We start from the raw sequence: 57671 nt of genomic DNA, 5'->3' as shown, positions 1-57671 counted from the left end.
TTTAGCTGGAGTATTGATGGCAGGATTAGTTACTTTCCTTTCAAATGTAATTTTAGGAATGGGGGTATGGACGCTGTGGCAGATCGTGTCGTGGTCTGTTATCGGTATGATTGCCGGATTGTTAGGTAAATATTGGTCATCCATGCCTGTTTGGGTTCTCGCCATTTATGGTTTTGTTAGTGGCATATTTTTTGGTTTTATGATTTCAATAACGATGTATACCGCCGGGCAGCCTTTTTGGGGTTATTATTTAGCGGGTCTGCCAATGGATATCAACCATGCCGTGGCTAATACCGTATTTATCGGACTATTGTCACCAGTGTTAGGTGCCCTGTTTCATCGTTATCAAAAGCGTCATGCCATCACTTGAGAAAGCCGCCTTTACAGGTGGCTTTTTTTGTTGATAGATCGCCCTGCGTTTTGAATTATTTGTCTGTGTTAGAGGTGGTTGTAGATGTTGATAAGAGAATCATTCAACAATATGACAGGATAGTGGAAAACTTGAATTTGAGATAGCCGGGGTTCGTTGCCAGGTTGCCAGTCAGGGGTTGCTGGGAAGCTACTCGCTTTCCTGTGGGGGGCTATCCAGCTCCAGCGCTTAGCGGCTACTGAGACTTCCTTCACTTCTGTACGATACGTACAACATCGAATCACTCCGTTCTTCGTGTTTCCTTTATCTCCTCCAGTCCATACGCCGTTGAACGAAGCGCTTCCGTTATCAAAGCTAAAAGTCTTCACCATTCCCCGTCGCCCCTTCACTATAGATGTATTTCTCGAAATCGCTTGAAAAAAACTTCTTAGTAATAGTAAGAGCATTAACTCCAGTGCAATGCTTATAGCATTTTAGTATTAAAACTTTCTGCACTTTAGGTAGTTCCAAGCATTTCAGAAGTCCAGCTGGTTATCACTCAATAGCGGATATTTTTTTATAGGAAGTACTGCATAAGATGTTTCCGTTATCCTCACAAAAGCAAGAAGGTCCGGGAAATTGCGAGACTCCTATGGGAGAACAGTACAGGGCGTTAGTCCAACCGTACGACCATGGAAAGCGAGTGATTTCCCGGACCTTTAAGCACTATTTTTGTGGTGGAAACAGCACGGACGTCTCGAAGCTAAGTCTTCAACTAAAGGGAGCATATATGAATATCAACAAAGAAATTAAAAAGGAGCCAATTCTTTTCTTATTTCCCTAAAGGGTGTAACTTTTTATATATAGAAACGACATTAACAATGAACGGGAGAGTGTGATGACGTGGAACCGTTCTTTGAGAAATTTTATGATAAATATCATAACGATTTATATCAGTATGTATTTTATATGGTGAAAAACCGGCACGTGACTGAAGACTTGGTTCAGGACATCTATATTAAAGTTCTACGTTCCTATGAAAATTTTGATGGAAAGAGCACAGAAAAGACATGGTTGTTTTCAATTGCGAGACATGTGACGATTGACTATTTCCGTAAACAAGGACGCACGAGGAAAAGGTTCATGGAGTTTTTTAATTGGAATGACAACGAAGAAATCTTGCGAGATAAAGAGTCTCTCCCTGAGGAATTAATGGAGAAGAACGAACAATCTCGAAGGATATATCACGGACTCGATCAATGTACTACCGATCAAAAAAATGTCATTATTCTCCGTTTCATACAGGGGATGTCTATTCATGAGACCGCGGAAACCCTCGGGTTTTCAGAAAGCAAAGTCAAAACGACACAACACAGGGGATTAAAAGTACTTAAAAGGGTTTTAGAAAAGGAGGGTGAAGTTGTTGAGTAAAAGTGATAAGAAAATCGAACAAATCCTTTCCGACCTCCCTCCGATCAAAGATTCTGTAAGTAAAAATGAACATTTTCGAAAAATTCAAATTAAAATGGAAGGAAGCAGCACGAAACGGGTCGCTTGGCTGCTTCCTGGGGCCTTTAGTTTCGCAGGGCTAATGATTTTATCTCTTCTTCTCCCTACCTCCCTGGACGAAGTGAATGAAGCACCTCTTTACGAAAAGCCTTCATCAGAAAGTGCCCCTTTCGAAAAAAAAGAAACATTCGGCAGCTCTTCAGTCGAACGCTTGCCTGCTTTGGAACATGAGGATTCTGATCCCGCGTTGATCAGTTCTTCCAGGGAAACATATGTCTATCGAGCGGTACCTGATACATCTGCTAGATATATTATTCCTTTATCCCTACCTTTGAGTGAGAGCACAGAAGAAGAAATCATTGGAAAATTTTCAAGCTTTGAAGCGGGTCTGGGCAAAGATATGCTTGAAAAAGCAGAAATTTCAATTGATGAAGAGAACAGGGAAGCAATCATTATTTTTCCAGATGAATTTGAAGGTGGAGGAACTGAATCTAGCTATTCAACGATCGAGAGCATCAGATGGACCTTAGCTCCCTACAAAGTAAACTCCATTCGTATAAAAAATGAAAGCGGTGAAGGGATTCCCTTCCATCCTGGAGGAGAAATTGATTCAATAGACCCGATTAAAGAAGGCGAATATGCCTTTCAATTGTATAACGGATCAAGCCGAAATTTCCTTATCCCTTTTGCTAGTGAAGCGAACGGAGGATTTGAAAATGTACTAAGTGAAATGAAGAAAATTCAGCCTACTGAACAAACCCATCCAGCTATATTTAAAGGTCTGCGCTTTCTTTCAGTTGAAGAAATGGGGAAAACTATTGCTCTGGAATTTGATATTGAAGGTTCTGCAGACAGAGAAGAATTGAACACCTCAGTAGAAGCTATTCTTGTGACAGCTCGTCAATTCGGCTTTGATTCGGTGAAATTCGAACATGAGAAGCTGCTAATGCTTGGCAGCTATGATATTTCCAGTGAACTTGACGTCCCTGAATATATGAATCCAGTTAAGGGTTTAGAGTGATACGCTTTAGTCAAGGGACACTTAACGTGAATTGAGACAAAGTCTTTGATAAAATAGGGCTGAGGAATAAAGGGGAAGGTATTCATGGACCACTATGAATTGAGAAAATTAGTTTCCAAGAAGCTGAAACTTATAAGAGTAGAGTCCGGGTTTAACCAATCGCAAATGGCGAGTATATTAGGAATGTCCAAAAAAACCCTCGTGCAAATAGAGAAAGAACGGATGATTGCGAATTGGACAACTACTGTAGCGGTATGTGCGTTGTTTCCTCAAACTGATACACTTAATTCAGCTCTTGAAGGCCGGCCTGGAGAAATCGTCAGTGAAATGGCACGTTCGAGGGTGCAGGATCAGCGTCTGCCGTTTCAATCCATTAAAAAAATCCCTCTTGAGTAAGAGGGATGAGTCTTTCATTCATATTTCAAAGGGTCGCCTTCGAAAGGCTTTTCAGCAATTTTTATGGAATCCGTTGGGCAGCCTTCAAAAGCATCCTCCAAATCGTCTTCCAGAAAGTCCAGGACTTGCTCGTTTCCTTCATTATCGTCCAGGACGACATAGGCTAACCCTTCATCATCATAATCGAATATATCTGGTGCCGCTGCACCACATGCTCCGCATGCAATACATGTATCTTGATCAACGATTGTAAATTTAGGCAAACGATGAACCTCCTTAATGTTTCGCCTCATGAAGTCAGTCGCAGAGGGTCAAGTTTTATAAAAATAACTATAAGATTTATTGTAAATCGAGTTAATCGACTTTTCAATACATAAGGTCACTGAAATGAGGGCTTATCATGTTCGCAGCAATCCTGCTAGATTGTATCCAGTCCATTCATGGAGAACGTTCCATATCGGGAATTCACAATCTTATCCAAGGAAAAAAATCATCTCAAACTTTACAGGATGCTCGACTGTATAAATTAGAGAGGTATTTTGGAATATATCCCTCTCTCAGCAAATTAAATGCACATAAGGCCGCAGAGTCTTTGGAAAGGCGCAATTTCATCAGATTTAATCAAGAAAACCATCCTGTCTTAGCAGATGAGGGAGAAAAGTATTTAGAAGATTCTTTTATGAAAGACGTAAATTTCTTTTCAGGGATGGAGCACCATCGTAATATCATTCTTTTTGAAAAAAGATTAAGATTATTAATCCAAACGGTAACACATAGTGAATTAAAAGATTTTTCTTTTCTTCCTATTGTTGAAGACCCATCTGTCCAGGCGTGGATGAAGAGATTATATAGAAATAACGTCATTTCAGATTTGCTTACTTCCCTATATGAAGAGCTTAACTCGTTACTTTCAGCATTATCACACCTCGAGGCTGAATTATTCACCAGAAGGCTGACAGGAGGCGGGCTGATCGGCGAAACGAGAGAGCAGCTGGCACATGATTATCACCTTTCTGTGGAAGATGTTGATTTATTGATTAAACATGCTCTTTTTTATATGTACCGCACTACATTAAGCAGGCAGGAGAACTATCCAGCCCTTGCCCTATGTCTAGAAGGTATGGCAAATGAGAAATTAATCACATCTTCTGCAAGACAAACGTTACAATGGTTGAATAGAGGTCTCAGCCTCGAGGATATTGTAAAAAAACGCCGGTTAAAGCTGAGTACGATCCAGGATCACGTCGTTGAAGCGGCATTAATCGATCCAAGTTTCGATATTGGTAGCTTTATATCAAAAGAAGGCCAAAAAGACATCCTTACCACCCTGGAAACCCTCAACACAAATAAACTTAAGAAATTATTTGAGGCGCTTGATCATAATTATAATTATTTTGAAATCAGACTGGTGGTAGCCAGCAGCAAACATACATTCAAGGAGGATCGTCATGCTCCGTCCTCGACTTCATGAACAGTTAAACAATCACTTTGGGTTTTCGGAATTCCGAGAGGGTCAAAAAGAAATTATAGAAGATGTACTGCAAGGGCAGGACGTGCTTGGTATATTACCGACAGGTGTAGGGAAATCTTTATGTTACCAATTACCTTCACTTTTAACGCACGGAACAACACTTGTAGTGTCTCCGCTTATTTCCTTAATGGTCGACCAAGTCAAGCAGCTCAAAGCGAAGGGTTACAAGTCAGTTATCGCTTTAAACAGCTTCATGGATTATAGAGAACGAACAGCGGCATTGAATCAGCTGAACAATTACAGGTTGATTTATGTATCTCCTGAAATGCTGCAAAATCCAAAAATCGAAAAGGTACTTCATACGCTGGACGTCAGTTTGTTCGTCATTGATGAAGCTCACTGTATTTCTCAGTGGGGTCATGAATTTCGGACAGATTATCTTAAAATGGATCAGGTGATCGAAAAGGTCGGCAACCCGCCGGTACTAGCTTTAAGTGCTACGGCTGCTCCCGACGTCCAAAAAGATATAAAAAAACAGCTTGGGCGTACGAATATGATCGACCATATTTATCCTATGGACAAGCCGAATATTAGTTTCGCTGTAGAATTCCATGAACACCAGGATGATAAAAAAGCTCGTATCCGCCATATGTTAGCTGCACAACGCCTCCCCACCATGATATATTTTTCCAGTCGGCAATCTGCTGAGCTGGTTGCTGAAGAGTTGAATATTGCTCTGGATCAGAGGGTCGCTTTCTACCATGGTGGAATGGAACAAATGGATCGACTTCTCGTTCAGCAGCAGTTCATGAAGGACCAGCTGGATGTGATATGCTGCACGAGTGCATTCGGAATGGGGGTCGATAAGCCGAATATTAGACGGGTTATCCACTATCATTTCCCTACACAAGTAGAGTCCTATATACAAGAGATTGGGAGAGCAGGCAGGGATGGAAAACCATGCGCGAGTATCGTTTTGTATACTCCTCACGACCAGTTACTGCCTAAGATGCTTATGGAGAGGGAACTTCCCGAGGAGGCTGCGATAGAACGATTATTCGCCTGGCTGACTAATCATTCGGCTCTGCTTCCGGATGAAGAGATGCACGAGCAATTACAATTATCGGAATCTCAATGGAATTTTCTAAAATACCAGTTGGAAGAGACACAAGTAATTTTCCAGAACACGATTATGTTTGACGTTGAGTTATGGAGCAAAGCGAAAATGCAAATTCGGACCAATTTGCGGAAGCGTTGGAATTATAAAAATGAAAAGTTTCATCAGATGAGAGATTGGTTGTACTTTACAGGTTGCAGGAGGTTGAAACTTTACGAGCCTTTTCAAGAAGGCGTGAGAGACGCTGAAGTCGATTGCTGCGATCATTGTGGTTTTATTATAGATGATGCACAACTTATGGAAGAGGAAGCTGCAGGCGTGATAACACACAACTCCTGGGATGTCAGGCTGAAACGTATTTTCCTTCAGGAGTCTATAAATGAGTAGGGTGAAGCAAGCTGAGCTTATCAAACAAATGTCATCTAAAGAAATTACGTTTCACCTTTTAATCACACAGGTCGTCTTATTGCTGATCGCCATCGTTTTAAGCTTGATCTTTTTTCCGTCGCCGTTAGAGCAATGGATGCAGTTATTCGAAGTGCAGTTTCCAGAGTGGGTATTGTTCGGGATCATTCCAGGTTTGATTGTTATCAGCGTAGACTTCCTTCTCATAGCTTTGCTGCCTGAACGATATTATGATGACGGGGGAGTCAATAAAAAGGTATTTGAAAACCAGTCCGTTGTAAAAATTTTTCTTATCACGTTGCTTATTGCTATATGTGAAGAGGCTTTATTCAGGGGTGTACTACAGACGCAATTCGGTTTTGTGATAGCCAGTACTTTGTTTGCACTTATACATTTTCGTTATTTGAAAAAGGTTGTCTTATTCGTTTCTGTATTATTGGTAAGCTATTTCATTGGATATATCTTTCATATAACGGGCAGTCTTCCTGTTACGATTACCTCGCATTTTCTTATTGATTTCGTGTTGGGGTTATGGATTTATTCAAGGAGTGGTGAAGGTAATTAAGTATGACGCTCTATGTTAAATTTTTTTAAAAAATTTAACATAATAAAAATAATCAGCCTATGACCAAAAGGCTGATTATTTAGATCAGAAATATTGTTTTTTATCCCTTTCTTGTTTGAGGATTTCTACTGCTTCTCTAAACCGCTGAGAATGAACAATTTCCCTTTCTCTTAGAAATTTAAGGCTGTCATTCAAACAAGGGTCATCTGACATATTTATAATCCACTGATAGGTGGCCCGAGCTTTTTCTTCGGCAGCAATATCTTCATATAAATCTGCGATGGGATCTCCCTTAGCTTGAATATAAGTTGCCGTCCATGGATTTCCTGCTGCATCGTGGTAAAACAACGCTTTATCATGATTGGCATAATGGGGACCGAGACCCGCTTCTTTTAACTGATCTGGTGTAGCATCTTTCGTAAGTTTATAGACCATAGCAGCGATCATCTCTAAATGGGCGAACTCCTCTGTTCCTATATCTGTAAGCAGGCCGATTACTTTGTCCGGAATGGAGTATCTTTGATTCAAGTAGCGCAGCGCTGCAGAAAGTTCCCCATCCGCTCCACCATACTGTTCAATTAAAAATCTAGCTAACCGGGGATTACACTCACTAACTTTTACAGGATATTGCAATTTTTTTTCATATGTCCACATAAGCATCCTCCCTTTCAGCTATTACATTTGCCATGGCCACGGAGAGTCATTCCAATTCCATGGGTAGGCAGAATAACTGCCTCCAAATTGGCGCAGTGGTCCAAATTGCTGTTCATACTGTGATTTTAATTGTCTGCTCTCAGTTGCTAATTGATTAAACTGCTGAATCGCTCTATAATCTTGAGGGTGGGTGTCTAAGTATAAGGTAAGTTCTACTAGAGCGAAATCCACTTGTTGGATCTTCTCCATCAACTCAGTTTGTTCACGGGGAGGGGTCAACTTTGATCACCTCGCAGCGGAGTTGGATACGGATCAAATAGTATGGGCCACAGGGTTCCTTTGCATAGAGCTTCTTTTAACGAATATTGAGGAAGTCCAGTCGGTTGAAACCCGAGATACAGGTTAGGCGGGGTTTGATAATATTTCCATCTCATGGGAGGGCAAGGGTCGGAAGTACTGACATAAGGTTGATACCATTTGATCGGTGTGTACATAATCATCACCTTTCTAACGTTCTATCCTCACGATATGTAAGGAGAACTTGTACTATTCAAAGTTGAAGGCAGGATTGAAATGAATTATGGAGAATGAAGATATAGATCAATAAATAAGGAGTGAGTGTATGTTTGTCAAAAGTATTATGAAACCAGTCCACAAGTCACAAGTAGCTCAAAAAGATGAACGCTTGAATGAGGTTTTGGACAGATTGAATCAAAAAGACTTGCACGCTATGCCGGTGCTCGACAATGAGAAATTCATCGGGGTGATTTCAAGGGAGGGAATATATCGTCATTATTTCGAAGGTGGAGAAAGCAAAGAAGTATTTTTGAATGAAAGAACAGCAGGAGAGACCTGTGAAGAAGAGGATCTATTCATCCATGATGAAGAAGTTTTCGAACAAACTCTCCCCACTTTCAAGGGGTATCCAATATTGGCGGTTGTGGATGAAGACAAGACTTTTCAAGGTTTGGTTACACGTTATGATGTAATCGAACAATTTGAAAGTGCTTTCGGTGTGAAGAAGAAGGGGGTACGTATTGCCTTTACTTCGGAGGAATCAGAAGGACGTATCGAGCGTCTTGGAGATATCATCAAAAATTACCATGAAAATGTTATATCACTGGCCACATTCGATGAAACCGATAAGCTGGCGAGAAGAATGGTCCTAAAAATAGATAAAAATAACAACATAGAGGCTTTTACAAAAAAACTAGAAAAAACAGGATTTAGAATTATTAGTGTGAAAGAGGTATAGGCAGAACCTCTGCGTTTATGAAAGATGTGTTCCTTCGCGGGGGAAGGTGTAAATTACTTATATAAAGAATATACAAACTTTACACAACAAAAACTTTCCTATTATAATTAATAAAAAACCCCTTATGCGGAGGCTAAATTATGCAAAGTCAAAAGCCGAAATACAATATAAAAGCAGTATCGCAAATGCTGGACATTCAGGCAGGGACGCTGAGAGCCTGGGAAAGACGCTACCAGATGATTCGTCCTATCAGAAATGAAGCGGGTCATCGGTTATATACAGATGACCATATCCGCACTTTGAAATGGTTGATTGATAAAGTAAATAAGGGGTTTACAATTTCGCAAGCCGTAGCACTTCTTGAAAACAGAGGAACTGAAGAAGCTCCTAAACAAGAGAAAGCCGAAGAAGTGAATCACTTGGAAGGTACGGGGAACCAGCTGCTTCATTCTCTTTTATCATTTGATGAAAGAGCAGCCCAGCTTAAATTAGATGAAGCGTTCAGTTTATTCACGCCAGAAACCGTGGCTATTGATATGATCGGTCCAATATTGGTCAAAATCGGTGATATGTGGGAGAACAAAGAAATTACTAGCGCGCATGAACATTTCGCCAGTAATTTCCTCCGTTCACGGATCGGCATGATGCTTTTGACGATTCCTACTGAAACGATTCAGCCGCGGGCACTGCTGGTATGTGGACCAAATGAAAGCCATGAATTAGGTCTGCTGATCTTCGCCTTATTTTTAAAACGAAAAGGGTATGAGGTCATTTATTTAGGTCAGAGTATAGCGGGGGGAGACATCGAGATTGTTCTCGATGAAACCGAACCGGATTATTTGTTCATGTCTTGTACGATGAAGAAAAATATTCCATTAACCATCCGATTAGTAGAATCTCTGGATAAACAATATCCCAAATTGAAAATCGGGCTGGGCGGTTATGCTTATGATGTTTTGTCCGAGCTGGACAAAAAACGGCTTGGACCATATATGGTAGGCGGATCTAGAAGTGAGTGGGATGAGTGGTTAAATCAATAATTGTTAATGATAAGCCCCCTATCATTGGCGAAGAATTGCTCATCTGCGGAATTATGGATATAATGCTAAAAAAAGTGCCATAATTAGAGCAGTCATCATAAGATATAGATAACAGATATCCTTAACAAAAGGGGGCGTATACATGCGAGTAGAAAGAATGTCTAGCGAAAAATTTAAAATATTTCTTACGTTTGATGATTTGTTAGACAGAGGCTTGACTAAAGAAGAATTATGGAACGATCTGCCAAGAGTTCACCGCGTTTTCAGTGATATGATGTATGACGCCGGAGTTGAACTTGGTGTTGAACTTAACGGTATGTTACTCGTTCAGGTTTATCTGCTGCAAGCTCAGGGCATGCTCGTCGTTGTTACCAAATCTAAAGAAGATATAGATGAAGAAGATGGTTATATTGAAATGAAAGTAACATTAGATGAAAGTAAAGAGATGATTTTTGCTTTTGAAGATTTCGAAGATGTGATACAGGCAGGGTTCCACTTACATGCGTTAGCTGTCACTAAGGGCGACGTTTATTTGTATAACGATCATTATTATATGATCCTGGACGATGATTCCATATTTCATTTGGAAGCAGAGCAAGTCATTGCCTTGTTATCAGAGTTTTCTTCGGCTTCGGCTATGACTTCTCATCGCTTAATAGAATACGGACATTCAATTATGAAAAACAACGCAATTGAAACGATTTATAAACATTTTTCTAAATAAGTAATTTCTCAACAGAACGGCAGCTCACAGCTTCGTTCTTTTTGTTTTTATGTTAAATATTTTATGTTTTTTCATAATAGAGTTCTTAAACTAACCGGCAGGATAGTGGAAGACATGATTTCGAGACAATCGGAGTTCGTTGCCCTATTAAGAGTCAGGGGTTGTTGGGAAGCTGCTCGCTTTCCTGTGGGGGAAGTGGCGAGCTTCCTCGGGCTTAAAGCCCTGTGGGATCTCGCCTACCTCCTTCTCCCACGGGAGTCTCGCAGCTTCCCAACAACCCCGTACGAAATGGAATGAACGAACCCCCTGGCATTGGAAAAGACTTCTGATCTCTCATTTAAGCTGCGTATTCCGGCTATAGAGGTTAGCGCCTAACGAGACTGGCAAGTCAACACCGAATCATTTTATTCTGGTTTCCTTTATCTCCCCCAGCTCAGTCCAGTCCATACACATTCTTTTTGAAATGGATGACAATTAATCTTATACAAGAAGACAAAAAGTGATTAACCGCATGTGACGTAACCTATTAGACAATAAACATTTAGCCATGAAAAGATCAATTTGTTGTAATGGGGTATTGGAAATGGGGCGACTTGTCTTTGCCACTCGAAAAGAGCTGTACTAAACTCAAAGCAGTATCTCAGATGTTTCCGTGAACCTGACAAACTTAAAGGAGGTCCGGGAAATCGCGAGACTCCCGTGGGAAAAGAGTGCTTGGTGAGACCCCGCAGGACGGGACGTCCGAGGAGGCTCACCGCGCTCCCACGGAAAGCGAGTGATTTCCCGGACCTCCAAACGCTGTCAAACGTAACGGAAACAGCCCTAACATCTTGAAACTGAGTGTTCCACTAAAGGGAGTTTATATGATAAAGATAAGACTTGAATTTAAAAGGTGCTTGTTTATTATTAGATAGATGCACCAGTGAGAACGTGTTAAAATATACAGGTTGATATTTATTTAAATGGACTGAAGAATGGAGTGTACGGGCATGAAGATTGCTGTTTTATATGGAGGAGTATCTGGTGAGAGAGAAGTCTCGCTATCGACGGGTAAAGGCATTATTAAAGCGTTAAAAAATAAAGGTCACGAAGTAATAGGCATCGATTTTGATCCTAGTAAATTAAAAGAACTGCTGCAGCTGGACGTCGACCTTGTCTTCATAGGGCTGCATGGCCGATTCGGAGAAGACGGTAAAATCCAAGGATTGCTGGATATGCTGAACATTCCTTATGTAGGTTCCGGAGTCCTTTCCTCCGCGCTAGCGATGGATAAAGCGAAATCAAAACAAATCTTCGCTGCTGAAGGGATCAAGACCGCACGAAGCCAATCTTATGTAATCAACCAATTTGAAAACACAGAAGAGATTGCACGCAGCGTTAGGGAACAGTTTAATGTACCTTTTGTTGTTAAACCGAATCAAGAAGGTTCTACTTTAGGCTTAACAATTGTTAAGGAAGAGGAACACATTGATAAAGCTATAGAGGTTGCTGCTGCATCTGATACAGTAATCCTAGTGGAGGATTATGTAGGTGGAAGAGAGGTTACTGTCCCTGTCATCGGTAAACAAGGCAGTGAACAAGCACTCCCTGTCATAGAAATCATTCCTAAAAATGACTACTATGACTTTGATTCGAAATATAAACCAGGCGGAAGTGAGCATATAGTTCCTGCGCAGGTATCTGATGACTTAACTAAACAGCTGCAAGAAGATGCTGTCAAAGCTCACCAGCTTTTAGGGTGTGATGTCTATTCACGAGTAGATTTTATTATAGATGCTCACAATAATGCCATAATACTGGAAGTGAATACTTTGCCTGGAATGACCCCGACCAGCCTTTTTCCAGATTCTGCACAAGTCGTTGGCTTGAATTATGATGATCTTGTAGAGCGTTTTGTAGAGTTGTCCATACAGGAGTAAAATTTATTGCTGTAATCGCTTACATTTCTTTAGAAAAATAAGAAAGAAAGCTGTATATTCGCTTTGCATAACGATGTCTAGAGTGTATACTATTGACTGAAAGACCACCCAAGCGAATGGTTTCACATAGGAGGTAAATCGATGGTAGCCGATAAAGCTGACGTCAATGCTAATGAAAAAAATGATAAGTTGGATGTATTAAAGTCGACACAGACTGTCGTAAAAAAAGCGTTAGACAAACTTGGATATCCAAACGAAGTATATGAATTATTAAAAGAACCTATACGGATGATGACGGTTAGAATTCCCGTCCGCATGGATGATGATTCGATTAAAATATTTACAGGTTTCAGGGCGCAGCATAATGATGCTGTAGGTCCTACAAAAGGCGGCGTTCGGTTTCATCCGAACGTTTCAGAAAAAGAAGTGAAGGCTTTATCAATTTGGATGAGTTTAAAAGCGGGTATTGTCGATTTACCTTACGGTGGAGGTAAAGGGGGCATTGTGTGTGATCCAAGAGAGATGTCCTTCCGAGAACTAGAAGGGATCAGTCGGGGTTATGTCCGTGCCATCAGTCAAATCGTAGGGCCGACCAAAGATATTCCAGCGCCAGATGTGTTTACGAATTCACAGATTATGGCTTGGATGATGGATGAATACAGCCGGATCGATGAATTCAACAATCCAGGTTTCATCACAGGGAAGCCGTTAGTGCTGGGTGGTTCACACGGACGTGAGTCGGCAACTGCAAAAGGAGTGACCATCTGCATTGAGGAAGCTGCTAAGAAAAAAGGGATCCAGATTGAAGGCGCCCGCGTAGTCGTTCAAGGATTCGGAAATGCAGGAAGCTTTTTAGCTAAATTCATGCATGATAAGGGCGCTAATGTAGTGGGAATATCTGACGCTCAAGGGGCTTTATACGATCCGAATGGGTTAGATATTGAATACTTATTGGATCGCAGGGACAGCTTCGGAACAGTGACGAACTTATTTAAGAATACAATTTCCAATAAGGAGCTTTTGGAGCTGGATTGTGACATATTAGTTCCAGCAGCCATTGAAAATCAGATCACTGAGGATAATGCGGATAAAATAAAAGCAAGCATTGTGGTAGAAGCAGCAAACGGGCCGACCACCATAGATGCTACGCGTATGCTTTCTGAACGTGGAATCCTGTTAGTTCCGGATGTTCTGGCATCAGCCGGGGGAGTGACGGTTTCTTATTTTGAATGGGTGCAGAACAACCAGGGTTACTACTGGACGGAAGAAGAAGTCGAAGAGAAATTGTATCAAGTCATTGTCAAAGGGTTTGATAACGTGTATAGGACTGCGGAGACGCGTCGTGTAGACATGAGGCTGGCCGCTTACATGGTCGGTGTAAGAAAGATGGCTGAGGCCTCCAGGTTCCGCGGATGGGTTTAACTTGATTCGCATGCATAAATCTCCTATCATTTACATGGTAGGAGATTTTCTATTGAGATGGTTTAATGTGGAATAGGAGTGACAAAGGTGCAGGAAGAAAAAGTAATAATTATAGGTTCAGGCCCATGTGGCATGAGTGCCGCGATTGAACTTAAAAAAATAGGGATAGATTCTTTGATTATCGAAAAGGGAAGTGTCGTGAATTCCATTTATCATTACCCGACCCACCAGACATTCTTCAGTTCAAGTGAAAAGCTGGAAATTGGTGAAATCCCATTTATAACCGAACGGCAGAAACCAGTAAGAAACGAAGCGCTGTCTTATTATCGGGCGGTAGCAGGACGTGAAAATCTGCGCATCCAACCTTTTGAGAAGGTTGAAAAAGTTGTGAAATCGGATGGAAAATTCCTTCTTTCCACTGAAAAAAATTCAGGTGAAAAGGTCGAGTATTCCTCTGATTTCGTTATTGTAGCGACAGGTTATTATGACCAACCTAACCAAATGGGGGTCAAAGGAGAAGAGTTGGATAAAGTAATGCATTACTTTAAGGAAGCTCACCCTTACTATCATCGGGATGTCGTCATTGTCGGCGGAAAAAATTCAGCTGCTGATGCGGCATTGGAATTAGTTAAAGCAGAAGCAAACGTTACAGTGCTATACCGGGGAGAAGATTACTCCAGAAGTATAAAGCCATGGATTCTGCCTCAATTCGAAGCGCTTGTTAATAAAGGCGTCATTGACATGGAGTTCTGTGCCAATCTTAAAGAAATAACAGATGATCAAGTCATTTATGAATGTAAAGGGGAAGAACGCAGCATTCCCAATGATTTCGTATTCGCGATGACAGGGTATCGTCCAGACCATTCGTTTATTAAAAACATGGGTGTCGATATGGATGAGCACACAGGCAGGCCTTCCTTTGATCCAAATACGATGGAAACGAACGTCGAAGGTATTTATATTGCGGGTGTAATTGCAGCTGGCTACAATAATAATGAAATTTTTATAGAAAATGGACGTTTTCACGGCGGACATATCGCCCGTGCCATTAAACAGAAAGAAGCCGAATAATTGATATTCGGCTTCTTTTTTATTTATGTTACGAACTAAATATGCTTCCACACTTATTAATAATTTAATTAGTAGCTGAACATAGGTGTGAGTTCGAGAGGGTTGTTCGTCATCTCTAATACGACCATCAGCTTTATGCGTGCTTTAGGGCCAGTTAGACCATTGGCAAATATGACTCCCATGCTTTGCAGTTGGCTGCCGCCACCTTTATAGCTGTAAGTCGGCTGCACAATGCCTTGATAGCACCTGGAAACAAGAACGACGGAAATACCTTTTTCAATCGTTGTTTGAATGGAAGCAATCGTCTCTGGGGGAAGGTTCCCCTGACCGAGCGCCTCAATGACCAGCCCATCGATACCGCTTTCTTTGACTGCCTCTATGATAGAACCGTCCATACCCGCATATGCCTTGATCAGGGCTACTTTCTTACTCAATTTTTGAATAGGATAAGAATCATGTGTTGTCGTTTTATGATGGAAGAAGACTTCGTTTTTCGTAGTAATTCCTATTGGACCGTATTGCGGACTTTGGAACGTCGCTACGTTGCTGGTTGATGTTTTCGTCACATTCTTTGCCGTGTGTATTTCATCATTCATAACGACGAGTACACCTTTTCCTTGGGCCTCGTCACAGCTTGAAACACGAATTGCGCTAAGTAAATTATAAAGACCGTCCGACCCAATTTCATTACTCGATCTCATAGCTCCCGTGACGATGACAGGTTTTTTTGTTTGTAGAAACAAATCAAGAAAATATGCAGTTTCTTCAAGTGTGTCTGTCCCATGAGTGATGACGATTCCATCATAATTTTTTGCTGCCATTTTTTCATGTATATACTGACCGAGCTGAAGCATGTGTTCAGGGCCGATATGTGGAGAAGGCAGATAAAAAAGAATTTCATCTTCAATGACTGTCGATCCTTTTAAATGAGTAGAAATTTCATCCAGCGGATGCTTTCCCTCAGTATTGACTTCGCCGGTTTCTTTATTTTCTTTCATAGATATAGTGCCGCCTGTATGTATCACTAGTATGGTTTTCATAAGGACCTCCTGCCTATTAATATTCCTTTTCTTACTTTTCCATGATACGATTAAATCTGTGAGATGGGAAGAGAGGGCGGATATTTTATGGCCATATTTACTGCGGCTATTGCACCTGCTGTTGCACTAATGACTTTTATATATTTCAGTAAAAGAATCGAACTGGAGCCGTTACCTTTAATCGTCCGCATGTTCATCCTCGGAGCGATTCTAGTCTTTCCACTTATGTTCATCCAGTATGCGTTTGAGACGGAGGGACTTCTCCAGGAACCCGTGTTCAAGTCGATTTTTCTCGCGGGATTGCTGGAGGAATTTTTCAAATGGTTCTTTTTATTATTTGTAGCCTATCGTCATGCGGCATTTGATCATCATTATGATGGGATTATTTATGGGGTAGCGATCAGCTTAGGTTTTGCCACCTTGGAAAATATTATTTACATTTTTGCAAATGGGATAGAAATTGCATTATTGCGAGCCGTTTTTCCAGTATCTTCACATGCCCTGTTTGGAGTAATGATGGGCTATTATATGGGGGAAGCGAAGTTCAAAGTAAGCAAAAAGAAGTTTGCCCTGGCTCTTGCATTAATTATACCTTTTTCATTACATAGCTTGTACGACTATTTTATAGTAAAGTCTAACTGGCTGATTTATATAGCTCCTTTTATGATCATTTTATGGGTGATCGGTGTGAGACAAATCAAAATTGCAAACCGTCACCACGAAAAACTGTTGAATTCATACACGGAATAAAAGCTTCCTCAATTGAGGGATAGCCGTTCGGTTTTTGTTGAGAAACTGACGTAATAGTATACTAAATAGCAGACCAACCCGCATATGGATTGGTCTGCTATTTTTGTTTGAATTAATCGTTATTAGATGTGGAAAAATGTGCAGCTTGTGAAAGGTAGTTCTTAACCTAACTGGCAGGATAGTGGAAGACTTGATTTCGAGATAGTATGGGTTCGTTGCCGTGTTGAGAGTCAGGGGTGTTGTGAAGCTACTCGCTTTCCTGTGGGATCTTTGCTGTTCCGTCATCATGATGAGTGGAAGGTGGTTTTAGGAATGGACTCGCTTTCCGTGGGAGTGCAGTGAGCTTCCTCAGGCTAACGCCTTCCGGGATCTCACCAATCACTCTCTTCCCACAGGAGTCTCACCCATTCCTAAAACCACCTAACTTATATTAAGAGACGGAACTAAGACATGAGAAGCAAAAAACTCTCTTATATCAACGTTTCCCAACCAAACTCGTGTATTCGAGCTTCGACGCTTAGCGGTTTAACGAAACTTCCTTCACTTCTGTACGATAAGTCAACATCGACTCCCTTCGTTCTTCGTGTTTCCTTTATCTACGCCAGCACCGTCCAGTCCATACGCCGCTGAACGATGCGCTTCCGCTTTTACAAAAGGAGTCTCGCAGCTTCCCAACAACCCCTCCCGTCAAAATTTCATATCCCTGCCCAATGAATATATCGTATTCTGCCTCAAGTTTATTAATAAGAGACCTATGTTAAGCCAATCAGTTTGCTACCATCAAAGTTCGCTTTCCTTGAAGGGCAATGCCGTAAACAATAGGAAGGTGCGTGGTATCATCTCTAACGATTTCATTTATTAATTAAGGAAAGAAATCACTTCACTTTGGGTATGGCACACTCCATGGGTGGAGGTGATGTATCACACTACCACTAGCTATGTTCTAAGTGAAAAACTTCATAATTAATTTTTCAGTGTTCTTAGGTACTGAAGTACTGTCATAAGAGTTTCCGTTCTACTAATGATCGCTAAGAGCTCCGGGAAATCGCGAGACTCCTGTGGGAAAAGAGTGCTTGGTGAGACCCCGGAGAGCGTTAGCTCGAGGAGGCTCACTGCGCTCCCACGGAAAGCGAGTGATTTCCCGGAGCTCTAAACGCTGTCAATCATAACGGAAACAGCCCGAATATCTCGAACTGAGTCTTCCACTATAGGGAGCTATAGTTTAACTAGATATTTTAACAAACAAAAGCGCTTAGATTTTAATATCCAAGCGTTTTGTATTTTACACTGCTATTTTTAGTACTAAACAAACTTCGTTTTAGCGGGATAATTAAGCTGTTTTTTACATTTTTCTCAAAAGTATCAGAACTAACTAAATGGAGGGGCCTTTTTTTTGTGTTTGTGTATATTGTGTCGAATTTGTATAAAACTACCTCTATAAATACAGGAATGGGTCAGGAGTGTAAATGAAATGGTTTTGAGAAAAATCACAATGGCTTCTTTACTTTTCGCTCTACTAATATTACCAGTACCAAATATGGAGGACCAGGGAACGGCGCACGCTTTTAGTGATCAAGTGATCCAGCACGGCGCAGTTGGACAAGATGTTATAGAATTGCAAGCTCGACTGAAACATTTGGGTTTTTACAGTAAAAAGGTTGATGGAGTTTTCGGCTGGAGTACCTATTGGGCTGTGCGAAATTTTCAATATGAATTCGGAATGGAAATTGATGGATTAGTCGGTCAGCAGGTTAAAAACAAATTAGTAAAAGCATCGAAGGGGTATGAGCAGGCATTACCGAAAAACGAAGGCAGTAACGACCAGAGTGCTCCTTCTGAACCTACAGCCGTCAATGTTCCGGGAGGTTATTCTCAAAACGATATTAAATTGATGGCTAACGCAGTTTATGGTGAAGCGCGAGGAGAACCTTATGAAGGGCAAGTGGCTGTAGCAGCGGTCATCTTGAATCGTTTAGAAAGCGCCACTTTTCCAAACTCTATTTCAGGAGTTATTTTTGAACCTCTGGCATTTACAGCAGTAGCTGATGGGCAAATTTGGCTTACACCGAACGATAAGGCAGAGGAAGCAGTTCTTGATGCTATCAATGGATGGGACCCTTCAGGGAATGCGACATACTATTTTAACCCTAACACGGCAACTTCAAGCTGGATCTGGTCCAGACCACAAATCAAGCGAATAGGGAAACATATTTTTTGTAAATAGGAGGTAAAGTTATGTTTCGTTGGATTACGATTTCATTATTGACTATAACAGTAATCGGGCTTGGAGCATTTGGCTATAAAGAACATCAGGAAAAAACAGCTGTTCTTCTCCAGGCAGAAAACAGCTATCAACGAGCTTTCCATGAATTGACATCGGATGTAGATACGTTACACGATAAAATCGGTGCGACTTTGGCCATGAATTCAAGAAAACAACTGTCTCCTCAATTGGCTGAAATCTGGAGAATAACTTCCGAAGCCAGTTCTGATGTAGGTCAGTTACCGCTTACGCTTCTTCCATTTAATAAAACGGAACAATTCTTATATGATATAGGAGACTTTGCCTATAATACGGCGATCCGTGATTTAGATGATGAGCCGCTGACAGAAAAAGAAGTAGCAGGACTTGAAGAACTTTACAAGCAATCGGGAGATATCCGTAACGAATTACGTAAAGTTCAAAATGTTGTACTAAAAGATAATTTGAGGTGGATGGATGTTGAATTAGCTCTCGCGACTAAGGATGAGACAGCAGACAACACAATCATTAATGGGTTTAAAACGGTTGAGAAATCAATGGACGGGTTTCAACAGACCAACATGGAAACCGGGATGTCCTCTAGCCCTGAAAAACAGGATTTCTCTCATTTGGGGGGAGAAAAAATCTCGGAAAAAGAAGCTATCAATATTGCTAAAGAATGGTTTGGGGATGTCGATGATTCTAAATTCACCGTTACTCAATCGGGAAAAGGCGCTGATGTTCCTACCGTTACCGCTTCTTACAATGAAGATGGAAAAAATGGTTACATGGACATGTCCAGACAAGGCGGGTATCCTTTTATGATCATGATTAATCGTGATATAAAGGAAGCTGAGATAGGTTTATCAGAGGCCGCTTCTAAAGCCGAAAGTTACGTGGATAAGCTGAATTTAGACAATATGCAGCTCGTTGAAAGCAGTCAGTACGATAAGGTTGGGGTGTTCCGGTTCGTTTATGTGAAAGATGATATTCGCTACTATCCCAATTCGGTTCAAGTCAAGGTGGCATTAGACAATGGAGGTTTACTAGGACTCGAAGCGATCGAATATTTCAGTCATCCAGATGACAATGTTAATAAAGAGCCAGGTATGTCAGAAACAGAGGCCAAAGAAATGGTCAATCCTGGACTTGAAATACAAGATAACCATTTAGCAGTCATTGAAGATGAAGGGGGAGAACCTACTCTTTGTTTTGAATTTTTAACGACTAAAGGTGATGAAACATACCGTATTTTCATCAATGCCGATAACGGTAACGAAGAAAAAGTGGAAACGATGCGGACAAGTGAACAGAAATTTGATGCTTAAGCATATATTAAAGCTGCCTGAAAGGGCAGCTTTTTATCATTCTTTTGAACTATCCACTACCATTATTAAGTAATATTTGAGATAATATATTTGATGCTAAAGTCTCATGAATGAAAAGAGGATGGATATGCTGAAAGTAGGTACTTCCCTAACTTTAGAATTGAATAAAAGCGATCAAGAAGAAATAGAACGCTTCAAGTGTAAGCTGGTAGATTTCACCCAGGATTATGTGTACATAGATTATCCAGTAAAAATAGATACCCAAAAAACGGCTTTTTTCTTTGAAGGAACTCCATTCAATGCAAGCTTCGTTGGAGAAAATGAGGCTGTTTACTGGTTTAAAACAGAAGTTGCAGCCAGGAGAAAGATGAATATTCCCGTGCTGGTACTTACTTTTCCTGGGAATAATGAATTGATTAAAATACAAAGAAGACAATATGTTCGTATCGACACAACTATCGACATAGCTGTCAAAGAAAAGGAAAATCCTGAAAAACACTTCACAACGATCAGTAGAGATTTGAGTGGAGGAGGGGTATCTGTTCTTCTTCGTTCCGGTCACTCCATGGCGCCAGGAACCTTAGTTAACTTAACATTGGTACTTGCATTGAATTCTGGTGAACGCCATTATGTCGAGGTTTCAGGAGTGGTTGTCCGGACGGATGAGACTAAAGTACAACAGAGAGAGACAACTTCTATTAAGTTTGTGGATATTCAAGAAAAGCATCGACAAATCATCATCCGATATTGCTTTGAACAGCAGATGCTTCTGAGGAAAAGTAAACAGCAATAGTTTTTATATGGATTTCAAGCTGCAATTTATGTTATTCTTTACGAGTATAACTAATGTTAAGTGAGGTACATAAGCACGTTGAATAATACGTATAAACAAAGCGCGCTTTCTATCCAGGTGGTGCGTTTTCGTGTGTAGTACTGCATTAAAATGGAGGAAGAACCTAATGACACGTGATCTAGCAGTAGCGATTGACGGACCCGCAGCAGCAGGTAAGAGTACTGTCGCTAAGAGAGTGGCTGAAAAATTATCTTATATATATGTGGACACAGGTGCCATGTATCGTGCATTGACTTTTAAAGCGATTGAAAACAGCGTAGACCTTGAAAATGAAGATCTGCTTTCAGATTTATTGAAGCATACAAAAATTGAACTTGTTCAAGAACATGACGGACAACATGTATTTTTAGATGATAAAGATGTAACTAATGGAATACGTACGAATGAAGTAACTTCCAACGTTTCATATGTCGCTAAACATGCAAGAGTACGCAAAATCATGGTTGAGCGCCAGCAGAAACTTGTAGAGAAACGTGGAATCGTGATGGACGGGAGAGACATCGGAACCCATGTCATACCGGATGCCGAAGTGAAGATATTCATGATTGCTTCCGTGAAGGAAAGAGCGGAACGCAGACATAAAGAAAATGTAGACAAAGGATTTCACTCTGATATTGATGAATTGATGGAAGATATTAGGAAAAGGGATGAGATCGATTCGAAAAGGACGGCCTCCCCTCTCGTGAAAGCTGAAGGTGCCGTTGAGCTTGATACCACTTCACTTACCATTGAAGAAGTTGTCGATCAAATTATTGCTATCGTAAATCAAAAACAAATGGGAGGTGATCAGAATGGATTTGTATAAAGTCGGGAAAGCGCTGTGCTCTGTCATTTTTTATCCGCTCTATCGAATTAAAGTAGTAGGGAAAGAAAACATTCCGAAAACGGGTCCTGTCATCATCTGTTCCAACCACATTTCTAATGTCGACCCCCCGGTGGTGGGTATCACAAACAGCCGGAACATTTACTTTTTAGCAAAAGAAGAATTGTTTAAAAACAAGGTTATTGGGGGAATTCTTAAAAGAGTACACGCTTTTCCGATCAAGCGTGGAATGAGAGACCGTAACGCATTGAGAAAAGGATTGGATATTCTTAATGAAAACCACGCCTTAGGTCTGTTTCCTGAGGGCAGCAGGCAAAAGAATGGCGAGATCGGAAGAGGATTAGCGGGAATAGGGTTCTTTGCCTTGCGCTCACAGGCCGCTGTAGTGCCATGTGCGATCATCGGTCCTTATCGCAAGTTTAAGCCTTTGAAGGTAGCCTATGGGAAGCCTATCGACATCCAGTCTTATCGTGATGAGAAGGCTTCTGCTCAAGTGGTGACAGATTACATTATGGAAGAAATCAGACAATTGCATAAAATCCATAGTGAAAAAGGTTAAACACTTGACAAACCGCTACAAATATTAGAAGTTAGACAAAAGGGCATTTCTGTAATTAGGTTGTGTCGGAAATTGAAGGAGGTAGCTTGGTATGGATGAAATGAACCATGAAGTATCAGGGATGAAAGAATTTTCTGCAGGGGATATCGTGACTGGTAAAGTCGTGAAAATCGAAGAAAAACAAGTCCTTGTAGATGTTGGATATAAAGTTGAAGGCATTGTACCTATTAGTGAATTATCCAGTCTGCATGTAGAAAAAGCTTCCGACGTGGTAAATGAAGGTGACGAACTTACTCTGCAAGTCAAAAAAGTCGAAGATGATGAAATCGTATTATCGAAACGAGCTGTAGACGCTGACCAGGCTTGGCAGGATCTTGAAGCTAAGTTTGAAAGCGGTGAAATTTTCGAAGCAGAAGTTAAAGATGTGGTCAAGGGCGGACTGGTAGTTGATATCGGTTTGCGCGGTTTCATTCCAGCTTCCTTAGTTGAAACTTATTACGTAGAGGATTTCGAGGAGTACAAAGGTAAAAGCCTCAGCCTCAAAGTAGTAGAATTAGACCGTGACCAAAACCGTGTCATCCTTTCCCACAGAGCTGTAGTTGAAGCGGAAGAATCAACAAAGAAACAAGAGGTTCTTCAATCGCTTGAGGAAGGACAGGTTATTGAAGGTACTGTGCAGCGTCTTACAGACTTCGGTGCTTTCGTAAACCTTGGCGGAATCGATGGTCTCGTGCACATTTCCCAGCTTTCTCATGAACACGTAGAGAAGGCTTCTGATGTAGTGGAAGAAGGTCAGACGATCAATGTAAAGGTTCTTTCAGTCGACCGTGATAACGAGAGAATTTCATTATCTCTTAAGGCTACTCAGCCTGGACCGTGGCACGATCTCTCCAGCAGAGTGAAGAGCGGCGAAGTGGTTGAAGGTACTGTAAGACGTCTCGTCAGTTTTGGAGCATTTGTAGAAGTGTTCCCTGGTGTAGAAGGTCTCGTTCACATTTCTCAAATTTCCAATCGTCACATTGGAACTCCTGGTGAGGTTCTGGAAGAAGGAGAAACGGTCAGTGTAAAAATTCTTGATGTTGACGAAAATGCTAAAAGACTTTCATTAAGTATGAAAGAATTGGAGCGCGATCAAGCTCGTGAAGAAGTGAAGCAATACGAAAAGAAAGAGGACGACAACTCCGGCTTTTCATTGAGTGATATGATCGGTGACCAGTTAGATAAATATAAGAAGTAATAGGCGGTGATGGATTTGTCCCGATCTGAGAGAAAGCTCGATCATATCCGTCATGCCCTCGGTCATGAACGCGATGTCTACAACCATTTTGATGACATCGATATCGTTCATCAAAGTTTGACAGAGTTAAATTTTGACCAACTTCATTTAAGTACGAACTTAGGAGAACTTCAATTAAGTTCTCCTATTTTTGTAAATGCAATGACTGGCGGTGGAGGGCAGCGGACTTTAGAAATCAATAAAAGCCTTGCAAAAGCTGCAGCGGAGTCCGGAATCGGTATGGCTGTGGGGTCTCAAATGGCGGCGATAAGAGATCCTCATGAACGGCCAAGTTATGAAATTGTTCGTAAAGAGAATCCGGAAGGCATTGTGTTTGCAAATGTCGGCAGTGAAGCTGATTATGAGCAGGCTCAAATGGCTATTGATATGATCCGGGCTGATGCACTGCAAATACATGTAAATACGTTGCAGGAGTTGATTATGCCTGAGGGCGATCGAGATTTCAGAGAACGACTTCATAATATCGAATCCATCTGTCGTAAAGCTGAGGTTCCAGTGATTGTTAAAGAAGTAGGATATGGCATGTCAAAGGAAACAATAAAACAGCTTTATGATTTAGGGATAAGTTATATGGATGTAGGCGGAAGAGGCGGTACGAATTTTTCTAAAGTGGAAAATATGCGCCGTGAAAAGCCCTTTGCTTCATTTGATAATTGGGGAATACCTACTCCGATTTCACTTCTTGAATCGCGTGAGTTGGTTGGACAATTAAACATTCATATCATAGGGTCAGGCGGCATCCGCAACGGATTGGACGGAGCTAAAGCTATAGCCCTTGGTGCGAATTGTTTTGGTATGGCAGGAAGTCTGTTGAGAGTTCTTGTAGAGAAAGGGTATGAGGAATTAGTAAGCGAGATTCAGCACATACACAAAGAAATAAAAATGGTCATGATGCTGACAAATAGTCAAAGTGTTTCTGAATTGCAGAAAAAGCCTTATGTCGTACACGGAGAATCAAAAACTTGGCTGGACCAAAGAGCTGATCAATAAGATGAGCTCTATTTTTATTTTCGGATTTAAATTAAGTGATGCTCAGCCGGGCTGCCTGTTTAAGAAAAAGATCATTCAGCCATAATGGATGATAAGGAGAGATACTATGGCTGGTACTTACTATTGGTTCGCTTGGGCGGCTTTTATCATGAGCTTTTTCTTTTTGAATTCTCGTTCCGTTTATAAAGATGGCTTGATTATTTTTTTATTGATTCAAATGATTTCGTTCACTTTTTTTATGAAGCCGTACGAAAATATGTCTATGTTTCTCTGCTTGGAGGCTTGTTTCGGTATTTATTTTTGGTCAGAAAGAAAGCAATCTGTTATAGGTCACTTATGGGCCGTTCTATTCATTGTTTTATGGTCTCTGATCCATATTCTTCTGCTGACAAATCCGGTATGGTATCTATTTCCTGGAGCGACTGCTGGCCTTGTCCTCCTGATGTATATCATACATGTGTTTCACGTTTCTTTAAATCGACAAATTGGACTCTGGATTTTAATGAATACACTAGGAATTCTTTTAGTGAATAGCTTGAGGCATCCGCTGGGAATTGATAATTTTGTCGATCTGATGTCGCTTCACACCACTCTCATTAAAGGAATTATCATCCTTATGGTATTAGAAGGTGTACAATTTGTAAGGCGCTCAACATATAAAATCAGACGTAAGAAACGCAGACAGGCATTAAGTGGTTTATAATCTTTAGTCGATAAATTAGTAATTGTATATTAGTGTCTAATTTGCTAATATAATTAAGTTAGGCTATTTCTGCTATTCTATTGGAAGCAGGGCTCTTAAAGCCTCCATAGAACAGCAGTATTTTTTTGTATGACTCAGAAAAGTTTGGAATTGATGAGTCTGCTGTGATGGCGGGGTTACCTTTAATCTACACAACAGAAGAGTGTGGATAGGAAACCGTTTGTTTTTTTCGTGATGGAGGGATCAAGTCCCCACGCCATAATGTAACAGAGCCTTTATATAATTATGTTTAAAAAAACCAATAACAAAAATAATTCAGGATGTAAGAAAGGATGACCCTTTCATGAGAAAATCAGTAGTAGCGATCGTAGGGCGCCCGAATGTGGGAAAGTCTACAATTTTTAATCGTTTAGTGGGTGATCGTATCTCTATCGTAGAAGATACCCCTGGAGTGACGAGGGATAGAATTTATGCGGAAGCCGAATGGTTGACGACCACTTTTAACGTGATTGATACAGGAGGTATTGAATTAGGCGATGAGCCATTGCTTGTGCAAATGAGAGCCCAAGCCCAGGTGGCTATTGATGAGGCTGATGTCATCATATTCATGGTAAATGGACGCGATGGCATCACCGGGGCGGATGAAGAGGTGGCGAAGATCCTCTTTAAATCCAATAAGCCAGTTGTACTTGCCGTAAATAAAGTGGATAACCCTGAAATGAGGGAAACCATTTATGAATTCTATTCTTTAGGGTTTGGTGAACCATATCCTATTTCAGGCACCCATGGTCTAGGGCTTGGTGACCTGCTTGATGCCGCGGTCGAATATTTCCCGGAGAAGACGACGGAGCCGATTGATGACGATACCATTCGCTTTAGTTTGATAGGAAGACCGAATGTTGGTAAATCATCTTTAGTCAACAGTCTGCTCGGTCAAGAACGAGTGATTGTCAGTAGTATTGCTGGAACTACAAGAGATGCTATCGATACACCTTTTACTAAAGACGATCGTGATTTCGTCATCATCGATACTGCGGGCATGAGAAAACGTGGTAAGGTGTATGAATCGACTGAAAGATACAGCATTATGCGAGCTTTGAAAGCTATAGAACGTTCAGATGTCGTTCTAAGCTTGATTGATGCTGAGACAGGCATACAGGAGCAGGATAAAAAGATTGCTGGTTATGCCCATGAGGCAGGTAAAGCTGTAATTATCGTTGTTAACAAGTGGGACACAGTGGATTCTAATGAAAAGGCTATGAAAGAGTTCGAAGATGACGTGCGGTCGAATTTCCGATTCTTAGATTACGCTCCGATCGCCTTCTTATCTGCTAAAACGAAGAAACGGACGCACACCTTGCTCCCTAAAGTAATTGAAGCCAGCGAAAATCATGCAAGAAGAGTTCAATCCAGTGTTCTAAACGAAGTGATCATGGACGCTTTGGCTATGAACCCAACACCTTCAATAAAAGGACAAAAGTTAAAAATCTTCTACGCGACTCAAGTGGCGGTTAAACCTCCTACATTTGTGGTATTTGTTAATGAGCCAGAGTTGATGCACTTCACGTACGAACGATTCCTTGAAAACCGAATTCGTGAAGCGTTTGGCTTTGAAGGGACACCTATCAAGATTATTGCCAGAAAACGAAGTTAAGTTTGAAAGGAGAATGACTTGTATGGAAAAAGTCGCTGTATTAGGGGCAGGAAGCTGGGGTACAGCTCTTGCTATGGTATTAGCCGATAATGGGCATGATGTACATTTATGGTCACACCGTGAATCACTTGCAGACGATATTAATCGCACTCATAAAAACGAAAGATATTTAAAAGGAATTTCGCTGCCTCAAAATATTAAGGCCAGCTCTGATATGGGTGCTGTAGTAAGTGAAGTTGAACATATTATCCTCGTCGTACCTACAAAAGCGATGCGCGAAGTATGCGGCCAGCTGGTGCAGCATTTAAATCATAAGGTGACGATTACCCATGCTTCTAAAGGCATTGAGCCTGGGTCATATAAGCGTGTTTCAGAAGTCATCGCAGAGGAAATCCCTAAAAAGTATTATCATGATATCGTTGTATTGTCAGGCCCTAGTCATGCCGAGGAAGTCAGTCTTAAACACCCGACAACAGTGACGGTTTCATCAGAAGATCTGGACGTTGCAGCTACTGTTCAGGACCTGTTTATCAATGAGCTATTCCGCGTGTATACGTCTCCAGACCTGGTAGGTGTAGAGCTAGGAGGAGCGTTAAAGAATATTATTGCTTTAGGGGCCGGCATTTCTGATGGATTAGGATTCGGAGATAACGCTAAAGCTGCTTTAATTACACGCGGCCTAGCTGAAATCGCCCGACTGGGAACATCTATGGGAGCGAACCCTCTTACATTTTCGGGTCTTACTGGAATCGGTGATCTCATCGTCACCTGTACAAGTTCTCACAGTCGAAACTGGAGAGCTGGTAATCAATTAGGGAAAGGCTCCCATTTAGATGAAGTTCTAGAAGAGATGGGGATGGTAGTCGAAGGAATCCGTACGACAAAGGCTGCTTATCAACTATCAAATGAACGAGGAGTCGATATGCCGATCACAGCTGGAATTTATAAAATCCTGTTTGAAAATGCAGATCCTAAAGATGTGGTCACCCAGCTGATGACGAGGATCAGACGCCGGGAAATGGAGGATTTAACTAATATTCTCGATGACCAGATGAATAACTAACACATTACCTTCCTCGTGCATATACTACGAAGAAACAATTGCACGAGGAGGTCAACAGAGATGAGTAATTTTCAGAAGAATATTTTTGATCATTTGCAGAACAAAGCAAATATAAATCCAGATGACGTTTATAAAGTAGCGGATTCTGTAAAAAATGCGGACTTCACGGATGAAAAAGTTGTACGTAGGCTGGTGAAGCAATTAGCTTATATAGCTAATAAGCCGGTATCAAAGCAAAAAGAGGATAAAATTGTCGAGGCGATCATCAAACAAAATATACCTCTTGATATGAATACGTTAGGTAAGTATTTTAAAGGGTAACTATATGTAGGCGTTTGAAGGATACCGTCCTCCATAATTCTGCATACTATAATCCGTAGCAGTTAATAAGTATGAGCTGTAAATGGGAATTATTTAGTCGGCCGGAGCGGAGAGCTCCGGATTTTTTTTGACTGCGAAAGACTGCCGACTGTGGTATAATACCAACGAGTTTAATGGGATTTTAGGAGGAAATACTCGATGTCTGTAGCTCTATTAAAAATGTACATATCGTTTGCTGGAATTATTTCATTATTTTTGGCCACAGGGCTTATATACTTGAGCCGGTTTAAATTGACGGGACCGATCTCTATAATTGTAGCTGTATTCGCCTATTTGTTCATGATTTTCGGAGGCCTTATCATTCTATACATTGTATTCAGCGGGCCTACAACCTAGAAGGAGGGTGATTTTCGTGAAATGGCTTAAATTATTTATCCTTCCTTTAGCGGGGGTTATACTTACTGGATGTTTATATCCGGATTCAGAACTCAGAAAAAATGAGCCGACGAACCAGGAGCAGTTGGACTCTGTCCAACAGGCAGTCGAGCAGTATCAAGAACAGGAATCAGGATTGCTGCCGATAAAAACAAGGGATGAAGACACCCCCGATTTTATTAAATACCCATTGGATTTCAATTCTTTACGTGAACGCGGGTTGATGGGCGAATCACCTGGTAATTCTTTTGAGAACGGCGGATATTATCAATACGTAATTATCCGGCCAGATGACGATCCTACAGTAAAAATAGTAGATTTAAGAATGGCAGAATCATTACGATCATTACAGCTTAAAGTAGACTTTTACGAAGATGAAAATAAGTACCCACCTCTGAAAGATAAGATTGCAAGAAACGTATATGATGTCAAGTTTGAAGAAATGGGACTTGATTCACCGCCGACTGTAGACAGCCCTTACAGCGAGAAATCGCTGCCGGTATATATAAATGAGCGTGGTGAACTATTAGTCGACTATCGAAAAGAATTGTACGACCTGATGAGAAAAGAGGATCACTCCTATGAAGAGGGAGATGATATCCGCTACCTGCTTACTGATCATACACCCTTTGCGCCTGCATACTCCCCGGCTTATACAATTGAAGAAGGAGAACCCGTTTTCATGACGGAACCTCCTAGTTGAACACAGATGTGTGCTTCACGCTGCCGAGAACTTTTGGCAGCGTTTTTTTATATTAATATATGGAAGTGATAAATGAACATCTAGTATTGGAGAGTAAATTTTCCTTAAGCACCCGCTTAGATGTTTCCGTTATCCTCACAATCGCAAGGAGGTCCGGAAAATTGCGAGCTCCCACGGAAAGCGGGTGATTTCCCGGGTTTTCAAACGCTGTCAAAGATAACGGGAAGAGTCCGAACATCTCGAAGCGGAGCCTTCAAGATTAGGGAGCTTATATGAATATCATCACTGAAATTTAACAGGGTCTTTTCAAAAGAAACTCCGCTTCGTCTGTCGCCGTTATCCTCACAAACACAAGAGGGTTCAGGATATTGCAAGACTTCACAGGGCATCACCAAGAGGAAGCTCATTATACGCCCGTGGGAAGAGGGTGATTTCCCCGAACTTTCAAGCTCCATTATTAGTAACTATGGTTTAACAGATAACTGGAAATGACGAAGCTTACACACTCTCCGTTTCTGGACATTTTAGAAATAGTTCATGGGTGACAAATTAATTTCAAGCATAATTCTATAGGGTCATGACATAGAATGAGAGTGTCCAAGCTTGTAATTTAGTGAAATTTTATCTGGGAGGGGATCCTTTGGAGAAGGTTGATATTTTCAGTGATATTTCCAAGCGAACGAACGGAGATATTTATCTGGGAGTCGTAGGTGCTGTACGTACAGGGAAATCTACATTCATAAAGAAATTCATGGAGCTTGTGGTTATTCCGAATATGGAGGATAGTTCGGAACGAGAAAGAGCTTTGGACGAATTGCCTCAAAGCTCTGCAGGAAAAACCATAATGACCACTGAGCCTAAGTTTGTTCCTAATCAGGCGGCTTCCATAAAGTTCGATGAACATTTAGACGTTCGAGTACGAATGGTGGATTGTGTGGGATATGCTGTTGAAGGTGCTGTCGGCTATGAGGATGAGAATGGACCAAGAATGATTCATACACCTTGGTATGAAGAGGCTATTCCATTTAATGAAGCGGCTGAAATAGGTACTCAAAAAGTAATCCAGGAACACTCCACGATAGGAATCGTAGTAACAACTGACGGGACGATTGGGGAAATCCCGCGTGAGGACTATGTACAGGCGGAAGAAAAAGTTGTGGAAGAGCTAAGGGAAGTAGGAAAGCCATTTATTATGGTTGTAAACTCTGCCCAGCCTCACAGTGACCGCACGGAAAGATTAAAAAATGAATTAAAAGAAAAGTATGATATTCCGGTCCTTGCGTTATCCGTTGAAAGCATGCGGGAACAGGATGTCCATAACGTCTTAAGAGAAGCGTTATTTGAATTCCCTGTTTTGGAAGTTAATGTCAACCTTCCGAGCTGGGTAATGGTGCTTGACTCTCGTCATTGGTTAAGGAAACATCTGCAGTCAGCAATAGAGGATACTGTCCAGGATATCAAAAGGTTACGCGATGTAGATTACGTGATCGGAAACTTTGATCAATACGAGCATATTACGGGCGCTCATATATCAGGAATGGATCTCGGGGAAGGCATCGCCGAAATTGATTTACAAGCTCCAGAACAATTGTATGATCATATCTTGAAAGAAATTGTCGGAGAAGAAATACGAGGCAAGGATCACCTGCTTGAAATCATGCAAGATTTTTCTCATGCGAAAAGAGAATACGATATAGTAGCCGATGCTCTGCAAATGGTTAAGCAGACAGGGTACGGGATTGCAGCACCAAGTCTTGAGGATATGGTGTTAGATGAGCCGGAGATTATTCGACAAGGTTCCAGGTTCGGTGTCAGGCTGAAAGCTGTGGCTCCATCCATTCATATGGTCAAAGTTGACGTTCAATCCGAATTTTCGCCTATCATCGGTACAGAAAAACAAAGTGAAGAACTTGTCCGCTATTTGATGCAGGATTTTGAAGAAGACCCGCTGTCGATTTGGAATTCTGATATATTCGGCAGATCGCTAAGTTCAATCGTCAGAGAAGGCATTCAAGCCAAACTGTCTTTGATGCCGGAAAATGCTCGATATAAATTAAAAGAAACATTAGAAAGAATCATCAATGAAGGGTCTGGCGGCATGATTGCCATTATCCTTTAACGGCTCCTCATCGGGCCGTTTTAGTTTTTTTATCGAATTGAATTAAAAAATTTTACTGCAAGGATCCAAGAAAGCTTTTCCTAATATAATAAAAAACCACGAATGACTACAAACCCTTTCATATCAAGGGTTCTGTGGTTTTTTTGTGTGGGGAAAATATAACCATAAATTCTAAACGAACAGTAGAATAATCCTTAGAAACCGCTAGAAATAGGCATTCTAAAAGTATTTTCTATTGAATTTCAGTACAAACTCGTTTAATATAAGGCTTGTCATCAAATGTTGGTGATAAATGAGGCACTTTAAGTGATGTAAATTCATTTTAAAGAGCAACCTTCTTGGAAGGAGGTGAATGTCATGAACAAAACAGACCTAATCAATGCAGTTTCTGAGAAAGCCGAGCTTTCCAAAAAAGATGCGACTCAAGCAGTTGATTCTGTATTCGAATCTATCATGGATTCACTTAAAGATGGTGAGAAAGTGCAACTGATCGGATTCGGTAACTTTGAAGTACGTGAGCGTGCGGCTCGTAAAGGCCGTAACCCGCAAACTGGAGAAGAGATCGAAATTTCCGCAAGTAAAGTTCCAGCTTTCAAACCTGGTAAAGCCCTAAAAGATGCTGTTAAATAATAGCTACATAGGGCTCAGAAGGGGTGCTTTTATAGCACCCTTTTTTCAATGCTGAAAAGTTAGAATGATTGACATAATAAATCGAGTAAGAGATAGTAAGTTTAAAGAAGGGAGCACGTTAGATGGCGACTTCAGAAAATGATTTTTTTGTTATCAAAGCTTTAGAAGACGGGGTAAATGTTATTGGCCTTACAAGAGGTACAGACACACGGTTTCATCACTCTGAGAAATTAGACCGCAATGAAGTCATGATTGCTCAATTCACTGAACATACATCAGCTGTTAAAGTCAGAGGAAAAGCAATCATTCAAACAAGTCATGGTGAAATGACAAACGATGCAGAGTAATCGGCTCTGCTGAGTACATAATAGAGATTGAGACTAAAGATTATGCTATAATGATTATGTTTTAACCGTATCTAAGAAAGGGATAAGGTGATGAAGGTGATTCCATCCGAAATGAAGATTGACCAATTAAAGAACCAAATAGCAAACCAGGTCCGCCATCCGTTTTTGGCTAAGTTTATTGCCGACCCGGTAATTGATGAGGACAAGCTTGCTATTTTGATTTCTATCATGGATCACACGACCCTTTCGCCTTTAAAAAAAGAGAAATACATTATAACGACTATGCTCGTTCAAATAGCTCTGGATACTCATGACTTAGTAACGTTAACGGAGGACGATGATGAACAAGACACCGTGCGGACTCGACAGCTTACAGTTTTGGCGGGGGATTACTATAGCGGATTGTATTACTATGTCCTTTCCCAGCTCAATGACATCGCGATGATCCGTACATTGGCGGGAGCGATAAAAGAGATCAATGAGTTGAAAATGGAGTTGTACTATAAAGATGTAGATTCTTTTCAGGAATTTCTTACTTCTCTAAAGAAAATCGAGTCCTTGCTTATTCAGCGTGTAGCGACATATGTCCAGAAAACCACAATTAACGATATGGCTGGGGATTGGTTGTTAGCTAAAAGGTTACTTCAAGAAAAAAACAGTTATCAGGAGGGGCGCTTCTCCCCTGTAATGGATCTGTTAGTAAAGCGGCCGGATTCTGCGGAAACCGGTGGACAGCTTGTTTTCAACATTGAGCAATTGCTCCATAAGCATATCTCAAATTTGGAAACGTCAGTATCCCAGCTGCCAATACATTTCAACTGGCTGAAAGCTTACATCCATTCCGCAATCTATCAAAAATTTTATAAAACGAACATTGCAGAGGAAGGGTAATATATGCAGTCACAGTCCAAGGAAGAACGCGTACACAGCGTATTCGAAAAAATATATAGCCGCTATGATTCGATGAATTCCATCATATCCTTTCAGCAGCATCGACTCTGGAGAAGAGACGTCATGAAGCGGATGAATGTTCAAAAAGGTGATCAAACCCTGGATGTCTGCTGCGGAACAGGGGATTGGACGATGTCACTTGCTGATCTGGTCGGCTCGTCAGGGAAAGTGATCGGTCTTGATTTCAGCGTAAATATGCTTTCTGTCGGTATTAAAAAGAAACTTGCGGCAAAAATGAAACAAGTTGAATTCGAACATGGTAACGCTATGGATCTCCCCTTTGAAGATGACCAGTTCGATTTTGTCACGATTGGTTTCGGACTTAGAAACGTCCCTGATTATCTTCAAGTTTTAAAAGAAATGCAACGTGTCGTTAAGCCCGGTGGAAAGGTCGTCTGTCTAGAAACTTCTCAGCCGACCAACCCGATATTTAAACGATTATATTACTTCTACTTTGGGAAAGTCATGCCTTTGTTCGGTAAGTTCTTTGCAAAAAGTTATGAAGAATATAGCTGGCTTCATGAATCTGCCAAAGATTTTCCCGGGAAAATGGAGCTCAAAGACATGTTTGAACAAGCGGGCTTGAAAAATGTGAAAATCAAGTCTTATACAGGCGGTGCAGCCGCAATGCATATGGGAGAAAAGCCACTGTCATAATTGAGGATGAACTATATGAAATTAGCAATGATCTATTCTTTCTTAAAGCAAGATTTGGCAGTAATTGAAGATGCTGTCAACGAGACGATCCAATCGAATAATCCTGTACTCAGAGAAGCCTCAAGCCAGCTTCTAAATGCAGGAGGTAAAAGGATCAGGCCTGTGTTCGTTCTGCTAGCAGGCAAATTTGGGAACTATGATATTGAACGGATGAAGTCAGTCGCCGTTTCTCTTGAGTTGATTCATACAGCTTCCTTAGTTCACGATGATGTTATAGATGAAGCTGAAGTAAGACGCGGTGAAGAAACGATTAAGTCCAGATGGGATAATCGCATAGCTATGTACACAGGGGATTACATATTTGCTAGATCGTTAGAGAATCTATCAGCATTGAATGATCCCAAAGCTCATCAAATATTAGCGGAAACTATGGTCGAGCTCTGTTTAGGTGAAATTGAACAAATAAAAGATAAATATAATATTGATCAAAACGTTCGAAGCTACCTAAGAAGAATCAAGCGCAAAACGGCAATATTAATTGCAGCGAGCTGCCGTATGGGAGCTATCGCTGCAGGCGTCGGTCAAGAAGAAGAAAAGGCATTATACCGTTATGGTTACTACGTCGGGATGTCCTATCAAATCATTGATGATGTACTGGATTTCACAGCATCCGAGAAAGAATTAGGAAAACCTGCAGGTAGTGATTTAATTCAAGGGAATATCACTCTCCCTGTACTATATTCGCTTGAAGATCACGAAATCAAAGATGAATTGCTTCAAGTATTTCTAAAAGAAAAAAGTACACCTGATGATTTCTCCTGGATTATTCAAAGGATTAAAACAAACGGATCGATAGATAAGTCCTTAGAATTGAGTGACCGATACTTGAAAAAAGCATATGAAGCTTTAGAAATACTACCGCAAAACCGCGCCAAGCAGACATTAAAAGGTATAGCGAAGTACATTGGAAAAAGAAGAACATAAAAGGTTTGCCACAATACTCAAATTTTGGTAAAATCTTTTATGGTGCTATTTAAAAGCGCTTTCATACATTACATAAACTGAGGTGTTTATCCATGGAAAAGACATTTTTAATGATTAAGCCAGATGGAGTACAACGTAGTTTAATTGGTGAAGTTACTGCAAGGTTTGAAAGAAAGGGTTTTAAGCTTGCTGGCGCTAAACTTATGACAATCGACAGATCCCTTGCTGAAGAGCATTATGGGGAACATAAAGGCAAACCATTTTTTGAGGAGCTCGTCGATTTCATTACTTCCGGACCCGTATTCGCGATGGTATGGGAAGGGGAGAACGTCATCTCCACAGCCAGAAAAATAGTGGGATCTACTAATCCTCAGGAAGCAGCGCCTGGAACGATCCGAGGAGATTATGGTTTGATCGTAGGTAAGAATGTTATTCATGGGTCTGACTCGAAAGAGAGCGCCGAGCGGGAAATCGGATTGTTTTTTAACAGCGAAGAAATTCAAGATTATACAAAAGACGGTCTTTCGTGGGTATATTAAAGAATAATAGAAGCTATCTCAGAAAGGTTCATGTACAATGGACCTTGAAGAGATAGCTTTTTCTATGTAAGAAACTTTACATCACTAATTTAATGCTTTACTCTGTAAAAGAGAGCTATTATAAGGAGCTTAGCGTTCATGAACGATGATTATGGAAACTTTGTAAAGCAATTCAAAAGAAAAACCGGTATCGATCTTCTCTTATATAAAGAAGCTCAGATGAAGCGGAGGTTAACATCTCTGCGTGATAAGAGAGGATATACTAGTTTCTCCTCTTACTTTGAAGATTTCCAGAAAAACTCATCGCTTTTTTATGAATTACTCGATCGAATGACGATTAATGTGTCTGAGTTTTATAGAAATCGAAAGAGATGGGAAATACTAGAGAAAAAAGTGCTCACTCATCTAATGAAAGGCCAAACAAGATTAAAGGTCTGGAGTGCAGCTTGCTCTACAGGGGAAGAACCTTACACACTGGCTATGATCCTACAGAAGCATCTTCCTGCCCGCCAAATAGAGATTGTAGCTACAGATATTGATCGTAATGCGTTAAAACGCGCTGAAATGGGAGTTTATCCAGAGAGCGCATTAAAGGAACTTCCAGCGGAAATGAAGAAAAAACACTTTACGTATGAAGATAATCAGATGTACAAGATAAGTGACAACATAAAAAAATGTGTTACTTTTAAACAGCATAATCTACTAGCTGACCAATATGAAAAAAAATGTGATCTCATAGTATGCAGAAACGTGCTTATATATTTCACAGAGCCGGCGAAAAAGTATGTCTATCATCGTTTTAATGAGTCTTTAAAGAGAGAAGGGGTATTTTTTGTAGGTAGTACCGAGCAGATCTTCTCTCCTGACCAATATAACTTTGAATTTTTCGATACGTTTTTTTATAAAAAAGTCATTTGATGCTGCGATAGATTCAATATACGAAGAGTAAAGCTTTAGAAGAACTAATTCGCTTTAAGCACGTAAAATGTCAGGACCTATCCGGGCTTTCTTTTAGTCCATTAAAGTAATAGACAGCTATTACTTAATGAATTTTACAGCGGATTGAATAGTTGGAGAACACAAAGAGAGAACCATATGATATAGTAGTACATAAATTTTAAAACTAGGGGGACTTAAACATGCGTTATTTAACAGCGGGAGAGTCACACGGAAAGCAATTGACTACCATTATCGAAGGAGTACCATCACATTTACCTCTGGTACCTGAACAAATAAATGAATCATTAATCCGCAGACAAGGGGGTTACGGTCGAGGCCGCCGTATGCAGATCGAGAAAGATTTAGTAGATATTACAAGCGGAGTCCGTCACGGTTATACGTTAGGCTCCCCAATTTCTTTAGTTGTGCATAATGATGACTTTAAACACTGGGTAAATATCATGGGAGAAGATCCTCTGCCTGAAGACGCTCAAATCAAACGAACGATTTCTCGACCGCGTCCTGGCCATGCCGATTTGAACGGCGGGATGAAGTACGGTCACCGTGACATGAGAAACGTGCTTGAGAGGTCCTCAGCTCGTGAAACGGCTGCACGTGTTGGAGCGGGTGCTGTTGCCAAGGTCCTCTTGCGGGAACTGGGAATTGAAGTAGCTGGTTATGTCCGTGAGATCGCCGGTATTGTAAGCGATGTGGATGAAAGCTTAAGTGTAACTGAGCGTGCCCGTATATCTGAAGAATCTCCTGTGAGGACTTTTGATGAGAAGGCAGCCGACAAAATGATGGAAGCTATTGATGTGGCTAAGAAGGAAGGCGACTCGATAGGCGGAGTCTGTGAAGTTTATGTAGAAGGTATGCCGGCAGGAATGGGTTCTTACGTACAATATGATCGAAAACTGGATGCTAAGATCGCTGGAGCGGTCATGAGCATCAATGCTTTTAAAGGTGTAGAGTTCGGTATCGGTTTTGATGCGGCTCGTCGTAACGGAAGTAAGGTACATGACGAAATCTTATGGGATGAACAAAGAGGTTATTACCGCCGCACAAACAACCTTGGTGGATTTGAAGGCGGGATGACGTCAGGGATGCCGATCGTAGTCAAAGGTGTTATGAAACCTATCCCTACTCTATATAAGCCTCTTCAAAGCATCGATATCGAAACGAAAGAGCCTTTTCAAGCAAGCATAGAACGATCCGATTCTTGTGCTGTCCCGGCTGCTTCCGTTGTTATGGAGCATATCGTCGCTTTTGAATTAGCAAAGGCTATAACAGAGGAGTTTCCTTCTGATTACTTCCCTAGATTAAAGAAAGCGGTCGAAGATTACAGAGAAGAAGTACGTGAATTTTAATGAAACAGTTGACGATACAATCTTCTTCACATGCTTATGATGTGATCATAGGTGCTGGACTGCGGAAGAAGCTCTCGCAAAAATTAGGCAAATCTTATAAAAAAATATTGATCGTTACGGACAGCAAAGTTTCTTCTTTATACTTGGAGGATGTAAAAGCCGGCTTGCCTGACCATGAGAATCTTTCACATGTCATCGTTCCAGCTGGTGAAGCCTCAAAAAGTATGGAACAATACAGCCGGCTTCTAGATAAATGTATAGAGGAACAGCTGGATAGAAGCTCTCTTATTGTTGGATTAGGCGGAGGAATGGTCGGGGACCTTGCTGGGTTTGTCGCCTCTACTTATTTAAGAGGCGTGGACTTTTTGCAGATGCCAACGACAATTCTAGCTCATGACAGCAGTGTCGGTGGAAAAGTAGCGATCAACCATGAGCAGGGAAAAAATCTGATCGGCAGTTTCTACAGCCCTGTTCAAGTGATCTACGATACTGACACCTTAAGGACACTGCCGGATTCAGAGGTTCGCTCAGGATATGGAGAAGTCGTTAAACATGCGTTACTGAGTGATATGGACTGGGTTAAAGAGGTTCTGTCTGAAGATTTTTCTGAACTTTCTTATTCTCAATTAGGAGATCACTTACTGGCAGGAATTAAAGTAAAAGCTTCTATCGTTGAAGAAGATGAAAAAGAGCATGGGGTACGACGGCATTTGAATTTAGGGCATACACTTGCCCATGCTCTAGAATCAGATTTAGGATATGGGGAAATCACACATGGAGAAGCTGTGGCCATCGGTATATTTTTCGCTATGAAAGTAAGTGAAAAAGTTCTCGAATCCACGTTACCTGTCGATGCTTATTCTGCGTGGCTTAAAACGAACGAATATCCTGTAGAGAAGTTGAGTAATTTAAATCCGGAACGCTTAGTTAATCGGATGAAATGGGACAAAAAAACGATTGAAGATCGTATTCATTTTGTTTTATTGAAGGGAGTAGGAAGTCCTGCCGTCGTACCTATCCCGGAAGATGATCTAGTAAATCACTTAAAAGAATTTATTGAAGAGGTGATCCAAATTGATGAGAGGGATTAGAGGGGCGACAACAGTCCAGGAAAATGAGGCAGAAGAGATTGTTTCCCACGCTTACGAACTCGTTGCCGATATGGTTCATCAAAACAACGTTGATGCAAATGATGTAGTTTCTATTCTGTTTACCGTTACGGAAGACTTGAACGCTGCATTTCCAGCCAAAGCGGTGAGAAAGATTGAAGGGTGGACATACGTTCCTGTCATGTGTATGCAGGAAATTCCTGTGCCAGGGAGTTTAGGAAAATGCATTAGGGTGATGATGACTGTAAATACATCCGCTAAGCAGGAAGAAGTCCATCATGTTTATCATTACGGGGCAACTGTTTTACGACCTGATCTAAAAAAATGAGAGGAGCAACTTCCATGAAGGCAAAAGACATATTAAAACAAATGACGCCATATAAACCAGGTAAACAAATTGAAGAGGTAAAAAAAGAATATGGTTTAAACCAAATCGTGAAGCTTGCCTCCAACGAAAACCCATTCGGCTTTTCGTCTCAAGTGAAAGATCAGCTTCCAAAATTGATTGCTGAATTAGAAAAATATCCGGATGGCTATGCGGCAGCGTTAAGAACGAAAATGGCTGATTTTATTAACGTTGAGGAAAGCCAACTGATTTTCGGGAATGGATCTGATGAGATTGTCCAAATCATTTGCCGTACTTTTTTAGAAAAAGGTGCTAACACAATTATGGCCGCCCCTACCTTCCCTCAGTATAAGCATAATGCATTAATTGAAGGTGCTGAAGTGAGGGAAATACCACTGGAAGATGGACACCATGACCTTGAGGCAATGCTCGAACAAATTGATGAGAACACACGCGTACTTTGGTTATGTACGCCAAATAACCCTACGGGTGTACATATTCCTAAAAATAAAGTGAAGAATGTGCTGGATCGATGCCCGCCCCATGTATTAGTTGTAATGGATGAAGCTTACTACGAATATATGGAGGCAGATGATACGTTCCAGTCGATTCCTGCACTCGATCAGTATAAAAACTTATTGATATTAAGGACGTTTTCCAAGGCTTATGGACTAGCAGGATTGAGAATCGGTTATGGTGTGGCATCAAGTGAGGTCATATCGACGTTAGAACCGTCAAGGGAGCCCTTTAATACCTCCACGATCGCTCAAGCAGCAGCTATTCTCGCTCTTGATGATCAGACGTTCATTGAAGAGACGACGAACGAAAATATCAAGAATAAGCATGCGTTACTTAGTTTCCTTGAAGAGAACGAGCTGGGATATTATCCGTCCGAAGCGAACTTTGTACTCGTTCATTTACCGATCAGTGGGGATGAGATGTTTGAACATCTGTTGAGTAAGGGCTTTATAGTAAGATCCGGTGAAGCACTGGGGATTCCACATTCGATCCGTCTGACCATCGGAAAAAAAGAAGATATGGAAATCATCCAATCTGAAATCAAAGAAAGGCTGTTAGGTATTCCAAAATGACGCAAACTGTTTTTTTTGTAGGGCTAGGACTTATTGGTGGTTCATTGGCAATGAATGTTGCTCAGCGAGAGGATTGTCACATAATTGGAATGGACCCCGATCCTAAAACAATCGAAATGGCAAAAGTACAGGGGGTCATCCATGAAGCTGCCGATGATTTTGAAGAAGGCTGCCTCAAGGCTGATATTCTTGTACTGGCTACTCCCATATCAATAACAATCGAATATTTACAGCTGTTAAATGGTATTGGTCTTGAAAAACCGCTTCTCGTTACAGATGTATCTTCTGTAAAAAATAAAGTGCTGGAAGCCGCTGAGAAGATTTCAAATTCTTTTGTCACTTTTGTCGGCGGCCATCCTATGGCAGGCTCCCATAAACAAGGCTATTCCGCGGCTAAGCCGCATTTGTTCGAAAACGCTATTTATGTGATGACGCCGTCGGAATCAGCTAATGGAACTGAAGCTCAGCGACTGCAGGAACTTTTCAGCAAAACGAAAGCTCGTTTTCTCACTTTCAGCACGCAGGAACATGATGAAATGACCGCTGTCATATCTCATTTTCCTCATCTGATCGCTTCCTCGCTAGTTCACCAGGCGAAAGAATGGCAGAAAACCCATCCTTTCCTGGAACATTTAGCAGCAGGAGGATTCCGTGATATTACAAGGATCGCTTCAAGTAATCCAAGGCTATGGCAGGATATTTTCTTTCAAAATAGGACGCTCCTCCTGCAAATGCTTGAAGATTGGATTAATGAGATGCAAGACATTAAATCTTTATTAGAGAAAAAAGAAAAACAGTCCACTTATGAATATTTAGTTCAAGCTAAAAATTACAGGGATGGACTGCCTATTAAAGAAAAAGGAGCTATCCCTGCATTTTACGACTTGTATGTAGATATCCATGACCAGCCTGGAGCAATCTATAAGGTTATCCAGCAATTGGCTGAGATTGAGATCAGTATTAAGAACATAGAAATATTAGAAATAAGAGAAGGAATTACAGGTGTTTTGCGCATCAGTTTCTCTACAAGCAGCGAGCAGCACCAAAGCTATCAATTGCTGAACGGCAGAGGATATGAAGTGATGATTGAAGAATAGGGGGTACACACATGAATGAAGTAGAATTACAACCTGTTCCTAACGGGATAAGCGGCAGGATATCTGTTCCAGGTGATAAATCGATTTCCCATAGATCGGTCATATTTTCATCTCTTGCAGAGGGGACGTCCAAAATATCCAACTTTTTGACAGGAGAAGACTGTCTGCGAACTATCCAGGCATTTAGAGAGTTCGGTGTGGAAATTGAGCAGGAAGGGACGGATGTGACAGTTTACGGTAATGGGTTATCTGCCTTAAAGGCTCCGACCAATCCGATTAATTTCGGTAATTCGGGCACGACTGCCCGTCTGATGAGCGGGGTTTTGGCTGCTCTGCCTCTTTTCAGCACTGCTTATGGAGATCCCTCTCTTTCTAAACGTCCTATGGACAGAGTGGTCGTCCCATTATCTGCTATGGGCGCTGAAGTTTATGGCAGAGAGGACGCAAGACTTCTTCCTTTAGCCTTTAATGGGAAGAAGCTGATGGGTACAACTATTGAAATGAATGTAAAAAGTGCCCAAGTTAAATCTGCATTGCTTCTTGCGGGAATGCTTGCAGACGGTGAAACTACGGTGATTGAAAAAGGTACGACACGCAACCATACTGAAATGCTCATGTCCCAATATGGAGTGGATCTTAATCAATCAGGTAACAAGCTGACTATTCCAGGTAACCAACAGCCAAAAGCCTCTGACCTTCGAGTACCTGGGGATATTTCTTCTGCTGCATTCTTTATTGTAGCTGCTGCTATCACTCCAAATAGCGAATTAACCATTGAAAACGTTGGGTTGAACCCGACAAGAAATGGGATTTTGACGGCGCTTGAACAAATGGGAGCATCAATCGAAGTGACGGAGACCGAAAAAATCGGTCATGAGCCTGTAGGTAAAGTTAAAATCAGCTTCAGTGCATTGAAAGCTGTAACCATCGAAGGTGACCTCGTCCCTAATTTAATTGATGAAATTCCTATTCTGGCTTTAGCGGCTACTCAAGCTGAAGGAACTACGGTGATCAAGGATGCAAAAGAGCTGAAAGTCAAGGAAACTGACCGAATAGAAGCTGTAGTAAACAATTTGAATGGAATCGGTGCTCAAGTAGAAGCAACAGAGGATGGAATGATTATTTACGGGCCTACACCATTGTCAGGTGGAAGGTTGCATTCTTATGGAGATCATCGAATCGGTATGATGGGAGCTATCGCCTCATTAATCTCTGAAGCCCCCGTAACAATCAACGATAAGGATTGTATAAATATTTCCTACCCTAACTTTTTTGAACATTTAGAAGAAGTTTGTAAATAACGAATCATACATTAAATTAAGCTCTCATACCATGTAAAAAGCCTTTCAGGAGGTCATCGGTATGGGAGCTTATTCGTTTGCCGAAAAATTTCTTTTTAACGATAGAAATTTTCACTGTCACCTATTCGTGCAATTAAACAAGTTCAGCAAGAATACAAAATCATACGAGAAGGCGGCACAGTATAACATGGACAGGTTCATAATCATTTCAGGCCATGTTATTTCAGATACGCGCTTTCCCTTAAGCCGCTCCCCAACCCCTTTTTAAAAGTCTATGTTAAAGGTCGTTGGTGGTGTTGATAAGAGAGTTATCCAACAATATGTCAGGATACTTTAAGTCTCTGTTTCGAGATAATTAGTAAGTGGATCAGGGCTGCGGGAATGGCTCGCTTTCCGTGGGAGCGCGGTGAGCTTCCTCGGACGTCCCGTCCTGCGGGATCTCACCAAGCACTCTCTTCCCACAGGAGTCTTCACCATTCCCCGCCGCCCTTCACCATAGATGTACTTCTCGAAACTACTTGAACGAAATCATTCTTAATAGCGGTACAATTATCACTAATAACCGTGGAAATACTTTTAGCTTTTAAAACATCCTGCAATTAAGGTAGGTTCCAGCCCCATTAAGTGTAGGTTCTATGGAAATCGAGTGATTTCCCGGACCTTCAAGCACTGTTTTTGGGAGGAAACAGCCCGCTTATCTGGGAACAGAGTCTTCAAGAATAGGGAGCTTATATGAATATTAATACGGAAATTTAAAAAAGCTTTTAAGAAACTTAAAGCGTGCAAAATTAATGGAACATCTATCGTCGAATACCGTTACATTCTTCTGTCAAAACAAGTAGAAATAGTGAGATGAATAACGAAAGGTTTTGGACAATCTTAAGGAACAAGTATGGTATTATTAGGTTATAAATTCAGATGGAGGACGTCTTTTTTAACTAGCGTCCGATATAAGCATTGCCTACAATTCCTCTCTATTCATATTTATGAATAAAAGGTAGGCGAGTTAGTTGATGAAGTTGGGCTTTTCTTATATCATGGGGCTAGTTCAAATGTTCCTTGAGTTGAGAAATCATTTCTGCGATTGAGGAATGGGATGATCACTCATCACAGGGCTGCATAATAAAAAAGTTCCATCGATAACAATTTGTTTAGATGTTGAAAGGAAGTCATTATGGAGGAAATTCATAGAGCGATCCAAGCAATGGAAGCAGATAAAACTGAGGAAGCCTTACAAATTCTACAACAATACTTGCCAGAGGCTGATGAAGAGGAACGCTTTACGATAACAGAGCTTTACATCCAGTGGGGGATGCTGGAAGAAGCCAAAATCATACTTCTTGAGTTGATGCAGCGTTACCCTAAAGAAGCAGAGCTTAAGGTCATGATGTCTGAGATTCACATCGATTTGAATGAAGATGAAGAGGCGATTAACCTTCTCAATGAGTTTACACCAGAAGATGAAGGTTATTTGGAATCCTTACTCCAGCTGGCAGATTTATATCAATCACAAGGTCTGTTCGAAGTAGCTGAGCAGAAGCTGTTGACAGCTAAACAATTGGAGCCGAATGAAGCGGTTATTGATTTTGCTCTAGGCGAATTAGCATTTTCTAACGGGGAATACAATAAGTGCATTCCATTTTACGAGAATGCATTGCATCACCAGCCTGTCATCGCTGATATTGAAGTGGCTACGCGCCTTGCGGAGGCTTATGCTGCTCACGGAGAATTCGAAAAGTCACTGGAGTACTTTGAGAAAGTAGAAGAAGACAATGCAGATGTCATGTTCCGATATGGGTTTGTAGCTTTTCAAGCTATGCGTAATGACATAGCAATTCATGTATGGGAGCGTTTAATTGATGATGACCCGTATTACCAATCGGTTTATCCTCTGTTAGCCCAAGCATATGAATCAGAGGGGATGCCTTCTGAAGCTCTTGAAATGGCAAAAAAAGGTCTGGCTAAAGATGAATATAATAAAGAGTTGTTCCATTTAGCGGGAACTTTATCCCATAAATCAGGTGATAAGGACTCAGGATATAAGTACATGAGAGAGGCTGTTGCCTTAGATCCCGGCTATAAGGAAGCTGTACTCTTTTTAATTGAAAATTATAAAAGTGATGGCGACCAAGAATCCATCATAGAATTAATTAATCAACTTCTATCATTGGGCGAAGAAGACCCTGACTATTTGTTTGAACTCGCCAAAGCGTACGAAGAAGAGGAAGACTACAACCAAGCATTGGTTCACTATCAGAATGCCTATCCTTCCTTAAGAAATGACGATGTCTTTTTGAAAGCTTATGGATATTTCCTTGTTGAAGAAGGAAGAATGGAAGAAGGAAAGAATGTCTTGAAAGAGTACTTGGCCATCGAACCGTCCAATACAGAAGTAGAAGAGTTTATCAGCCGATTAAGCGAAAAGTAATAGCGCAGGAGGGGCGCCTATGGAAACACCGATTTCTGTTAATGAAAAAAAAGAATTTGTCCGTTGGTTCTTAAATCATTATCAACTGAAAAAAAGAGAAAGTGTCTGGATTCTTAATTACTTAATGAATCACGAATCTTTGCTTTCGTACGTGTGTTTCGTGGAAGATGTAAAGTTATGTCCAAGAGGGATGGAGATAACAGCTCAAGGTGTCAAGGATCCGCCATTCCGCTTCTACAAAGGTCAGGTCATGACAAATGATGCGGAAAAGTCGTTCCATGACTTAAGAATGAACCAGGATGAACCGATATACATTCAAATGAATTTCGAGAATGCTCATCAGTGTTCTATGTATGCTTTAGTTCTTGAAGAAAACCCCTATTTACCTAAAGATCATTATGTGAATGATAACGATCGGCAAGAAGCAGACCAATTGCTGTCATCCAGCCTTTTGCTTTTCAAAAAGCAGGAACTTGAAAAACAAATTGATGAAAGTCTCCAGTCTGGAGATCAGCACCGATTCTGTGAACTTGCGAGCTCATTAGGCGAAGTAAATGAAGCGTTGAAGTGTTATCAACTGGAATAGCTAAGAGGAATTTTTCCCTCTTAGCTTTTTTTTTTGTTCAAATCTAGTAGAATAGAATATAAGGAAGGAGGAGGAAGACCATGCAATGGACTAGAAAAGATTTGAGCTTATATATCAAAGAAAAAGAATATATCGATACATTGATCATACCTCTCATCCCTTTTAATCCTGCGTCAGACTCGAATGTAACAAAAGAAGCTTTTCAAAGAGAATTGAATCAATTGTTTACACACTTACTAGAAAAAGAATACCGGGGAAGGATAATAGTGTCACCAGAATACGATTACATAACAGGGTCGAACGAAACAGAAGTTCGGCGTATCAATCAATGGGTGGAAAGCTTTCAATCGCAGCCTCTGTCCCATGTATTTCTGTTTACTTTTGATCCAAAATGGAAAAAATGGGAACAGGAATTAAAGGGGCAGCTCCTTTGGATTCCTAGTATGAATGAAAGAGACTTACATTCATCTGAAACCAAGTCGTTTGTAAAAGAGCAAGTTAGTCAAATTAGTGAACTAATAACGGCTTACTGGTGACTAGGAAAACTTTACCGAGCCTTCTATATTTTATTGACCGCGCTTTAAGATTGCGCTATCATAGTAATGTCCTAGTAAACTGTATGTAATTATTCCATGAGCATGGATTTCAGCATAGAGGGGGGAAAAGAATGAGCGATAAACAAAGAGTATCCCGTCGTCAATTTTTAAACTACACACTCACTGGTGTAGGCGGTTTCATGGCTGCAGGTATGCTGGCGCCAATGGTCAGATTTGCCATTGATCCTGTTTTAAAGCCATCCGCTGCTGGAGATTTTCAATCTGTAGCATCAGTAGATGAAATTACGAATGAACCGCAGAGATTTGAATGGATCGTCGAACAAGTGGACGGTTGGTATGAATCAGAGGTCCAAAAAACGGCATGGGTTTATCGTACAGAGGATGATGAAATCGTTGCCCTTTCACCAATCTGTACGCACTTAGGCTGTACCGTTGACTGGGCTTCTCAAGAAGAGTATCCTGATCAGTTTTACTGTCCATGCCATGCTGGTCGTTATACGAAAGATGGTGTCAATGTTCCGGGAACACCACCGACAGCACCTTTACCTTTGTTCGATCACAAGGTTGAAGAAGGGATGTTATACCTTGGACAAGCACAAGATAGATAGGGGGCGTAATTCATGCTACAAAAAATTTATGATTGGGTCGATGAGCGCGTAGACATCACTCCTTTATGGCGTGACATCGCTGACCACGAAGTACCTGAGCATGTCAATCCGGCCCACCATTTCTCAGCATTCGTTTACTGTTTTGGTGGCTTGACATTCTTCGTTACAGTGATACAGATATTATCGGGCATGTTCTTAACGATGTATTACGTACCTGATATTGAGAACGCTTGGGAATCGGTATACTACCTGCAAAGGGAAGTTGCTTATGGTCAGATCGTCCGCGGTATGCACCACTGGGGAGCAAGTTTAGTAATCGTCATGCTGTTTCTACATACTTTACGAGTCTTTTTCCAAGGCGCCTATAAAAAGCCTAGGGAATTGAATTGGATAGTAGGCGTATTATTATTCTTCGTTATGCTAGGCCTTGGTTTCACAGGGTACTTGCTCCCTTGGGATAACAAAGCTTATTTTGCTACACAAGTAGGACTTGAAATCGCAGCTGCCACACCGATTATTGGAGACAGTATCCGGTCACTTTTAGCAGGGGATCCGACTATCGTTGGAGCCCAAACACTGACTCGTTTCTTTGCGATTCACGTGTTTTTCTTACCTGCAGCATTATTCGGTCTGATGGGTGCTCACTTCGTTTTAATCCGTAAACAAGGAATTTCCGGTCCACTATAAGACGGGATTGATGTAAAGGAGGGAAAGCTGTGCATAGGGGAAAAGGTATGAAGTTTGTCGGTGATTCAAGGATTACCGCCGAGCAAAAAGCCAATTTACCAAAAGATTACTCAGAATACCCTGGTCGAACGGAAGCATTTTGGCCGAACTTCCTGCTGAAAGAATGGCTGGTCGGATCGGTTTTCCTCATTGGTTTCTTAATTTTGACAGCCGCTCACCCTTCACCGCTCGAGCAGCAGGCAGATCCAACCAATGCGGGGTACATTCCATTACCAGACTGGTATTTCTTATTTCTATACCAATTTTTAAAATATCAATATGCCGGCGGTGACTTTATCGTTTTTGGTGCTTTGGTAGCACCGGGTATCGCGTTTGGAGCCCTTTTACTTGCGCCGTTCCTAGATCGAGGACCTGAACGTCGGCCTACTAAACGTCCAATCGCTGTTGGACTGATGATGCTTGGCTTTATTGCTACTTTCTGGCTTACGTATGAATCTGTCTCTGAAGTGGATTATGCAGAGCGCGGAGAAGAGTATGGGGTCAGTATAGAAGCTGAAGAAGTAGAAATCGATACTGAGGCCGCAGGTTACGAAATTTACGAACAAAACTGTGCGAGTTGTCACGGAGGTAATCTGGAAGGTACAGGAAGCTATCCAGCTTTACTGGATACTCAGTTACCGGCAGATCAAATTAAAAAAATTGCACAAGAAGGTATCGGCGAAATGCCGGCTGGAATTTTCGAAGGATCTGAGGAAGAACTTGATGCTTTAGCCGCATTTGTAACAAACCCTACGGGAGAAGAAGAGGGTTCTGAAGGCGGAGAAGAAGAAGGTTCTAGCGATGAAGGATCCGAGGAAGAAGGTTCTGAAGAAGGCTCAAGCGAAGAGTCTGAAGGAGAATCCGAATAAGTATAACATGGAATTTTTAATAATGAGCCGTGCTCTTCCTTTTAGAGCGCGGCTCATTTATTCTAGGGAGGCCTTTTTATGAAAACAATCATCCCTTACATACTGAACCATCGCACATTTTTAATCGTACTTTTTATCATCAATCTATTCGGTACAATATATGGGTATATTTGGTATGAGAGCCAGCTTTCTATCACAGAACCGATTTACTTAATTTTTGTACCCGACAGCCCGACCGCGAGTTTGTTTTTTACGATATTTTTAGCGTTTTACTTGTTTAAGAAGAACGTTCCCTATATCGAAGCGCTCGCTATGATTACTTTGTTGAAATACGGCATATGGGCAGTCGTTATGAATGGTCTGACTTTATTAGAATACGGCCAATTACCGTGGACTGGCTATATGCTTGTAATTTCTCACGGAGCGATGGCAGTGCAGGGGTTACTGTATGCGCCTTACTACAAAATCCGAATGAGACATATCTTGGTCGCAGCTATATGGACATTGCACAATGACGTCATAGACTATGTGTTTGAGCAAATGCCCATCTACTCAGCTATTATGGAGCATATGAATGAAATCGGCTATTTCACTTTTTGGCTGAGTATCTTCTGTATCTGTGTTTGTTATTATCTTACGAGGAATAACAGCCATTCGGTCTAATCTCTATCTCTTTTTCATACACTGTCTATAAGATAGAATTTGAAGGAGAGAGTGACCATGGGACGAGCTATTGCTGTTATTTTCCTATTGTTATCAGGACTTTTTTTCATAAGTAATAGTTGGATATTTGCCAGTGAAAAAAACGATACGTTGGATCCCTTCATCAGTCAATATGAATATTTGCTCCAAGATCAAAAGGTTGAGCTGGCTACAAAAATGCTGAATAATCGATATAGTGAATTGGAAAGCTATTTTGAAGGGGAGTCTGAAGCCCAGATTGATACCCTCAATCGGCTAGTACAGAATACAATCGAAGACCCTTATCAACATGCTGATACATTTATTCTTTTTGTAGAAGCAGGGGTAGATCCTGAACCTGAAAAATACCTTCTGAACAAGGTTGATGAACTGAAAGTGTTAGTAGAAAATGCTGAAACTTCTCCTTCTTTAGTTACGGAGAAATGGGCAAACCTGGAACCTGCGATGTCCCATTATTTTAAAGGAGAGTCTGTAAATAGCATCACTTCAAAAATGGATCTGTATGTTAACAATCCAACTGCAGGCACACAGCAATCTTTAGTCAGAGACTTAGACCATCTAATACTGGAAGAAGACGAATCACTTACCTACGATGCTTTCATTTGGACAGCTATAATTATTGGCAGCACTATCCTTCTGACACTGGTGTATGTAGGATATAGAAAATATAGAGCAGAAAAAGAAGAAACTCAAGTTAAACAAAAACTAAATAGTTGATTTATTTTATTATTTTGACTAAAATTGACCTATACACGTAGTACACATCTAAGATGGAGGAATGAAAATGGAATTACTTCTGTACTTTGCGATTATTTTGATTGTGCCTATATGGGCCTCTTCAAAAGTAAAAAGTACGTATAAGAAATATTCAAAAGTGGCGACTTCTTCTGGTATGACCGGGGCAGAAGTGGCTAGAAAAATACTGAATGATAATGGAATTTATGATGTTAAAATCGAAGAAACAAAAGGTATGCTTTCAGACCACTACGACCCGAGGAAAAAAGTCATTAGACTTTCTTCTGATAACTTCCATGGCCGTTCAATGGCTGCCGCAGCTGTTTCAGCTCACGAAGTGGGTCATGCGATTCAGGATGCTGAAGAGTATGCTTTCTTAAAATTCCGCAGTGCTTTAGTACCGCTGGCAAGCTTTGGTTCTAACACGTCCATCTTTTTGATTATTGGCGGTATGCTATTACAAATGTCTGGCTTACTGCTTCTTGGTATCGTGTTTTTCGCCTTTGCGGTATTATTCCAGTTTGTAACCCTTCCAGTAGAATTTGATGCTTCGAATCGAGCAATGGGGCAGCTTGTTTCTACCGGGGTCATTCGTAATGATGAAGAACGAAAAACTAAAAAAGTACTGAATGCTGCGGCATTGACATATGTAGCAGGTGCGCTTGTCGCATTAGCAGAACTAATGAGGTTCATCTTCATTTTTACTCAACAGGATTAAATATGTAAAATCCCTCTTGATGACAATCAAGAGGGATTTTTTTTATCATTTGACTTTGTTAAATTGTACTTCCACATCAGTTATCTTGAAGACTCAAATTCGAGGTCTTTCTTAAATTAAAGCCTTTATATGATAAAAAAACCCTGGCTTACCAACCACCCCTGATTCTTCAACAAATCATAGCTAATCATCTAAAGGCATTTTATTTTCATCTAACGTAAAGCCTTCTCCTACTACATCATGGACATGGCTTATGGCCACGAATGCATGGGGATCTATCTGTTCAATAATATTCTTAAGTCGTACAATTTCATTTTTAGCTATAACGCAGTAAAGGACATCACGGCTGCTCCCGGTAAAGGAACCCCTTCCTTGTAATACTGTTACTCCCCGATCCATTTCTTTCATGATCGAAGTGGAAATTTGTTCACTTTTTTCAGATATAACCGTCGTTCCTCTTGCTGCATAAGCTCCTTCTTGAATGAAATCAATGACACGTGCTCCAATGAATACAGCAACTAGAGTGTACATTCCTTTAATGTGGTCGAGGTAGGTAATGATCGAAGTGAAAATAACGAGGGCATCAAATAAAAACATGGCACGCCCCATACTCCAGCCCAAATATTTATTCATCAGACGAGCTATAATATCTACTCCTCCGGTTGTTCCACCATACCTGAATATGATTCCGAGTCCTACCCCTATAAACACCCCGGCGAATAACGAAGCTAACGTCAAATCCGAAGCCAAATCGATTTCTATCAAATATATTTGAGAAATACGAATAAAGACTGAAACCGCAAGAATACCGATAAGCGAATAATAAAACGTTGTGCGCCCTAAAGTCTTCCATCCCACAATTAGAACAGGGATGTTTAAGACGATGTTCATTAATGCAGGATCTAAATTGAATAAATAAAGAAGAAGCAAGGTGATTCCTGTAAAGCCGCCTTCACCTAACTCATTTTGAATGTTAAAGTGAACAAGACCGAATGAAAAAATAGCAGAACCTACAAGAATGAAAAAGATATTTTTGATTTTTAAATTAAACACTTTCAAACTTAGTCACCTCCGTAATTAATGTCACGGCTTCCATTATAAAGTTTTACCTATGAACCCACAATGTGTATAGTTCTAATAATTTGTCAAATAGCCGCCTTTTGGCTACCATTACAATAGGAGAAGCTAATTGCGAGGAGTTTTGATAATGAATTACAATACGAAAGACATTCAAAATAGAGTGGATCGTTACATATCACAATTTAAAGAAGGGTATTTCTCCCCTTTAAGTATGCAGGCGCGGTTAACGGAAGAGGTTGGAGAGCTAGCCAGAGAAATTAACCACAGGTACGGAGAAAAACCTAAAAAATCCACTGAAGAGGATAAAGCTTTGGAAGAAGAATTGGGAGACGTGCTTTTTGTGCTTACCTGCTTCGCAAACTCACTAAATTTGGATTTATCAGAGGCATTCGAACAATCTATGAGTAAAATTGAAACAAGAGATAAAAATCGCTGGACACGAAAAGGAAAAGAAGGAGAGAAAGACGATGAATAAGATTAGTTGTATCGTAGCAGGACCAAGAGGGAAAATGGGAAGCGAAGCTCTTCGAATGATTGAAAAGGACGATACGCTCGAGCTCGCAGCATGTATCGATCGGAAACACGAAGGGGAGCGCGTACAGGACATCGATGGGCTTCCTTCAATGGGAGCTATAATATATACGGACGCTGAAATATGTATGCAAGAAGTTGAGGCTGATGTTTTAATTGACCTTACTACGCCGGAATACGGCTATAAGCATACTAAGCTCGCTCTTGAAAATGGCATAAGACCAGTCGTAGGTACGACAGGTTTTTCTGATGATCAACTATCTGAGCTTAGACAGTTGGCAGAAACGAAACAGCTTGGCGCAGTTATCGCACCTAATTTTGCTGTAGGTGCCGTATTGATGATGCAGTTTTCCAAATGGGCATCCAAACATTTCCCTGACGTTGAGATCATTGAAAAACATCACGATCAGAAACTGGACGCTCCCTCGGGTACGGCTGCTAAAACAGCACAGCTGATTCAGGAAGAGAGAGAAGAACATAAGCAAGGTCATGAAAATGAAAAAGAGACTATAGAAGGCGCGAGAGGTGCTAATTATGATGGGATGAGAATCCATAGTGTTCGTCTCCCTGGTCTAGTCGCGCATCAGGAAGTGATTTTCGGTGGTCTTGGGCAAACTTTAACGATCAAACATGATTCTTATCATAGAGAGTCATTCATGTCAGGCGTGAAATTGGCTGCAACAGAAGTAATGAACCTCGACGTATTAGTTTATGGACTCGAACATTTATTGGATTAGGAAAGTTATAAGTTGTTGTTGAATTTTCATAAGAGAGGTACCCATTAATTCTGCCGGATTGGTGAAGACTCGATTCTAAGATGTTTTGTGACAGGAAGCTTACCGTCTTCCTCGCGGTAAGCGAGCGTTTTTCAAGACCCAATCTCCAAGCAAAATTAACGAAACCGATCTTTAAGGAAGCTATGAACTCGGGAATTTAACAGAGGTATTGAATTAAGGAGGATCTCAATGAATATCGCTTTAATTGCGCACGATAAGAAAAAGCCGGAAATCATAACGTTCACGACCGCGTATCAAAATATACTGGAAAAACACCAGTTGTTTGCGACAGGAACGACAGGCAAAAAAATAGCCGATGCGACAGGACTATCGATTATACGTTTTCAATCTGGACCTTTGGGCGGCGACCAGCAAATTGGTTCTAAAATTGCTGATGATCAAATGGATATGGTGATCTTTTTCCGTGATCCATTGACCGCTCAGCCGCATGAGCCGGATATTACAGCTTTATTAAGGCTGTGTGATGTTCATCAAATCCCTGTTGCCACCAATTTGGCAGGGGCAGAAATCATGATCCGCGCCCTGGACCGCGGAGATTTTAATTGGAGAAAAGTTGCAAAAGATGAGAGAAATCAGGTGGAATAGGTATGGCTAAAATTGGAATCACATGTTACCCGACTGTCGGTGGTTCGGGCGTCATCGCGACAGAACTTGGAAAGCTTTTAGCTGAGAAGGGTCACGAGATACATTTTATCACCACTCAGCTACCCTTCCGGTTGAACCGGGTATATCCCAATATCTTTTATCATGAAGTAGAGGTCAGTAATTACCCTGTGTTTCAGCATCCTCCTTACGACCTCTCACTGGCTAATAAAATGGCTGAAGTGATTAATCGGGAAGAGCTTGATATCCTGCATGTGCACTATGCTATGCCCCATGCAGTATTAGCGATTCTTGCTAAACAGATGAGTGACAGGGATATAAAAATTGTCACGACTTTACATGGAACAGATATTACGGTGCTTGGAATCGATTCGAGTTTGAAGCAGATGATCAAATTCGCAATAGATCAGTCCGACCGGGTGACGGCTGTTTCTGAAAGTTTAGTGAGCCAAACGAGAGAACAGCTGGAAACGGTAAAACCAATTGACGTCATATACAATTTTGTAGACGAACGTCAATATTTTCGAAATCCCAATGCTCAATTAAAAAAAGAATATAAAATCAAAGAAGAAGAAAAAGTGATCATTCATGTTTCCAATTTCAGAAGAGTCAAACGTGTCACAGATGTCATTCAAGTGTTTGCCAAAGTCAGGGAGGAGGTACCAAGTAAGCTCCTGCTGATAGGCGACGGCCCTGAGTATTCTATGTGTTATCAGCTTGTAAAAAAGTTGAATTTAGAAAACCACGTTCTTTTCTTAGGAAAACAAGAAAATGTCAACGAGCTTCTTGCGATATCGGATTTGAAGCTTCTTTTATCTGAGAAAGAAAGCTTTGGATTAGTGCTATTAGAAGCGATGGCCTGTGGTGTGCCTTGTATCGGTACTAGAGTCGGAGGTATTCCTGAGGTCATCGATCACGGGGAGACAGGATATATAGCTGAGCTTGGAGATATCGATGAAATTTCAAACTACGCTATTTCTCTGCTCAGTGATGAAAAAGTTTTGCATCAGTTTTCTATACAAGCAGAGCAGGTAGTAAAGGAAAAATTCGCTTCGCAAACGATATTACGTCAATATGAACAACTTTATGGTCAGGTGATCCAGTATGATGAAGCCTAATCTCAAACATGCTTTTGAAATCATCCATAATATCGAGCAAAAGGGAGGAAGAGCTCATATTGTAGGCGGTGCCGTTCGGGATGCTTTTCTAGACCGACCATTAGGGGACATTGATTTAGCTAGTTCTTTTTCTCCTGACCAAGTGATGCAAGCGTTTGATAAAGTGATTCCTGTTGGAGCAGAGCATGGTACAGTGATTATCCGCTATAAAGGTGAATCTTATGAAATTACTACTTATCGTTCGGAGACTGAGTATGCTGATTATCGTCACCCTGATCAAGTGGAGTTTATAGATAGTATAGAGGATGACCTGGCGAGAAGAGACTTTACGATCAACGCTATGGCTTTTAATTCCGCTGCTGAGCTCATCGATCCATATGGCGGGAAAACGGACTTGGAGCGTAAGATCATACGCGCTGTCGGAGTTCCAGAAGAGCGTTTTAAGGAGGACCCTTTACGCATCTTGAGAGCATTACGTTTCGCGAGTCAGCTTCGGTTCAATTTAGACGAACATCTTTTACAGGCTATCAGGGTGTGCGCTCCTTTGTTACGATATATTTCAGTTGAAAGGAAGGCCGTTGAATTTGAGAAGCTATTAGCAGGGGTAGGGTATAAGCGTATATTACCCTTATGCTTTTCTTTGAAAATTGGCAGCTTCCTCCCCATCTTCAATAAAGAATTAAGCTTACTTAAAAAGCTTCCGGCCTATAATCTAAGAAACATGGCGGAAGTAATTACATTCTATCTAATGCAAGGATCTGCTTTCACAGTGCATGATTGGGTCAAAGAATGGAAGTTATCCAATCGTGTTAAACACGAAGCCCTTCATCTGTATGACGCTGTCAAAGCAATCAGCTTTGGGACTGAGGATTACGATTGGATTTTATACCAGCTTCCAGCGCATTTACAGGTTCATTTAATTAGTGTAGCTAAAGCGCTTGATTGGAAAATAGACGAAAGTCAGCTTGCGATCCGTTACGAAAAACTTCCGATCAAGTCAAAAAAAGAATTATCGTTTCAAGCGGAGGATCTTATTCAGGCTTTTCCTGGTAGTGAAAAAGGCAGATGGATAGGGGACAGTTTACAACGTATCGAAAAGGCGGTCGTGTTAAAGAAAATCGCTAATGAATATCAAGCAATAAAGGAATGGGTACACTCATGGAATCGACACGAAATCGACTCATAAAACTATTGAATCAGGAAGATAATTATATTTCTGGGCAGCAGCTGTCTGATCATCTTAATATTTCTCGCACTGCGGTATGGAAGCATATGAAAGAATTGGAGAAAGACGGATACGAAGTGGAAGCAGTGCAAAGGAAAGGGTACAGAATCATCGCATCTCCTGATAAAACAAGTGAAAACACTATTCACTGGGGATTGAGCACGAGTTGGATAGGCCACCAACTGCATCATTACGAAGAAGTCGATTCGACGCAGGATATCGTCCACCAGCTGGCGAAGCAAGGTAAACCGCACGGAACCGTAGTCGTTGCAGATGAGCAGATTAAAGGGAAAGGAAGAATGTCCAGGCCGTGGCACTCCCCTAAAGGCAAAGGAATTTGGATGAGTATTTTACTGCGTCCTGAATTATCGCCAGTACAAGCACCCCAAATTACTTTACTTGCAGCTACGGTTTTGGCAAAAGTAATTACTTCTCAATCGCAGCTGATCCCCTTTATCAAATGGCCGAACGATATTTTGATTAATCATAAGAAGGTATCCGGAATTTTGACCGAAATGCAAGCTGAGCACGATCAAATTCAGTATGTCGCCATTGGTATCGGAATAAATCTCAATCAATCTGCCGAAGAGATTCCAGTGGATATAAGGCATAAAGCCTCTTCCTTAAGGGCAGAATCAAAGGAAGAATGGAATATCACTTCAACGATCCAGGAGATATTGAAGCAGTTTGAATCAACCTATGATCAATACGCTGCTGAAGGTTTCAATTATGTAAAAGAAATCTGGGAAACGTACGGGTATAAAATTGGAGAAAAGGTTACCATCTCAACGATGAGACGGACATGGGAGGCGACCCTTGTAGGGATCGAGCCTGATGGTGCTTTAATAGCAAGAGACAGTGAAGGGAAGAGAGAGAAATTGTATTCTGCTGAGATTCAGTGGGGAGAAGGAGGATATGATGCTAAATAAGACGAAGCTCAGCCAAATGAAAGCTGATGGGGATAAAATCACAATGCTTACCGCATATGACTACCCTTCTGCTAAAATAGCTGAACAAGCAGGTACTGAGATGATATTAGTAGGAGATAGTCTAGGGATGGTCGTTCTTGGTTATGACTCCACGATTCCTGTTACGGTAAGCGACATGATCCATCACGGGAAGGCAGTAAGAAGAGGTGCGAAGAATACGTTTGTCGTCGTAGATATGCCTTTTATGTCTTACCATATTTCGATCGAAGAATCTTTGAAAAATGCAAGGGAAATTTTCCAAGC

At 41.0% G+C, this 57671-nt stretch carries 64 protein-coding genes (2 of these 64 running past the window's edge); 57 read left to right on the top strand and 7 right to left on the bottom strand.

All coding sequences use genetic code 11. From position 1 onward, the window contains the following. A protein-coding gene (locus tag O2Q26_RS02005; RefSeq protein ID WP_289214338.1) for an ECF transporter S component crosses the window boundary here: on the top strand, window positions 1–370 show its 3' portion. It extends 134 nt beyond the left edge of the window; the window shows 370 of its 504 coding nt (coding positions 135–504); its start codon lies off the left edge, out of view; it ends in the stop codon at window positions 368–370. A gap of 68 nt (window positions 371–438) precedes the next feature. Here O2Q26_RS02005 and O2Q26_RS02000 read toward each other — a convergent pair whose 3' ends face one another. Further along, a complete protein-coding gene (locus O2Q26_RS02000) occupies window positions 439–741 on the bottom strand; it encodes a hypothetical protein (RefSeq protein ID WP_289214337.1) in 303 nt (100 codons plus the stop codon). A 511-nt stretch (window positions 742–1252) separates the two neighbouring features. Between O2Q26_RS02000 and sigX the strand changes: the two genes are divergently transcribed. The 3 genes from sigX (at window position 1253) to O2Q26_RS01985 (ending at window position 3275) form a co-directional block, all read left to right on the top strand. Further along, the gene (gene sigX, locus O2Q26_RS01995) at window positions 1253–1780 is read left to right on the top strand and encodes an RNA polymerase sigma factor SigX (RefSeq protein WP_289214336.1); all 528 of its coding nucleotides are present in this window, start codon (window positions 1253–1255) and stop codon (window positions 1778–1780) included. Further along, window positions 1773–2879 carry an RsiX family anti-sigma factor gene (locus O2Q26_RS01990; protein WP_289214335.1) on the top strand — a complete coding sequence of 369 codons (1107 nt, stop codon included), beginning with the start codon at window positions 1773–1775 and terminating at the stop codon, window positions 2877–2879. The genes sigX and O2Q26_RS01990 overlap by 8 nt, the downstream gene beginning before the upstream one ends. An 84-nt stretch (window positions 2880–2963) precedes the next feature. After that, complete coding sequence (locus O2Q26_RS01985) at window positions 2964–3275, top strand: helix-turn-helix transcriptional regulator (protein WP_289214334.1); 312 nt, start codon at window positions 2964–2966, stop codon at window positions 3273–3275. A gap of 14 nt (window positions 3276–3289) precedes the next feature. On the opposite strand, the gene O2Q26_RS01980 is transcribed toward O2Q26_RS01985, so the two are convergent. Further along, window positions 3290–3538, bottom strand: a complete 249-nt coding sequence (locus O2Q26_RS01980; RefSeq protein WP_253936671.1) for a ferredoxin — start codon at window positions 3536–3538, stop codon at window positions 3290–3292. Window positions 3539–3675: 137 nt separating this feature from the next. Here O2Q26_RS01980 and O2Q26_RS01975 point away from each other — a divergent pair, with 137 nt between their 5' ends. The 3 genes from O2Q26_RS01975 to O2Q26_RS01965 are packed head-to-tail and all read left to right on the top strand — an operon-like array spanning window position 3676 to window position 6833. Then, window positions 3676–4746: a YpbB family protein gene (locus O2Q26_RS01975; protein WP_289214333.1), complete on the top strand. Its 1071-nt coding sequence runs from the start codon at window positions 3676–3678 to the stop codon at window positions 4744–4746. After that, window positions 4724–6250, top strand: a complete 1527-nt coding sequence (locus O2Q26_RS01970; RefSeq protein ID WP_289214332.1) for a RecQ family ATP-dependent DNA helicase — start codon at window positions 4724–4726, stop codon at window positions 6248–6250. Before O2Q26_RS01975 ends, O2Q26_RS01970 begins: the two co-directional genes overlap by 23 nt. Beyond that, the gene (locus O2Q26_RS01965; protein WP_289214331.1) at window positions 6243–6833 is read left to right on the top strand and encodes a type II CAAX endopeptidase family protein; all 591 of its coding nucleotides are present in this window, start codon (window positions 6243–6245) and stop codon (window positions 6831–6833) included. The genes O2Q26_RS01970 and O2Q26_RS01965 overlap by 8 nt, the downstream gene beginning before the upstream one ends. Before the next feature lie 84 nt (window positions 6834–6917). Here the strand turns inward: O2Q26_RS01965 and O2Q26_RS01960 are convergent, their stop codons facing one another. From O2Q26_RS01960 to O2Q26_RS01950, 3 genes are read right to left on the bottom strand one after another with little or no spacing between them, the layout of a single operon-like run. Next, window positions 6918–7487 (bottom strand): manganese catalase family protein, encoded by a 570-nt coding sequence (locus O2Q26_RS01960; protein WP_253936675.1) that lies wholly within the window; start codon window positions 7485–7487, stop codon window positions 6918–6920. A gap of 21 nt (window positions 7488–7508) precedes the next feature. Further along, window positions 7509–7736: a spore coat protein CotJB gene (locus O2Q26_RS01955; protein ID WP_253936688.1), complete on the bottom strand. Its 228-nt coding sequence runs from the start codon at window positions 7734–7736 to the stop codon at window positions 7509–7511. A 26-nt stretch (window positions 7737–7762) separates the two neighbouring features. Next, entirely contained in the window at window positions 7763–7981 is a 219-nt protein-coding gene (locus O2Q26_RS01950; protein ID WP_289214330.1) for a spore coat associated protein CotJA, read from the bottom strand. Between the two features lie 128 nt (window positions 7982–8109). On the opposite strand from O2Q26_RS01950, the gene O2Q26_RS01945 reads away from it, so the two are divergent. The 6 genes from O2Q26_RS01945 (at window position 8110) to O2Q26_RS01920 (ending at window position 14918) form a co-directional block, all read left to right on the top strand. Continuing rightward, window positions 8110–8742, top strand: a complete 633-nt coding sequence (locus O2Q26_RS01945; protein ID WP_289214329.1) for a CBS domain-containing protein — start codon at window positions 8110–8112, stop codon at window positions 8740–8742. Window positions 8743–8882: 140 nt separating this feature from the next. Beyond that, the gene (locus O2Q26_RS01940) at window positions 8883–9782 is read left to right on the top strand and encodes a MerR family transcriptional regulator (protein WP_289214328.1); all 900 of its coding nucleotides are present in this window, start codon (window positions 8883–8885) and stop codon (window positions 9780–9782) included. A gap of 142 nt (window positions 9783–9924) precedes the next feature. Continuing rightward, window positions 9925–10506, top strand: coding sequence for a genetic competence negative regulator (locus O2Q26_RS01935; RefSeq protein WP_289214327.1), 582 nt, complete (start codon window positions 9925–9927; stop codon window positions 10504–10506). A 989-nt stretch (window positions 10507–11495) separates the two neighbouring features. Then, a complete protein-coding gene (locus O2Q26_RS01930; RefSeq protein WP_289214326.1) occupies window positions 11496–12425 on the top strand; it encodes a D-alanine--D-alanine ligase in 930 nt (309 codons plus the stop codon). Window positions 12426–12566: 141 nt separating this feature from the next. Further along, window positions 12567–13847 carry a Glu/Leu/Phe/Val family dehydrogenase gene (locus tag O2Q26_RS01925; protein WP_289214325.1) on the top strand — a complete coding sequence of 427 codons (1281 nt, stop codon included), beginning with the start codon at window positions 12567–12569 and terminating at the stop codon, window positions 13845–13847. 87 nt (window positions 13848–13934) lie between these two features. After that, window positions 13935–14918, top strand: coding sequence for a YpdA family putative bacillithiol disulfide reductase (locus O2Q26_RS01920; protein ID WP_289214324.1), 984 nt, complete (start codon window positions 13935–13937; stop codon window positions 14916–14918). Between the two features lie 68 nt (window positions 14919–14986). On the opposite strand, the gene O2Q26_RS01915 is transcribed toward O2Q26_RS01920, so the two are convergent. Beyond that, window positions 14987–15958, bottom strand: a complete 972-nt coding sequence (locus tag O2Q26_RS01915) for an asparaginase (protein WP_289214323.1) — start codon at window positions 15956–15958, stop codon at window positions 14987–14989. A gap of 87 nt (window positions 15959–16045) precedes the next feature. Here O2Q26_RS01915 and prsW point away from each other — a divergent pair, with 87 nt between their 5' ends. The 37 genes from prsW to O2Q26_RS01730 all read left to right on the top strand — a co-directional run bounded on the left by prsW (window position 16046) and on the right by O2Q26_RS01730 (window position 51085). Beyond that, on the top strand, window positions 16046–16708 hold the full coding sequence (prsW, locus tag O2Q26_RS01910; protein ID WP_289214322.1) for a glutamic-type intramembrane protease PrsW: 663 nt from the start codon (window positions 16046–16048) through the stop codon (window positions 16706–16708). Between the two features lie 1471 nt (window positions 16709–18179). Then, window positions 18180–18932 (top strand): spore cortex-lytic enzyme, encoded by a 753-nt coding sequence (sleB, locus tag O2Q26_RS01905; protein WP_289214321.1) that lies wholly within the window; start codon window positions 18180–18182, stop codon window positions 18930–18932. A gap of 11 nt (window positions 18933–18943) precedes the next feature. Then, window positions 18944–20278 carry a germination protein YpeB gene (gene ypeB / locus O2Q26_RS01900; RefSeq protein ID WP_289214320.1) on the top strand — a complete coding sequence of 445 codons (1335 nt, stop codon included), beginning with the start codon at window positions 18944–18946 and terminating at the stop codon, window positions 20276–20278. A 127-nt stretch (window positions 20279–20405) separates the two neighbouring features. After that, on the top strand, window positions 20406–21071 hold the full coding sequence (locus O2Q26_RS01895) for a flagellar brake protein (RefSeq protein WP_289214319.1): 666 nt from the start codon (window positions 20406–20408) through the stop codon (window positions 21069–21071). Between the two features lie 166 nt (window positions 21072–21237). Next, the gene (gene cmk / locus O2Q26_RS01890) at window positions 21238–21936 is read left to right on the top strand and encodes a (d)CMP kinase (protein ID WP_289214318.1); all 699 of its coding nucleotides are present in this window, start codon (window positions 21238–21240) and stop codon (window positions 21934–21936) included. Next, on the top strand, window positions 21923–22513 hold the full coding sequence (locus O2Q26_RS01885; RefSeq protein WP_253934662.1) for a lysophospholipid acyltransferase family protein: 591 nt from the start codon (window positions 21923–21925) through the stop codon (window positions 22511–22513). Before cmk ends, O2Q26_RS01885 begins: the two co-directional genes overlap by 14 nt. Window positions 22514–22613: 100 nt before the next feature. Next, window positions 22614–23750: a 30S ribosomal protein S1 gene (gene rpsA, locus O2Q26_RS01880; RefSeq protein WP_253934812.1), complete on the top strand. Its 1137-nt coding sequence runs from the start codon at window positions 22614–22616 to the stop codon at window positions 23748–23750. Window positions 23751–23765: 15 nt separating this feature from the next. Next, entirely contained in the window at window positions 23766–24800 is a 1035-nt protein-coding gene (gene fni, locus O2Q26_RS01875; RefSeq protein WP_289214317.1) for a type 2 isopentenyl-diphosphate Delta-isomerase, read from the top strand. 106 nt (window positions 24801–24906) lie between these two features. Next, window positions 24907–25503: a YphA family membrane protein gene (locus O2Q26_RS01870; RefSeq protein ID WP_289214316.1), complete on the top strand. Its 597-nt coding sequence runs from the start codon at window positions 24907–24909 to the stop codon at window positions 25501–25503. A 343-nt stretch (window positions 25504–25846) separates the two neighbouring features. After that, complete coding sequence (der, locus tag O2Q26_RS01865; RefSeq protein ID WP_253934665.1) at window positions 25847–27157, top strand: ribosome biogenesis GTPase Der; 1311 nt, start codon at window positions 25847–25849, stop codon at window positions 27155–27157. A gap of 22 nt (window positions 27158–27179) precedes the next feature. Further along, a complete protein-coding gene (locus tag O2Q26_RS01860) occupies window positions 27180–28220 on the top strand; it encodes an NAD(P)H-dependent glycerol-3-phosphate dehydrogenase (protein ID WP_289214315.1) in 1041 nt (346 codons plus the stop codon). 60 nt (window positions 28221–28280) lie between these two features. Beyond that, window positions 28281–28541, top strand: a complete 261-nt coding sequence (locus O2Q26_RS01855; protein ID WP_289214314.1) for a stage VI sporulation protein F — start codon at window positions 28281–28283, stop codon at window positions 28539–28541. Between the two features lie 198 nt (window positions 28542–28739). After that, the gene (locus tag O2Q26_RS01850; RefSeq protein WP_289214313.1) at window positions 28740–28937 is read left to right on the top strand and encodes a DUF2768 domain-containing protein; all 198 of its coding nucleotides are present in this window, start codon (window positions 28740–28742) and stop codon (window positions 28935–28937) included. Window positions 28938–28953: 16 nt separating this feature from the next. Next, on the top strand, window positions 28954–29679 hold the full coding sequence (locus O2Q26_RS01845; RefSeq protein WP_289214312.1) for a YphF family lipoprotein: 726 nt from the start codon (window positions 28954–28956) through the stop codon (window positions 29677–29679). 640 nt (window positions 29680–30319) lie between these two features. After that, window positions 30320–31798 carry a stage IV sporulation protein A gene (gene spoIVA / locus O2Q26_RS01840; RefSeq protein WP_253934670.1) on the top strand — a complete coding sequence of 493 codons (1479 nt, stop codon included), beginning with the start codon at window positions 30320–30322 and terminating at the stop codon, window positions 31796–31798. A gap of 357 nt (window positions 31799–32155) precedes the next feature. After that, window positions 32156–32428, top strand: coding sequence for an HU family DNA-binding protein (locus tag O2Q26_RS01835; protein ID WP_082233987.1), 273 nt, complete (start codon window positions 32156–32158; stop codon window positions 32426–32428). Between the two features lie 122 nt (window positions 32429–32550). Next, window positions 32551–32775, top strand: coding sequence for a trp RNA-binding attenuation protein MtrB (mtrB, locus tag O2Q26_RS01830; protein WP_253934671.1), 225 nt, complete (start codon window positions 32551–32553; stop codon window positions 32773–32775). A 90-nt stretch (window positions 32776–32865) separates the two neighbouring features. Then, window positions 32866–33666 carry a heptaprenyl diphosphate synthase component 1 gene (locus tag O2Q26_RS01825; protein ID WP_289214311.1) on the top strand — a complete coding sequence of 267 codons (801 nt, stop codon included), beginning with the start codon at window positions 32866–32868 and terminating at the stop codon, window positions 33664–33666. 3 nt (window positions 33667–33669) lie between these two features. Beyond that, window positions 33670–34383: a demethylmenaquinone methyltransferase gene (locus tag O2Q26_RS01820; protein WP_289214310.1), complete on the top strand. Its 714-nt coding sequence runs from the start codon at window positions 33670–33672 to the stop codon at window positions 34381–34383. A 15-nt stretch (window positions 34384–34398) separates the two neighbouring features. Further along, the gene (hepT, locus tag O2Q26_RS01815) at window positions 34399–35367 is read left to right on the top strand and encodes a heptaprenyl diphosphate synthase component II (RefSeq protein ID WP_289214309.1); all 969 of its coding nucleotides are present in this window, start codon (window positions 34399–34401) and stop codon (window positions 35365–35367) included. Window positions 35368–35459: 92 nt separating this feature from the next. Next, window positions 35460–35906 carry a nucleoside-diphosphate kinase gene (gene ndk / locus O2Q26_RS01810; protein ID WP_289214308.1) on the top strand — a complete coding sequence of 149 codons (447 nt, stop codon included), beginning with the start codon at window positions 35460–35462 and terminating at the stop codon, window positions 35904–35906. A 138-nt stretch (window positions 35907–36044) separates the two neighbouring features. Then, the gene (locus tag O2Q26_RS01805) at window positions 36045–36824 is read left to right on the top strand and encodes a CheR family methyltransferase (protein WP_289214307.1); all 780 of its coding nucleotides are present in this window, start codon (window positions 36045–36047) and stop codon (window positions 36822–36824) included. A gap of 221 nt (window positions 36825–37045) precedes the next feature. Continuing rightward, entirely contained in the window at window positions 37046–38212 is a 1167-nt protein-coding gene (gene aroC / locus O2Q26_RS01800) for a chorismate synthase (RefSeq protein ID WP_253934677.1), read from the top strand. After that, window positions 38212–39303, top strand: a complete 1092-nt coding sequence (gene aroB, locus O2Q26_RS01795) for a 3-dehydroquinate synthase (RefSeq protein ID WP_289214306.1) — start codon at window positions 38212–38214, stop codon at window positions 39301–39303. The genes aroC and aroB overlap by 1 nt, the downstream gene beginning before the upstream one ends. Next, window positions 39287–39649 carry a chorismate mutase gene (aroH, locus tag O2Q26_RS01790; RefSeq protein ID WP_289214305.1) on the top strand — a complete coding sequence of 121 codons (363 nt, stop codon included), beginning with the start codon at window positions 39287–39289 and terminating at the stop codon, window positions 39647–39649. Before aroB ends, aroH begins: the two co-directional genes overlap by 17 nt. 14 nt (window positions 39650–39663) lie before the next feature. Next, window positions 39664–40758 carry a histidinol-phosphate transaminase gene (gene hisC / locus O2Q26_RS01785; protein WP_289214304.1) on the top strand — a complete coding sequence of 365 codons (1095 nt, stop codon included), beginning with the start codon at window positions 39664–39666 and terminating at the stop codon, window positions 40756–40758. Then, the gene (locus tag O2Q26_RS01780; RefSeq protein ID WP_289214303.1) at window positions 40755–41855 is read left to right on the top strand and encodes a prephenate dehydrogenase; all 1101 of its coding nucleotides are present in this window, start codon (window positions 40755–40757) and stop codon (window positions 41853–41855) included. Before hisC ends, O2Q26_RS01780 begins: the two co-directional genes overlap by 4 nt. An 11-nt stretch (window positions 41856–41866) precedes the next feature. After that, the gene (gene aroA, locus O2Q26_RS01775) at window positions 41867–43156 is read left to right on the top strand and encodes a 3-phosphoshikimate 1-carboxyvinyltransferase (protein WP_289214302.1); all 1290 of its coding nucleotides are present in this window, start codon (window positions 41867–41869) and stop codon (window positions 43154–43156) included. Between the two features lie 1174 nt (window positions 43157–44330). Continuing rightward, a complete protein-coding gene (locus tag O2Q26_RS01770) occupies window positions 44331–45584 on the top strand; it encodes a tetratricopeptide repeat protein (RefSeq protein WP_253934683.1) in 1254 nt (417 codons plus the stop codon). 19 nt (window positions 45585–45603) lie between these two features. Continuing rightward, on the top strand, window positions 45604–46170 hold the full coding sequence (locus O2Q26_RS01765; RefSeq protein ID WP_253934684.1) for a ReoY family proteolytic degradation factor: 567 nt from the start codon (window positions 45604–45606) through the stop codon (window positions 46168–46170). A gap of 80 nt (window positions 46171–46250) precedes the next feature. Then, on the top strand, window positions 46251–46706 hold the full coding sequence (locus O2Q26_RS01760; protein WP_289214301.1) for a DUF2487 family protein: 456 nt from the start codon (window positions 46251–46253) through the stop codon (window positions 46704–46706). Window positions 46707–46837: 131 nt separating this feature from the next. After that, entirely contained in the window at window positions 46838–47335 is a 498-nt protein-coding gene (locus O2Q26_RS01755) for a QcrA and Rieske domain-containing protein (protein ID WP_289214300.1), read from the top strand. A 12-nt stretch (window positions 47336–47347) separates the two neighbouring features. After that, window positions 47348–48022, top strand: a complete 675-nt coding sequence (qcrB, locus tag O2Q26_RS01750) for a menaquinol-cytochrome c reductase cytochrome b subunit (RefSeq protein WP_253934687.1) — start codon at window positions 47348–47350, stop codon at window positions 48020–48022. A gap of 29 nt (window positions 48023–48051) precedes the next feature. Further along, complete coding sequence (locus tag O2Q26_RS01745) at window positions 48052–48930, top strand: menaquinol-cytochrome c reductase cytochrome b/c subunit (protein WP_289214299.1); 879 nt, start codon at window positions 48052–48054, stop codon at window positions 48928–48930. A gap of 78 nt (window positions 48931–49008) precedes the next feature. Next, complete coding sequence (gene lhaT, locus O2Q26_RS01740) at window positions 49009–49593, top strand: lipoprotein heptaprenylglyceryl N-acetyltransferase LhaT (RefSeq protein WP_289214298.1); 585 nt, start codon at window positions 49009–49011, stop codon at window positions 49591–49593. Between the two features lie 57 nt (window positions 49594–49650). Further along, window positions 49651–50349 carry a sporulation protein YpjB gene (locus O2Q26_RS01735; protein WP_289214297.1) on the top strand — a complete coding sequence of 233 codons (699 nt, stop codon included), beginning with the start codon at window positions 49651–49653 and terminating at the stop codon, window positions 50347–50349. Between the two features lie 67 nt (window positions 50350–50416). Next, window positions 50417–51085 carry a zinc metallopeptidase gene (locus tag O2Q26_RS01730; protein WP_253934691.1) on the top strand — a complete coding sequence of 223 codons (669 nt, stop codon included), beginning with the start codon at window positions 50417–50419 and terminating at the stop codon, window positions 51083–51085. Window positions 51086–51268: 183 nt separating this feature from the next. Here the strand turns inward: O2Q26_RS01730 and O2Q26_RS01725 are convergent, their stop codons facing one another. Beyond that, on the bottom strand, window positions 51269–52138 hold the full coding sequence (locus O2Q26_RS01725) for a YitT family protein (protein ID WP_289214730.1): 870 nt from the start codon (window positions 52136–52138) through the stop codon (window positions 51269–51271). Between the two features lie 154 nt (window positions 52139–52292). Here O2Q26_RS01725 and O2Q26_RS01720 point away from each other — a divergent pair, with 154 nt between their 5' ends. From O2Q26_RS01720 to panB, 7 genes are all read left to right on the top strand, one after another. Further along, entirely contained in the window at window positions 52293–52640 is a 348-nt protein-coding gene (locus O2Q26_RS01720) for a nucleotide pyrophosphohydrolase (RefSeq protein ID WP_289214296.1), read from the top strand. Further along, the gene (dapB, locus tag O2Q26_RS01715; protein ID WP_289214295.1) at window positions 52633–53433 is read left to right on the top strand and encodes a 4-hydroxy-tetrahydrodipicolinate reductase; all 801 of its coding nucleotides are present in this window, start codon (window positions 52633–52635) and stop codon (window positions 53431–53433) included. The genes O2Q26_RS01720 and dapB overlap by 8 nt, the downstream gene beginning before the upstream one ends. Window positions 53434–53661: 228 nt before the next feature. Then, complete coding sequence (mgsA, locus tag O2Q26_RS01710) at window positions 53662–54078, top strand: methylglyoxal synthase (protein ID WP_289214294.1); 417 nt, start codon at window positions 53662–53664, stop codon at window positions 54076–54078. 2 nt (window positions 54079–54080) lie between these two features. Beyond that, the gene (gene bshA / locus O2Q26_RS01705; protein WP_289214293.1) at window positions 54081–55214 is read left to right on the top strand and encodes an N-acetyl-alpha-D-glucosaminyl L-malate synthase BshA; all 1134 of its coding nucleotides are present in this window, start codon (window positions 54081–54083) and stop codon (window positions 55212–55214) included. After that, window positions 55201–56400 (top strand): CCA tRNA nucleotidyltransferase, encoded by a 1200-nt coding sequence (locus O2Q26_RS01700; RefSeq protein ID WP_289214292.1) that lies wholly within the window; start codon window positions 55201–55203, stop codon window positions 56398–56400. Before bshA ends, O2Q26_RS01700 begins: the two co-directional genes overlap by 14 nt. Further along, entirely contained in the window at window positions 56373–57368 is a 996-nt protein-coding gene (locus tag O2Q26_RS01695; RefSeq protein WP_289214291.1) for a biotin--[acetyl-CoA-carboxylase] ligase, read from the top strand. Before O2Q26_RS01700 ends, O2Q26_RS01695 begins: the two co-directional genes overlap by 28 nt. Next, window positions 57358–57671 carry the 5' end (the start) of a 3-methyl-2-oxobutanoate hydroxymethyltransferase gene (gene panB / locus O2Q26_RS01690; protein WP_289214729.1) on the top strand. Its footprint extends 505 nt past the window's final position, so the window shows 314 of its 819 coding nt (coding positions 1–314); its start codon is at window positions 57358–57360; its stop codon lies off the right edge, out of view. The genes O2Q26_RS01695 and panB overlap by 11 nt, the downstream gene beginning before the upstream one ends.

The sequence above is a fragment of the Halobacillus campisalis genome (assembly GCF_030345335.1).
GTDB lineage: Bacteria > Bacillota > Bacilli > Bacillales > Halobacillaceae > Halobacillus_A > Halobacillus_A campisalis.
This window is presented reverse-complemented; position numbering and strand designations above follow the sequence as displayed.

Bases quoted from the DNA above. Each gene is read 5' to 3' on its own strand.
- O2Q26_RS01760 (WP_289214301.1), top strand. From the start codon at position 46,251: ATGCAATGGACTAGAAAAGATTTGAGCTTATATATCAAAGAAAAAGAA.
- O2Q26_RS01835 (WP_082233987.1), top strand. From the start codon at position 32,156: ATGAACAAAACAGACCTAATCAATGCAGTTTCTGAGAAAGCCGAGCTT.
- O2Q26_RS01770 (WP_253934683.1), top strand. From the start codon at position 44,331: ATGGAGGAAATTCATAGAGCGATCCAAGCAATGGAAGCAGATAAAACT.
- O2Q26_RS01885 (WP_253934662.1), top strand. From the start codon at position 21,923: ATGGATTTGTATAAAGTCGGGAAAGCGCTGTGCTCTGTCATTTTTTAT.
- aroC (WP_253934677.1), top strand. From the start codon at position 37,046: ATGCGTTATTTAACAGCGGGAGAGTCACACGGAAAGCAATTGACTACC.
- O2Q26_RS01945 (WP_289214329.1), top strand. From the start codon at position 8,110: ATGTTTGTCAAAAGTATTATGAAACCAGTCCACAAGTCACAAGTAGCT.
- ndk (WP_289214308.1), top strand. From the start codon at position 35,460: ATGGAAAAGACATTTTTAATGATTAAGCCAGATGGAGTACAACGTAGT.
- O2Q26_RS01975 (WP_289214333.1), top strand. From the start codon at position 3,676: ATGTTCGCAGCAATCCTGCTAGATTGTATCCAGTCCATTCATGGAGAA.
- O2Q26_RS01695 (WP_289214291.1), top strand. From the start codon at position 56,373: ATGGAATCGACACGAAATCGACTCATAAAACTATTGAATCAGGAAGAT.
- O2Q26_RS01870 (WP_289214316.1), top strand. From the start codon at position 24,907: ATGGCTGGTACTTACTATTGGTTCGCTTGGGCGGCTTTTATCATGAGC.
- O2Q26_RS01930 (WP_289214326.1), top strand. From the start codon at position 11,496: ATGAAGATTGCTGTTTTATATGGAGGAGTATCTGGTGAGAGAGAAGTC.
- rpsA (WP_253934812.1), top strand. From the start codon at position 22,614: ATGAACCATGAAGTATCAGGGATGAAAGAATTTTCTGCAGGGGATATC.
- O2Q26_RS01895 (WP_289214319.1), top strand. From the start codon at position 20,406: ATGCTGAAAGTAGGTACTTCCCTAACTTTAGAATTGAATAAAAGCGAT.
- O2Q26_RS01755 (WP_289214300.1), top strand. From the start codon at position 46,838: ATGAGCGATAAACAAAGAGTATCCCGTCGTCAATTTTTAAACTACACA.
- O2Q26_RS01805 (WP_289214307.1), top strand. From the start codon at position 36,045: ATGAACGATGATTATGGAAACTTTGTAAAGCAATTCAAAAGAAAAACC.
- O2Q26_RS01935 (WP_289214327.1), top strand. From the start codon at position 9,925: ATGCGAGTAGAAAGAATGTCTAGCGAAAAATTTAAAATATTTCTTACG.
- sleB (WP_289214321.1), top strand. From the start codon at position 18,180: ATGGTTTTGAGAAAAATCACAATGGCTTCTTTACTTTTCGCTCTACTA.
- lhaT (WP_289214298.1), top strand. From the start codon at position 49,009: ATGAAAACAATCATCCCTTACATACTGAACCATCGCACATTTTTAATC.
- O2Q26_RS01700 (WP_289214292.1), top strand. From the start codon at position 55,201: ATGATGAAGCCTAATCTCAAACATGCTTTTGAAATCATCCATAATATC.
- O2Q26_RS01720 (WP_289214296.1), top strand. From the start codon at position 52,293: ATGAATTACAATACGAAAGACATTCAAAATAGAGTGGATCGTTACATA.
- prsW (WP_289214322.1), top strand. From the start codon at position 16,046: ATGGCCATATTTACTGCGGCTATTGCACCTGCTGTTGCACTAATGACT.
- O2Q26_RS01855 (WP_289214314.1), top strand. From the start codon at position 28,281: ATGAGTAATTTTCAGAAGAATATTTTTGATCATTTGCAGAACAAAGCA.
- O2Q26_RS01950 (WP_289214330.1), bottom strand. From the start codon at position 7,981: ATGTACACACCGATCAAATGGTATCAACCTTATGTCAGTACTTCCGAC.
- bshA (WP_289214293.1), top strand. From the start codon at position 54,081: ATGGCTAAAATTGGAATCACATGTTACCCGACTGTCGGTGGTTCGGGC.
- qcrB (WP_253934687.1), top strand. From the start codon at position 47,348: ATGCTACAAAAAATTTATGATTGGGTCGATGAGCGCGTAGACATCACT.
- aroB (WP_289214306.1), top strand. From the start codon at position 38,212: ATGAAACAGTTGACGATACAATCTTCTTCACATGCTTATGATGTGATC.
- O2Q26_RS01780 (WP_289214303.1), top strand. From the start codon at position 40,755: ATGACGCAAACTGTTTTTTTTGTAGGGCTAGGACTTATTGGTGGTTCA.
- dapB (WP_289214295.1), top strand. From the start codon at position 52,633: ATGAATAAGATTAGTTGTATCGTAGCAGGACCAAGAGGGAAAATGGGA.
- O2Q26_RS01965 (WP_289214331.1), top strand. From the start codon at position 6,243: ATGAGTAGGGTGAAGCAAGCTGAGCTTATCAAACAAATGTCATCTAAA.
- O2Q26_RS01915 (WP_289214323.1), bottom strand. From the start codon at position 15,958: ATGAAAACCATACTAGTGATACATACAGGCGGCACTATATCTATGAAA.
- aroA (WP_289214302.1), top strand. From the start codon at position 41,867: ATGAATGAAGTAGAATTACAACCTGTTCCTAACGGGATAAGCGGCAGG.
- O2Q26_RS02000 (WP_289214337.1), bottom strand. From the start codon at position 741: ATGGTGAAGACTTTTAGCTTTGATAACGGAAGCGCTTCGTTCAACGGC.
- ypeB (WP_289214320.1), top strand. From the start codon at position 18,944: ATGTTTCGTTGGATTACGATTTCATTATTGACTATAACAGTAATCGGG.
- hepT (WP_289214309.1), top strand. From the start codon at position 34,399: ATGAAATTAGCAATGATCTATTCTTTCTTAAAGCAAGATTTGGCAGTA.
- O2Q26_RS01860 (WP_289214315.1), top strand. From the start codon at position 27,180: ATGGAAAAAGTCGCTGTATTAGGGGCAGGAAGCTGGGGTACAGCTCTT.
- hisC (WP_289214304.1), top strand. From the start codon at position 39,664: ATGAAGGCAAAAGACATATTAAAACAAATGACGCCATATAAACCAGGT.
- O2Q26_RS01850 (WP_289214313.1), top strand. From the start codon at position 28,740: ATGTCTGTAGCTCTATTAAAAATGTACATATCGTTTGCTGGAATTATT.
- O2Q26_RS01925 (WP_289214325.1), top strand. From the start codon at position 12,567: ATGGTAGCCGATAAAGCTGACGTCAATGCTAATGAAAAAAATGATAAG.
- der (WP_253934665.1), top strand. From the start codon at position 25,847: ATGAGAAAATCAGTAGTAGCGATCGTAGGGCGCCCGAATGTGGGAAAG.
- O2Q26_RS01960 (WP_253936675.1), bottom strand. From the start codon at position 7,487: ATGTGGACATATGAAAAAAAATTGCAATATCCTGTAAAAGTTAGTGAG.
- O2Q26_RS01825 (WP_289214311.1), top strand. From the start codon at position 32,866: ATGAAGGTGATTCCATCCGAAATGAAGATTGACCAATTAAAGAACCAA.
- O2Q26_RS01940 (WP_289214328.1), top strand. From the start codon at position 8,883: ATGCAAAGTCAAAAGCCGAAATACAATATAAAAGCAGTATCGCAAATG.
- O2Q26_RS01985 (WP_289214334.1), top strand. From the start codon at position 2,964: ATGGACCACTATGAATTGAGAAAATTAGTTTCCAAGAAGCTGAAACTT.
- O2Q26_RS01765 (WP_253934684.1), top strand. From the start codon at position 45,604: ATGGAAACACCGATTTCTGTTAATGAAAAAAAAGAATTTGTCCGTTGG.
- cmk (WP_289214318.1), top strand. From the start codon at position 21,238: ATGACACGTGATCTAGCAGTAGCGATTGACGGACCCGCAGCAGCAGGT.
- O2Q26_RS01730 (WP_253934691.1), top strand. From the start codon at position 50,417: ATGGAATTACTTCTGTACTTTGCGATTATTTTGATTGTGCCTATATGG.
- O2Q26_RS01820 (WP_289214310.1), top strand. From the start codon at position 33,670: ATGCAGTCACAGTCCAAGGAAGAACGCGTACACAGCGTATTCGAAAAA.
- O2Q26_RS01735 (WP_289214297.1), top strand. From the start codon at position 49,651: ATGGGACGAGCTATTGCTGTTATTTTCCTATTGTTATCAGGACTTTTT.
- O2Q26_RS01955 (WP_253936688.1), bottom strand. From the start codon at position 7,736: ATGGAGAAGATCCAACAAGTGGATTTCGCTCTAGTAGAACTTACCTTA.
- mtrB (WP_253934671.1), top strand. From the start codon at position 32,551: ATGGCGACTTCAGAAAATGATTTTTTTGTTATCAAAGCTTTAGAAGAC.
- O2Q26_RS01970 (WP_289214332.1), top strand. From the start codon at position 4,724: ATGCTCCGTCCTCGACTTCATGAACAGTTAAACAATCACTTTGGGTTT.
- mgsA (WP_289214294.1), top strand. From the start codon at position 53,662: ATGAATATCGCTTTAATTGCGCACGATAAGAAAAAGCCGGAAATCATA.